At 72.2% G+C, this 57,073-nt stretch carries 46 protein-coding genes, 1 tRNA gene and 2 pseudogenes (1 of these 49 only partly in view); 21 read left to right on the top strand and 28 right to left on the bottom strand.

All coding sequences use genetic code 11. The annotated features are described in order from the left end of the window. Both MMF93_RS16855 and MMF93_RS16860 read right to left on the bottom strand, forming a co-directional pair. A protein-coding gene (locus MMF93_RS16855) for an FHA domain-containing protein FhaB/FipA (protein ID WP_114016820.1) crosses the window boundary here: on the bottom strand, nucleotides 1–55 show its 5' end (the start). Its footprint begins 458 nt before the window's first position; 55 of the gene's 513 nt are visible here — the first part of the coding sequence; the start codon lies at nucleotides 53–55; its stop codon lies beyond the left edge, outside the window. Between the two features lie 10 nt (nucleotides 56–65). Continuing rightward, nucleotides 66–905, bottom strand: coding sequence for an FhaA domain-containing protein (locus MMF93_RS16860; RefSeq protein ID WP_242752450.1), 840 nt, complete (start codon nucleotides 903–905; stop codon nucleotides 66–68). 645 nt (nucleotides 906–1,550) lie between these two features. Here MMF93_RS16860 and MMF93_RS16865 point away from each other — a divergent pair. Continuing rightward, a tRNA-Leu gene (locus tag MMF93_RS16865) sits at nucleotides 1,551–1,634 on the top strand. Between the two features lie 448 nt (nucleotides 1,635–2,082). Here MMF93_RS16865 and MMF93_RS16870 read toward each other — a convergent pair. Then, nucleotides 2,083–2,739 carry an FMN-dependent NADH-azoreductase gene (locus MMF93_RS16870; protein ID WP_242752451.1) on the bottom strand — a complete coding sequence of 219 codons (657 nt, stop codon included), beginning with the start codon at nucleotides 2,737–2,739 and terminating at the stop codon, nucleotides 2,083–2,085. 108 nt (nucleotides 2,740–2,847) lie between these two features. On the opposite strand from MMF93_RS16870, the gene MMF93_RS16875 reads away from it, so the two are divergent. The 3 genes from MMF93_RS16875 to MMF93_RS16885 all read left to right on the top strand — a co-directional run bounded on the left by MMF93_RS16875 (nucleotide 2,848) and on the right by MMF93_RS16885 (nucleotide 4,874). Further along, a complete protein-coding gene (locus MMF93_RS16875; RefSeq protein WP_242752452.1) occupies nucleotides 2,848–3,276 on the top strand; it encodes a winged helix-turn-helix transcriptional regulator in 429 nt (142 codons plus the stop codon). A gap of 31 nt (nucleotides 3,277–3,307) precedes the next feature. Next, nucleotides 3,308–4,306, top strand: coding sequence for a J domain-containing protein (locus MMF93_RS16880; protein ID WP_242752454.1), 999 nt, complete (start codon nucleotides 3,308–3,310; stop codon nucleotides 4,304–4,306). Nucleotides 4,307–4,526: 220 nt separating this feature from the next. Beyond that, a complete protein-coding gene (locus MMF93_RS16885; RefSeq protein ID WP_242752457.1) occupies nucleotides 4,527–4,874 on the top strand; it encodes a rhodanese-like domain-containing protein in 348 nt (115 codons plus the stop codon). A gap of 68 nt (nucleotides 4,875–4,942) precedes the next feature. Here MMF93_RS16885 and MMF93_RS16890 read toward each other — a convergent pair whose 3' ends face one another. From MMF93_RS16890 to paaA, 6 genes are all read right to left on the bottom strand, one after another. After that, complete coding sequence (locus MMF93_RS16890) at nucleotides 4,943–6,076, bottom strand: acyl-CoA dehydrogenase family protein (protein WP_242752460.1); 1,134 nt, start codon at nucleotides 6,074–6,076, stop codon at nucleotides 4,943–4,945. A 198-nt stretch (nucleotides 6,077–6,274) separates the two neighbouring features. After that, nucleotides 6,275–7,396, bottom strand: a complete 1,122-nt coding sequence (locus tag MMF93_RS16895) for a 2Fe-2S iron-sulfur cluster-binding protein (RefSeq protein WP_242752462.1) — start codon at nucleotides 7,394–7,396, stop codon at nucleotides 6,275–6,277. A 3-nt stretch (nucleotides 7,397–7,399) separates the two neighbouring features. Continuing rightward, nucleotides 7,400–8,026, bottom strand: a complete 627-nt coding sequence (gene paaD / locus MMF93_RS16900; RefSeq protein WP_423835456.1) for a 1,2-phenylacetyl-CoA epoxidase subunit PaaD — start codon at nucleotides 8,024–8,026, stop codon at nucleotides 7,400–7,402. Beyond that, nucleotides 8,020–8,745, bottom strand: coding sequence for a 1,2-phenylacetyl-CoA epoxidase subunit PaaC (gene paaC, locus MMF93_RS16905; protein ID WP_242752468.1), 726 nt, complete (start codon nucleotides 8,743–8,745; stop codon nucleotides 8,020–8,022). The genes paaD and paaC overlap by 7 nt, the downstream gene beginning before the upstream one ends. Next, nucleotides 8,742–9,026, bottom strand: coding sequence for a 1,2-phenylacetyl-CoA epoxidase subunit PaaB (gene paaB, locus MMF93_RS16910; protein WP_242752476.1), 285 nt, complete (start codon nucleotides 9,024–9,026; stop codon nucleotides 8,742–8,744). The genes paaC and paaB overlap by 4 nt, the downstream gene beginning before the upstream one ends. Further along, a complete protein-coding gene (gene paaA / locus MMF93_RS16915) occupies nucleotides 9,023–10,267 on the bottom strand; it encodes a 1,2-phenylacetyl-CoA epoxidase subunit PaaA (RefSeq protein WP_242752479.1) in 1,245 nt (414 codons plus the stop codon). The genes paaB and paaA overlap by 4 nt, the downstream gene beginning before the upstream one ends. A 317-nt stretch (nucleotides 10,268–10,584) precedes the next feature. Between paaA and MMF93_RS16920 the strand changes: the two genes are divergently transcribed. The 3 genes from MMF93_RS16920 to MMF93_RS16930 all read left to right on the top strand — a co-directional run bounded on the left by MMF93_RS16920 (nucleotide 10,585) and on the right by MMF93_RS16930 (nucleotide 13,668). Then, nucleotides 10,585–11,298: a DUF5819 family protein gene (locus MMF93_RS16920; RefSeq protein WP_242752482.1), complete on the top strand. Its 714-nt coding sequence runs from the start codon at nucleotides 10,585–10,587 to the stop codon at nucleotides 11,296–11,298. Nucleotides 11,299–11,465: 167 nt separating this feature from the next. After that, nucleotides 11,466–12,857 carry an HTTM domain-containing protein gene (locus tag MMF93_RS16925; protein WP_242752484.1) on the top strand — a complete coding sequence of 464 codons (1,392 nt, stop codon included), beginning with the start codon at nucleotides 11,466–11,468 and terminating at the stop codon, nucleotides 12,855–12,857. Next, entirely contained in the window at nucleotides 12,841–13,668 is an 828-nt protein-coding gene (locus MMF93_RS16930; protein WP_242752486.1) for a TrmH family RNA methyltransferase, read from the top strand. Before MMF93_RS16925 ends, MMF93_RS16930 begins: the two co-directional genes overlap by 17 nt. Nucleotides 13,669–13,781: 113 nt before the next feature. Here MMF93_RS16930 and MMF93_RS16935 read toward each other — a convergent pair whose 3' ends face one another. From MMF93_RS16935 to pdhA (MMF93_RS16980), 10 genes and pseudogenes are all read right to left on the bottom strand, one after another. Further along, nucleotides 13,782–14,345 (bottom strand): bacterial proteasome activator family protein, encoded by a 564-nt coding sequence (locus MMF93_RS16935; protein ID WP_114016834.1) that lies wholly within the window; start codon nucleotides 14,343–14,345, stop codon nucleotides 13,782–13,784. Nucleotides 14,346–14,393: 48 nt separating this feature from the next. Beyond that, the gene (locus MMF93_RS16940) at nucleotides 14,394–15,323 is read right to left on the bottom strand and encodes a hypothetical protein (RefSeq protein ID WP_242752488.1); all 930 of its coding nucleotides are present in this window, start codon (nucleotides 15,321–15,323) and stop codon (nucleotides 14,394–14,396) included. Between the two features lie 559 nt (nucleotides 15,324–15,882). After that, entirely contained in the window at nucleotides 15,883–16,863 is a 981-nt protein-coding gene (locus MMF93_RS16945; protein ID WP_242752491.1) for an NAD(P)H-quinone oxidoreductase, read from the bottom strand. 60 nt (nucleotides 16,864–16,923) lie between these two features. Next, complete coding sequence (locus MMF93_RS16950; protein ID WP_242752493.1) at nucleotides 16,924–17,223, bottom strand: hypothetical protein; 300 nt, start codon at nucleotides 17,221–17,223, stop codon at nucleotides 16,924–16,926. Nucleotides 17,224–17,322: 99 nt separating this feature from the next. Further along, the gene (locus tag MMF93_RS16955) at nucleotides 17,323–18,408 is read right to left on the bottom strand and encodes a potassium channel family protein (protein WP_242752495.1); all 1,086 of its coding nucleotides are present in this window, start codon (nucleotides 18,406–18,408) and stop codon (nucleotides 17,323–17,325) included. Next, on the bottom strand, nucleotides 18,402–20,012 hold the full coding sequence (locus MMF93_RS16960; RefSeq protein WP_242752498.1) for a molybdopterin molybdotransferase MoeA: 1,611 nt from the start codon (nucleotides 20,010–20,012) through the stop codon (nucleotides 18,402–18,404). Before MMF93_RS16960 ends, MMF93_RS16955 begins: the two co-directional genes overlap by 7 nt. Then, nucleotides 20,009–21,187 carry a DUF6457 domain-containing protein gene (locus MMF93_RS16965; protein WP_274709471.1) on the bottom strand — a complete coding sequence of 393 codons (1,179 nt, stop codon included), beginning with the start codon at nucleotides 21,185–21,187 and terminating at the stop codon, nucleotides 20,009–20,011. The genes MMF93_RS16960 and MMF93_RS16965 overlap by 4 nt, the downstream gene beginning before the upstream one ends. Nucleotides 21,188–21,190: 3 nt before the next feature. Then, nucleotides 21,191–22,735, bottom strand: a complete 1,545-nt coding sequence (locus MMF93_RS16970; RefSeq protein ID WP_242752500.1) for a dihydrolipoamide acetyltransferase family protein — start codon at nucleotides 22,733–22,735, stop codon at nucleotides 21,191–21,193. Continuing rightward, nucleotides 22,735–23,823: an alpha-ketoacid dehydrogenase subunit beta gene (locus tag MMF93_RS16975; protein ID WP_242752502.1), complete on the bottom strand. Its 1,089-nt coding sequence runs from the start codon at nucleotides 23,821–23,823 to the stop codon at nucleotides 22,735–22,737. Before MMF93_RS16975 ends, MMF93_RS16970 begins: the two co-directional genes overlap by 1 nt. Before the next feature lie 164 nt (nucleotides 23,824–23,987). Next, nucleotides 23,988–25,271: pseudogene (gene pdhA / locus MMF93_RS16980) on the bottom strand (pyruvate dehydrogenase (acetyl-transferring) E1 component subunit alpha); the annotation flags it as partial. Between the two features lie 503 nt (nucleotides 25,272–25,774). On the opposite strand from pdhA (MMF93_RS16980), the gene MMF93_RS16990 reads away from it, so the two are divergent. Continuing rightward, entirely contained in the window at nucleotides 25,775–26,203 is a 429-nt protein-coding gene (locus MMF93_RS16990) for an Lrp/AsnC family transcriptional regulator (RefSeq protein WP_242757618.1), read from the top strand. Nucleotides 26,204–26,349: 146 nt separating this feature from the next. Here MMF93_RS16990 and MMF93_RS16995 read toward each other — a convergent pair whose 3' ends face one another. Next, nucleotides 26,350–26,961: a TetR/AcrR family transcriptional regulator gene (locus tag MMF93_RS16995; RefSeq protein WP_242752504.1), complete on the bottom strand. Its 612-nt coding sequence runs from the start codon at nucleotides 26,959–26,961 to the stop codon at nucleotides 26,350–26,352. A 311-nt stretch (nucleotides 26,962–27,272) separates the two neighbouring features. On the opposite strand from MMF93_RS16995, the gene paaN reads away from it, so the two are divergent. Then, on the top strand, nucleotides 27,273–28,976 hold the full coding sequence (paaN, locus tag MMF93_RS17000; protein WP_242757619.1) for a phenylacetic acid degradation protein PaaN: 1,704 nt from the start codon (nucleotides 27,273–27,275) through the stop codon (nucleotides 28,974–28,976). Between the two features lie 311 nt (nucleotides 28,977–29,287). On the opposite strand, the gene MMF93_RS17005 is transcribed toward paaN, so the two are convergent. Continuing rightward, on the bottom strand, nucleotides 29,288–31,072 hold the full coding sequence (locus tag MMF93_RS17005; protein ID WP_242752510.1) for a Stk1 family PASTA domain-containing Ser/Thr kinase: 1,785 nt from the start codon (nucleotides 31,070–31,072) through the stop codon (nucleotides 29,288–29,290). 448 nt (nucleotides 31,073–31,520) lie between these two features. On the opposite strand from MMF93_RS17005, the gene MMF93_RS17010 reads away from it, so the two are divergent. Both MMF93_RS17010 and MMF93_RS17015 read left to right on the top strand, forming a co-directional pair. Continuing rightward, entirely contained in the window at nucleotides 31,521–33,152 is a 1,632-nt protein-coding gene (locus MMF93_RS17010; RefSeq protein ID WP_242752514.1) for a protein kinase domain-containing protein, read from the top strand. 261 nt (nucleotides 33,153–33,413) lie between these two features. Then, nucleotides 33,414–34,457: a phosphotransferase gene (locus tag MMF93_RS17015; protein ID WP_242752516.1), complete on the top strand. Its 1,044-nt coding sequence runs from the start codon at nucleotides 33,414–33,416 to the stop codon at nucleotides 34,455–34,457. A 55-nt stretch (nucleotides 34,458–34,512) separates the two neighbouring features. Here the strand turns inward: MMF93_RS17015 and MMF93_RS17020 are convergent, their stop codons facing one another. Continuing rightward, nucleotides 34,513–35,316: a response regulator gene (locus MMF93_RS17020; protein ID WP_242752524.1), complete on the bottom strand. Its 804-nt coding sequence runs from the start codon at nucleotides 35,314–35,316 to the stop codon at nucleotides 34,513–34,515. 394 nt (nucleotides 35,317–35,710) lie between these two features. Between MMF93_RS17020 and pdhA (MMF93_RS17025) the strand changes: the two genes are divergently transcribed. The 5 genes and pseudogenes from pdhA (MMF93_RS17025) (at nucleotide 35,711) to MMF93_RS17045 (ending at nucleotide 42,280) form a co-directional block, all read left to right on the top strand. Beyond that, nucleotides 35,711–37,318: a pyruvate dehydrogenase (acetyl-transferring) E1 component subunit alpha gene (gene pdhA, locus MMF93_RS17025; protein ID WP_242752526.1), complete on the top strand. Its 1,608-nt coding sequence runs from the start codon at nucleotides 35,711–35,713 to the stop codon at nucleotides 37,316–37,318. A 2-nt stretch (nucleotides 37,319–37,320) separates the two neighbouring features. After that, nucleotides 37,321–38,301 carry an alpha-ketoacid dehydrogenase subunit beta gene (locus MMF93_RS17030; protein ID WP_114025521.1) on the top strand — a complete coding sequence of 327 codons (981 nt, stop codon included), beginning with the start codon at nucleotides 37,321–37,323 and terminating at the stop codon, nucleotides 38,299–38,301. A 14-nt stretch (nucleotides 38,302–38,315) separates the two neighbouring features. Further along, nucleotides 38,316–39,932 carry a dihydrolipoamide acetyltransferase family protein gene (locus MMF93_RS17035; RefSeq protein ID WP_242752528.1) on the top strand — a complete coding sequence of 539 codons (1,617 nt, stop codon included), beginning with the start codon at nucleotides 38,316–38,318 and terminating at the stop codon, nucleotides 39,930–39,932. Between the two features lie 213 nt (nucleotides 39,933–40,145). After that, a pseudogene (locus MMF93_RS17040) lies at nucleotides 40,146–40,853 on the top strand (GntR family transcriptional regulator); the annotation flags it as partial. Nucleotides 40,854–40,960: 107 nt separating this feature from the next. Next, a complete protein-coding gene (locus MMF93_RS17045; RefSeq protein ID WP_242752532.1) occupies nucleotides 40,961–42,280 on the top strand; it encodes an MFS transporter in 1,320 nt (439 codons plus the stop codon). Nucleotides 42,281–42,435: 155 nt separating this feature from the next. Here the strand turns inward: MMF93_RS17045 and MMF93_RS17050 are convergent, their stop codons facing one another. Next, a complete protein-coding gene (locus MMF93_RS17050; protein ID WP_242752534.1) occupies nucleotides 42,436–43,269 on the bottom strand; it encodes a maleylpyruvate isomerase family mycothiol-dependent enzyme in 834 nt (277 codons plus the stop codon). A 247-nt stretch (nucleotides 43,270–43,516) separates the two neighbouring features. On the opposite strand from MMF93_RS17050, the gene MMF93_RS17055 reads away from it, so the two are divergent. Next, nucleotides 43,517–44,305: a carbon-nitrogen family hydrolase gene (locus tag MMF93_RS17055; RefSeq protein ID WP_242752536.1), complete on the top strand. Its 789-nt coding sequence runs from the start codon at nucleotides 43,517–43,519 to the stop codon at nucleotides 44,303–44,305. A gap of 94 nt (nucleotides 44,306–44,399) precedes the next feature. After that, the gene (locus tag MMF93_RS17060; protein WP_242752538.1) at nucleotides 44,400–46,385 is read left to right on the top strand and encodes an NHL domain-containing thioredoxin family protein; all 1,986 of its coding nucleotides are present in this window, start codon (nucleotides 44,400–44,402) and stop codon (nucleotides 46,383–46,385) included. Between the two features lie 51 nt (nucleotides 46,386–46,436). On the opposite strand, the gene MMF93_RS17065 is transcribed toward MMF93_RS17060, so the two are convergent. From MMF93_RS17065 to MMF93_RS17080, 4 genes are all read right to left on the bottom strand, one after another. Further along, a complete protein-coding gene (locus MMF93_RS17065; RefSeq protein WP_114025515.1) occupies nucleotides 46,437–46,664 on the bottom strand; it encodes a DUF6458 family protein in 228 nt (75 codons plus the stop codon). Between the two features lie 132 nt (nucleotides 46,665–46,796). After that, nucleotides 46,797–47,324, bottom strand: coding sequence for a helix-turn-helix domain-containing protein (locus MMF93_RS17070; RefSeq protein WP_242752540.1), 528 nt, complete (start codon nucleotides 47,322–47,324; stop codon nucleotides 46,797–46,799). Nucleotides 47,325–47,486: 162 nt separating this feature from the next. Beyond that, nucleotides 47,487–48,782: a M18 family aminopeptidase gene (locus tag MMF93_RS17075; protein ID WP_242752542.1), complete on the bottom strand. Its 1,296-nt coding sequence runs from the start codon at nucleotides 48,780–48,782 to the stop codon at nucleotides 47,487–47,489. A 92-nt stretch (nucleotides 48,783–48,874) separates the two neighbouring features. Continuing rightward, on the bottom strand, nucleotides 48,875–50,716 hold the full coding sequence (locus MMF93_RS17080; RefSeq protein WP_242752544.1) for an acyl-CoA dehydrogenase: 1,842 nt from the start codon (nucleotides 50,714–50,716) through the stop codon (nucleotides 48,875–48,877). A gap of 116 nt (nucleotides 50,717–50,832) precedes the next feature. Here MMF93_RS17080 and MMF93_RS17085 point away from each other — a divergent pair, with 116 nt between their 5' ends. Continuing rightward, on the top strand, nucleotides 50,833–51,411 hold the full coding sequence (locus MMF93_RS17085; RefSeq protein ID WP_242752546.1) for an SseB family protein: 579 nt from the start codon (nucleotides 50,833–50,835) through the stop codon (nucleotides 51,409–51,411). Between the two features lie 39 nt (nucleotides 51,412–51,450). On the opposite strand, the gene MMF93_RS17090 is transcribed toward MMF93_RS17085, so the two are convergent. Further along, nucleotides 51,451–54,213, bottom strand: coding sequence for a SpoIIE family protein phosphatase (locus MMF93_RS17090; protein WP_242752548.1), 2,763 nt, complete (start codon nucleotides 54,211–54,213; stop codon nucleotides 51,451–51,453). Nucleotides 54,214–54,332: 119 nt separating this feature from the next. On the opposite strand from MMF93_RS17090, the gene aspS reads away from it, so the two are divergent. Further along, complete coding sequence (gene aspS, locus MMF93_RS17095; protein WP_242752550.1) at nucleotides 54,333–56,111, top strand: aspartate--tRNA ligase; 1,779 nt, start codon at nucleotides 54,333–54,335, stop codon at nucleotides 56,109–56,111. 133 nt (nucleotides 56,112–56,244) lie between these two features. After that, nucleotides 56,245–56,853 (top strand): Uma2 family endonuclease, encoded by a 609-nt coding sequence (locus tag MMF93_RS17100; RefSeq protein WP_242752552.1) that lies wholly within the window; start codon nucleotides 56,245–56,247, stop codon nucleotides 56,851–56,853. Nucleotides 56,854–57,073: the final 220 nt, after the last annotated feature.

Below are 57,073 nucleotides of genomic sequence, written 5' to 3' on the forward strand. Positions count from 1 at the left end.
GCCACAGTACGGCGAGAAACCCCAACCGCATGACCGTGAGGGTCAGCTCTGACATTGCCCCCGCTTCACCCTTCGGCTTGCCGGTAAATGATCGTCGTACTGCCCACGACGATGCGTGAGCCGTCGCGGAGCGTAGCGCGCTGTGTGTGCTGTCCGTCCACCACGATGCCGTTCGTGGAGCCCAGATCCTGGATGGAGGAGGGGCTGCCCGCGCGGATCTCGCAGTGCCGGCGCGAGACCCCGGGGTCGTCGATCCGCACGTCGGCCTCCGTGCTGCGGCCCAGCACCAGCGTCGGACCCGAGATCTGGTGGCGGTTGCCGTTGATCTCGACCCAGCGCCGCGTCTCGGTGCCCGGCAGCGGCCCCGCCGCACCGGCGGGACCCGGCGCGTACGGCGGCGGGGAGGAGGGCGCGGGAGGCGCCGACGGCGGCGCGGAGGAGGGGCGGGGCGGGTAGCCGTAGCCGCCGTTCCCCGCGGCACCGGGCCGGTCCGGAGCGCGCTGGGCCTGGGCGGGCTGCGGCTGGGAGGTGCTGGAGGCGAGAGTGCGGCTGCGCACCCGGTACAGGCCGGTGTCCAGATCGTCGGCCTTCTCCAGATGGACCTTGATCGGCCCCATGAACGTGTAGCGCTGCTGCTTGGCGTAGTCCCGCACCATGCTGGCGAGTTCGTCCCCGAGCTGGCCCGAGTAGGGGCTCAGCCGCTCGTAGTCGGGCGGACTCAGCTCGACGATGAAGTCGTTGGGGACGACCGTGCGCTCTCGGTTCCAGATCGTGGCGTTGTTGTCGCACTCGCGCTGGAGGGCGCCCGCGATCTCGACGGGTTGCACTTCGGACTTGAACACCTTCGCGAAGGTGCCGTTGACGAGGCCTTCGAGCCGCTGCTCGAACCGCTTCAGAACTCCCACGACGCACCTCCTTCCCAGATGCTCTCGGACCTAGCCGACCGGGTCGGCCTCCAGTCCGCTTCCCAGTGTCCCCCCGAGTACGGGCACAGTGCTCCTGCGGTACTGCTTACTGATCGTATCCACGCGCGGGGAAATCGACTGGTTCCCCAGTGGGGCCCGGTGCTCAAGTGTTGCCCCTCACAGTGGTTCGCGCGCGGCCCCCGCCCACAGTTGTCCGTACCGCCCTACAGCGTCGCATGGATCGGGGGGTTCTCGTACTGAGTCCCGCACCGGCCGCGCCAGGGCCGCGCCATGGCCGCGCCAGGGCGGCGGCCGGGTTGTGCCGTGGGGTGACGGGTTGTGCCGTGGGGTGACGGCGTGTGGCGTGGTGTGGCGGGGTTGTGCCGTGCTCGCGTCCTGGTCGGGAGCGTGCCGCGCCGTGGCGGGGGGCGTGCCGGGCCGTGGCTGGGAGCGCGCGCCGTCTGGGCAGGAAGCGTGCCGCGTCCTGGTTGGGGGGCGTGCGCTGTCAGGGCGGGAAGCGTGCGGGGAGAGGCGGAGGACGGGTCGGGAGGGGGCCCGAATACGGATGTGAATCCACCCCGCTCGACGTGCTAATCTTCTGGATGTCGGCAGGCGCCCGCACCGGACGAGCCGGCAACACCCAATGCGCGGGTGGCGGAATAGGCAGACGCGCTGGATTCAGGTTCCAGTGTCCGAAAGGACGTGGGGGTTCAACTCCCCCCTCGCGCACACAGAGACGAAGGCCTCATCGGGAACCCGATGAGGCCTTCGTCGTATGAGCTCCATGGCCGTCGAGCCGGTCGTTCCCGTCGAGCGGGTCGTTTCCGTCGAGCGGGTCGTGCCTGCCGACGGGTTGGGCCTCGTTGGCGGGTTGTGCGTGCCGACGGGTTGTGCCTGTCGAGTGGGTCGCGTCTGTCGGAGTCGGCCCGTGTCGGGTCGGTCACATGCTTCGGAGGGGCGCGTGTTCCGGGCCGGTCCCCTGCTTCGGTCGGTGTGGGCGTGCGCGAACGGAGCGTGCGGGCCGCATGTGCGGTTGCACGCTCCGTGTTGACGGGCCGGGGTACCGGTCGGCCGGCTGCTCGGCCTGGGGGTCAGGGAGCCAGGCGCCCTGACTCCACCAGGAGGGCGGGAGGGGCAGCCGACCGTTCGGTGGGGTGCATGCGGGCCGATCGACCGCTCAGTTGGCGAACCGGGCCGCCAGCGCCTTGCCGCGCAGCTCCGCCGCCTCGTGGGCCTGGGCGCGGGAGGCCTTCGCCATGTCCACCAGGTCCGCCATGGCCGGGTTGCCCTCGGCCAGCGTGAGTTCCGGGACGATGTACTCCGCGTCCAGACCGAAGCCCGACTCCCCCAGAACCTTGTCCAGGTAGGTCAGCACGAACTCGAAGCTCTCGCGGGGGGTGCCCGGACCGTAGCCGCCGCCGCGGCTGGCCACGACGGTGGCCGGCTTGCCCGCCGCGGTCCTGGTGGGCGAAGCGGTGGTGCGGCCCATGACGATCACGTGGTCCAGCCACGCCTTCAGCGTGGAGGGAATCGTGTAGTTGTACATCGGGGCGCCGATCAGCACCGCGTCCGCCTGCTCGAACTCGCTCGTCAGCTCGTCACGGAGCTTGAAGGCCTCGGCCTGCTCGGGGGTGTGCTCCGCGGGGGCGACGAAACCCGCCACGGCGGCCGGACCCTCCAGGTGCGGCACCGGGTCGGTGCCCAGGTCGCGGTAGATCACCTTTCCGTCCGGGTGCTCGGCCTCCCAGGCCTTGCGGAAGGAAGCGGCGACGTCACGGGAGACCGAGGCCTCGTGCGGATGCACGGACGAGTCGATGTGGAGGAGGGTGGCCATGGAGAGCTCCTAGTGCTTCGTAAGCTGAGGTAAGTTTCCGCGTAACTATGTATAGCACAGTCACTTACTTTTCTGCACCACCTTGTGTGGGCGCAGTACGATGGAGCCATGTCAGAGCCTGGAAAGCTCGATCTTCCGCCCCCGCCCCCAGCCCCGGACCCCGACCCGACCCTGGACCGCTCGGCCGCGGCCGCCTGCACCGAGCCGGAGAGCGCCATCACGCGCGTCTTCCACCTGCTGGGCAAGCGCTGGACGGGGCTGATCCTGGCCGCGCTGATGAGCGGCCCGGGACACTTCGCCGAACTGCGCCGCGCCGTGCCCGGCATCAGTGAGCGCATGCTCTCCGACCGGCTGACCGAACTCGCGGCGCTCGGTCTCGTCTCCCGCGCCGTCCAGGAGGGGCCGCCGCTGCGGGTCAGCTACAGCCTCACCGACTCCGGCCACGCCCTGCGGCCCGCCATGGTCGAGCTCACCCGCTGGGCCGACTCCCACCTGACGGAAACCGGGAACCGCTGCCCGGACGCGTTCCGCGAGTGAGGCCGCGTGCGGCGGTCGTAGGGTGGACGCGATGAACGCCAACTCCCCCGCGCAGGCGAACGAGGACCCTCCGCACTCGAGCGAGGACACCTCGCAGGTGAACCCGGATCCGGTGCGTACGGACGCGGATGCGTCGCGTATGGACGCGGATGCGTGGCGTACGGATGCGGGTGCGGATGCGGATGCGGATGCGGATGCGGCGGAGAGTCCCATTCGTGAAGAACCCACTCGTGAAGAACCCCCACGTGAGGAACCGGGAACCGAGCGGCTGGAGAAGGCCGTCCGCGCCGCGGAGCACGCGCTGATCGAGTACGAGATCGCCGTCGAGACCTTCCGGGTGGAGGTCGAGAACTTCTCCCGGCTGCACCACCAGCGGCTGGGCCCCGTCTACGCCCGCCTCGACGAACTGGACGCGCAGATCGCCGAGGCGATCGCCGCCCGCACCGGCGACCCGGACGACATCCGCAAGGCCGACGAGAAGCGCGGCGCCGTGCTGCCCATGCCCGAGGTCGAGGAGCTCTTCTTCGGCTGGATCGACTCCAGCGGCATGCTCCCCGAGGCCCAGGCGATGCTCAACGAGCAGCCCGTCAGCCCGCCCAGCCGGGTGCGGCCCAGCGAGGAGGCCCGCAAGGCCTACCGCGATCTCGTCCGCAAGGCGCACCCCGACCTCACCCAGGACGAGGCCGAACGCGAGCGCCGCGAAGCCTTCCTCGTACGGGTGAACAAGGCGTACGCGGACGGTGACGCGACCGCGCTCGCCGCGCTCGCCGAGGAGTGGGAGGCGGGTCCGCTCCCTGAGCCGCTGGTCGAACTGCTGCGCAGCGAAGAGCTGTATGCCCGTCTGGAGTGGCTGGCCCAGCGCAAGGAGGTGCTCGCGCAGATGGCCGCCGAACTGGAGGAGAGCGCGATCGGCGCCATGCTGAAGCTGGCCCCCGACGACCCCGACACGCTGCTGGAAGAGATCGCCGAGCAGCTGCTCGGACAGGTGTCGGAACGCGAGAGCGAACTCGCCCGGTTGCGGGAGTCGTGAGCGTGCCGCCCACGCGCGGCAGCAGCGAGCGCGCTCTCCCAGCCAGTTCTGCCGGGCCTGTCGGCTCTGCCGGGCTTGTCGGCTCCGCCGGCCCCCCCGGCTCGGCCGGCTTGGACCGTCCGACGGAACGCTGATCAGCGCGCCCACCCGCCCGTAAACGCCGACGAACCACAAGGAACGCCCGAAAAATCCGGGCCAGGGAGAACAGGGAGACCAGGGGATGAACGCCCTTCCCGGACAGGTACCGCAGATCGACGCCGCCTCCGTGCCGTCCGAGGCGCTGCTGCTCGACGTCCGTGAGGACGACGAGTGGGCAGCCGGACGTGCCGAGGGCGCGTTGCACATTCCGATGAGCGAATTCGTCGCCCGCCAGGGCGAGCTGACCGAACGACTGGGTGAGAGCGAGCGCGTGTACGTCGTCTGCCGGGTCGGCGGACGTTCGGCCCAGGTCGCCGCCTACCTCGCCCAACAGGGGGTGGCCGCCGTCAACGTGGACGGCGGCATGCTCGCCTGGGAAAGCGCCGGACGCCCCCTGGTGGGTGACAACGACCCCGCCTTCGTCGCCTGACGACCCTTCCGTCGGCCAGGGGTCGGCTTCGCGCGGCTCAGGGCGGCGCAGGGGCGGCTCAGGGCGGCTCAGGCCGGTTCCTGGGCGGCCAACAGCTCGCCCAGCGCCTCCTCGTGGGCCGCCGCCGAACCGTAGGACAGCTCCCACTGCTTGGCCCAGGCATGGAAGCGGTGCAGCGGATAGTCGGTGTCGGCGCCCATCCCGCCGTGCAGGTGCTGTGCCGTCTGCACGAGGCGACGGACCCCGTCCGATGCCCACATCTTGGCGACCGCCACCTCCGCCGGATCGAGCCGCCACGCCGCCTGCCACAGCGTCGCTTCCATCGCGCGCAGGTCGATGTAGCGATCGGCGGACTGTACGGCCACCGCCTGGAACGTGGCGACGGGGAACCCGAACTGCTCGCGTCCGCTGACGTACGCGCTGGTCATCTCCAGCACCTTGCTGCCCAGCCCGAGCGCCAGCGCGCAGGTGCCCGTGGTCAGCAGGCGCTGGAGGTGGGCCGGGGCTGCGGCGTCCTCGATCACGTCATCGGCCGTTACCCGCACGGCGTCCAGCCGCAACCTGGCGTAAGGCTCGCCGTTGGTGGACGCCTGCTCGTCCAGGGTGACGCCGCCCGAGGTGGCGCCCGGAGCGAGGACGGCCAGCAGCGGCCGGCCGTCCGCCGTGTGCGCGGGGACGACGATCAGGTCAGCCGTCCGTCCCCAGGGCACGGCTGTCTGCACCCCTTCCAGCACCCAGCCGCGGCCCTCTTCTCCCTCCTCGTCCGAGAAGGGCCGCGCCGAGACGGCGAGTTCCGGCCGTTCGTGCCCGCTCGCCCCCTGGCCGGCGACGGTCAGCGCCAGTTCGCCGCGTGCGATGCGGGGGAGCAACCTGGCGCACAGCTCTTCACCGCCGTACTCGGCCAGGGTGAGTGCCGCCGCGCCGGTCTCCACCAGGGGTACCCGGGCCAGCACCCGGCCTGCCTCGCGCAGCACCAGGCACAGCGCCACCGCGTCCAGCCCCGCGCCGCCGTGCCGCGCAGGCACGGTGAGACCGAGGAGGTCGGCCTGGGCGAGCCGGCCCCACAGGTCGCGGTCGAAGTCGTCGGCGACCGCTCCGGGTGACAGCGCCGGACTCGGCACGGCGTCGACCGCCACGTGCGCGAAGACTCCCTTCGCTGCCTCGCGAGCCGCCTCCTGCTCCTCACTGAACCCGAAGTCCATGCCGCACCGCCCTCTGGCCGACGCCCGTAGCTGATGGGCCGTCAGGTTACGACGAGTGCGCGCCGTTAGCCAGAGGGACCAAGGGGGGGAGCAGGGCGGAACGAGAGGAAGCAGGGGGCATGGGAACCCGAGGAACCAGGGGAACACGGCCAGGGGGAACCGAGGGGCCAGCGGGAAGAGGCTGCCCGCCTCTGGCCGTCACCCGTCGAAGTCGAGGGCCACCTCCCGGGTGGTCGGGTGGGACTGGCAGGCCAGGACGTAGCCCGCCTCGATCTCCTCCTCTTCCAGGGCGAAGTTGCGGTCCATCGTGACCTGGCCGTCGACGAGGCGGGCCCGGCAGGTTCCGCACACGCCGCCCTTGCAGGCGTAGGGCGCGTCGGTGCGGTTGCGCAGGACCGTCTCCAGCAGGGTCTCCCCCTCACGGGCGGACCAGCTGCCACCCCGGCCGCCGAGGGTGGCGTTCACGGTTGCGGAGCCGGCGATCGCCGCGGACGCTCCCTTCGCGGACCGGGGTGCGGAGCCGGTGACCGCGCCGTTCGCGCCGACCCTGTCACCCGACTCGTCCGCTTCGTCCGCGTGGAAGATCTCCTGGTGGACGCGCGTGCGCGGGACTCCCAGTGTGCGCAGCGCCTTGGCCGCGCCGTCGACCAGACCCAGGGGGCCGCACAGATACCAGCCGTCCATCTCGCGCACGCCGGGAGGTGACAGGAGTGCGGGCAGCAGCGCGGTCAGCCGGTCGCGGTCGAGGCGGCCGGAGGGCAGACCGCTGTGCTGCTCCTCGCGGGAGAGGGCCGTGACCAGGTGAAAGCGGTCGGGATAGCGGTCCTTGAGGTCGGCCACCTCTTCCAGGAACATCGTCGAGTCCGCCGTCCGGTCGCTGCGTATCAGGCAGAACCGGGCCTCGCTCTCCCTTTCCAGCAACGTGGCGGCGATGGAGAGGACGGGTGTGATGCCGCTGCCGCCGACGACAGCGGCGAACCGTCCCGGTCGCGGCGCGAGGACGAAACGTCCCGTCGGTGGCAGCGCCTCGACCGTGCCGCCCTCGGTCAACTCCTTGAGGGCGTAGGTGGAGAACTCGCCGCCCTCCACCAGCCGGATACCGACCCGCAGTGTGTCGGGCCGGGAGCGGGCGGGGGCGCACAGCGAGTAGGTGCGGCGGATCTCCTCCCCGTACTCGGTCACCCGCCGCAGCGCGATGTGCTGGCCCGCGGCGTAGCCGTAGGTCTCGCGCAGCTCGGGTGGGACGGCGAGGGTGAGGGCTGCCGCGTCGTCGGTGAGACGTTCGATCGACTGGACGCGCAGCGGGTGGAAGACCGGCACCCCTCACACCTCCTTGAAGTGGTCGAACGGCTCCCGGCAGCTCTCACAGCGGCGCAGGGCCTTGCAGGCCGTGGAGGAGAACCGGCTCAGCTCCGTCGTCTCGGCGGAGCCGCAGTGCGGGCAGTGGACGGGGCCGGGGCCGGGGGCGGACGTGGGCCCACGCTCTTCCTGGGCGCCGGGCCGGACGCGGTGGGTGGGGGAGAGACCCACCAGAACGGGTCCGCGGGTGCGGGCGCCCTCCCGTGGCGGCGCGACGCCGTACGCGGCGAGCTTGCGGCGGCCCTCCTCGGTGAGGTCGTCGCTCGACCAGGGCGGGGTGAGCACGGTGCGGACCTCGACCCGCTCGGCCCCGGCCTCCCGGAGCGCCCCCTCGATATCGGTGCTCATCGCCTCGATCGCGGGGCACCCGGTGTAGGTCGGAGTCAGCTCGACCAGGACGTGGCCGGGCTCGGGTTCGGTCACCCGCCGCAGCACGCCCAGCTCGGCGAGCGTGACCACCGGCAGCTCGGGATCGGGCACCGCGCCCGCCAGCTCGGCGAAGGAGAGGGAGCGAGAGCGGGAGGGGGGGTGGGAGTGGGAGTGGGAGGGCGGGCCGGCGGTCGGGTCGTGGGGGGGATGTCCCGTCACCATGTCGCCCCCGGGTGGCTGCGGTGCAGGTGCTGCATCTCGGCGAGCATCCGGCCGAACGGCTCGGTGTGCACTCCTTGGCGGCCCGCCCCGGCCGACCAGGCGCCGTGGCGCGGACTGTCGGGCACCGCCAGCCCCGCCTGCCCGAACACCTCGCGGATGCCGGCGTCCCACTCCTCCTCCAGATCCGCCCAGCGGACGTCCAGCCCCTCGACCGGCTCGAACAGCTCACCCGTGTACCTCCACAGCGCGTCGACGGCGCGTTGGGTGCGGGCGTGGCTCTCCTCCGTGCCGTCACCCAGGCGCAGCGTCCACTGCTCGGCGTGGTCACGGTGGTAGGCGACCTCCCGCACCGCCTTGGCGGCCAGCGGGAGCGAGGTGGCCAACTGGGCGTAGAGCGGCTGCTGGTAGGTGGAGAAGAACAGCTGGCGGACGAGGGTGTGCGCGAAATCCCCGTTGGGCTGCTCCACCAGCTGGCAGTTGAGGAAGGCCCGTTCCTCCCGTAGGTAGGCGATCTCATCCTCGCTGCCGAGCACGTCGGCCAGTTCGGCGTACAGTGCACGGGCCTGGCCCAGCAGGTCCAGCGCGATGTTGGCCAGCGCCACCTCCTCCTCCAGCACAGGGGCGTGGCCCGCCCATTCGCCGAGGCGGTGGGAGAGGATCAGCGCGTCGTCCCCGAGGGGGAGAGCGGCGAGGGTGGCAGGGGGCGTGGTGGCGCTCACAGGTTCCGCACCCCTTCCGGGACCTCGTAGAACGTCGGGTGACGGTAGGGCTTGTCGGCCGCGGGGGCGAAGAAGGGGTCCTTCTCGTCGGGTGAGGAAGCGGTGATCTCACGGGAGGGGACCACCCACAGGGAGACACCTTCGGAGCGGCGGGTGAACAGGTCCCGCGCGTTGCGGAGAGCCATCTGGGCGTCCGGGGCGTGCAGGCTTCCTGCGTGGGTGTGCGAGAGGCCGCGCCTGCTGCGTACGAAGACCTCCCACAGAGGCCAGTTGGCGCTCATGAGCTGTGCTCAACTCCTCGCTGTGCGGGTTCGTCTGCTCGGGCCTGCTGTGCGGGTTCGTTTGCTCGCGTTTGCGGGTCGCGCTCGGTTGTGCGGGGCTGCGGGGTGGGTTCGTCCGTGTGCGGCTGCGGACCGTGCTCGGATGTGTGGGGCTGCCGGCTCTGCTCGGCTGGGCGGGTCGGTGGCTCGGTGCCGGCGGCCGGAGGCGCGGGGTCAGGTGCCGTCCTTCGGGCCGCCTGCTTGGCGGCGTGGGCGGCCGCCGCCTCGCGGACCCAGGCGCCGTCCTCGTGCGCCGCGCGACGCCGGTGCAGCCGCTGGTCGTTGCACGGCCCGTTGCCCGCAAGGACGTCGCGGAACTCCTGCCAGTCGATCGCACCGAAGTCCCAGTGCCCCCGCTCCTCGTTCCAGCGCAGCTCGGGGTCGGGGAGGGTGAGGTCGAGAGCCTCGGCCTGGGGGACGCAGATGTCGACGAAACGCTGCCGCAGCTCGTCGTTGGAGTGCCGCTTGATCTTCCACTCCATGGACCGGGCGCTGTGTGCGGACTCCTCGTCGGGCGGGCCGAACATCATCAGCGAGGGCCACCACCAGCGGTCCACCGCGTCCTGCGCCATCGCGTGCTGTGCCTCGGTGCCGCGGGAGAGGGCCAGCAGCAGCTCATACCCCTGACGCTGGTGGAAGGACTCCTCCTTGCAGATACGCACCATGGCGCGGGCGTAGGGGCCGTAGGAGCAGCGGCACAGCGGCACCTGGTTGGTGATCGCCGCGCCGTCCACCAGCCAGCCGATCGCGCCGACGTCGGCCCAGGTCAGGGTGGGGTAGTTGAAGATGGAGGAGTACTTCTGGCGGCCGGCGTGCAGCTTGTCGAGCAGCTGCTCGCGTCCCGTGCCCAGCGTCTCGGCCGCGCCGTAGAGGTAGAGGCCGTGGCCCGCCTCGTCCTGCACCTTGGCCATCAGGATCGCCTTGCGGCGCAGGGACGGCGCGCGCGTGATCCAGTTGGCCTCCGGCTGCATACCGATGATCTCGGAGTGGGCGTGCTGGGCGATCTGCCGGACGAGCGTGGCGCGGTAGGCGTCCGGCATCCAATCGCGCGGCTCGATGCGTTCCTCGGCGGCGACGGCCGCGTCGAAGGCGGCCTGGAGCGCGGCCTCCTCCTCGGGCGAGGCGCCACCCGGCGCGGACCCCGCGGGGTCCTTCCCCTCCCCGGCCCGCCGGCTGAGCGGCGGCGTTGTCACCGATGACATGCGAGCCCCCTGATTTCTCGGCGCCGGTGTTTTCCGGCGCGATCCCCGGTCGGTCGGCCGACTGGCCAGCAGGCCGACCGCCTGACCAGCCAGCTTGCCGACTGATCAGGCTGCGGCACGCTACCGACCGACCGATCGTTCGGTTCAAGAATGAGCGCGGCTCACCAAGCTGTCAAGAGCAGCCCGGGCCGCCTGTGGACAGCGAATGGCACGGACCCTCGGGCGGGGCTCCCCCGCACCAGTAGTCTCTGAGAGTCTTCGAGGCGGACCGGTCCAGGCATGGGCATGGCATTGAAGGAATGGGGAGCAGGGAGGGCATGGAGCCAGCAGCGCACCAGGTGCCCGGGGCGGACAGCGCGGGGGAAACGGGGGACGCGGGGGGAAGAGACGGCATGCGGGGCATCGCCGCGCTCTCGTTGCCCGCGCGGATCTTCGTCTCGATAGCCGTGGCCGTCGTCACCGTCGGAGTCGCGTTCCACGTGGCGATGGTCTTTTTGCAGACGGCACCGGACAACACGGTCAGCAAGCGGCACGCGGAGGTCGTGGACTCCTACGTCTACCCGGAGTTCGAACGCAACTGGAAACTCTTCGCACCCAACCCTCTCCAGCAGAACGTCGCCGTGCACGCGCGGGCGCGCATCGCTGCGCCCGACGGCAGCACGAAGATCACGGGCTGGGTCGACCTCAGCGCCATGGACGGTGCGGCCATCGACGGCAACCCGGCGCCCAGCCACACCCAGCAGAACGAGTTGCGCCGCGCCTGGGAGTTCTACGCCGACAACCATGACGAGAAGGGCAAGCCCTACGGACTGCGCGGCCGGCTCTCCGAGCAGTACATCAAGCGGATCGTGATGCTGCGCTTCGGTACGGAACTGAACGGCGGCAGCGTCGAGCGCATCCAGGTGCGCGCCGTGGTCACTCCCGTCGCACCGCCCGAGTGGAGCGACGAGAAGACCGACAGCAAGACCGAGTACTCGGTGCAGCCCTGGTGGCAGGTCACCAGCGCCGACCTGCCGGGAGGTGCCAAGTGACAAAGGACGTCACGGGAGAGGGACGGTACGTGGCCTCCGGCGCAGACGTGCCGTCGTCCGTCTCGGGCTCAGAGCCGGGCGCAGGCCCGGGATCGGGCCCGGGCTCGCGAGCGAACCCGGGTTCGGGCTCCAGCCGGGGCTCGGGGTCGCGGTTCCAGGGGCCCCGGGTGCGGGTCGAGCGCTGTGTCTCGCGCGGGCTGAGCAAGGTCACCGGGTACGCGCTGGGCCCCTACCAGACGGCGATCGTGCGCATCGGGTTCGGCGCGGCCTGGCTGTTCTTCCTGTTGCGGGAGTGGCCGCACCGGCACGAGCTCTACGGCCCCGCCGGCCCCTGGAGCTTCGGGCTCGGCAAGCAGCTGATCGACACCAACCACGCCTTCACTGTGCTGATGTGGGCGAGCAGCGGCAGCTGGTTCGAGCTCGTCTACCTGGTCGCCATGGCGGCCGCGGCGGCGATGGTGCTGGGGTGGCACACGCGTGCCGCCACCGTGCTGTTCATGGTGGGCGTTCTCTCGCTGCAAAACCGCAGCGTCTTCATGGGTGACGGCGGGGACAACGTCATCCACCTGATGTCGCTGTACCTGATCCTGACCCGTTGTTCGCAGGTGTGGTCACTGGACGCACGGCGGGCCCGCCGTGCCCGCTCCCGTGCCGAAGCCCGTACGGACGCCGCCCGCGCGAACGTGTCCGCAGGCGCGCCCGGAAGAGGAGAAAGCGCTCTGCCACACGCCGGAGGGAGCAGCGCTCCGGCAAGTGTCGGAGGGAGCACCGCTTCCGGGGCCGGCGATCCGGTGGCGGGCACCGGCGGCGTCGTGCTGTGGGCGGTGCTCGGCGCGATCCTGGTGGGCGGCACGATCGCCGGGGCGATGAGCACCGGCTGGACGCTCTTCTTCTGGGCGCTGTGGGTGGCCAACGCGGCGTGGTGGTGTGTGAACAAGGCGGTCGCCGTCAGGGGCGGCAGCGGACTGCGCGAGCTGCGCACCGTCTGCGACATCCTCGCCAACCTGGCACACAACGGTGTGCTGCTCATCATCATGGTCGAGGTCTGCCTGATCTACTCGACGGCCGGCTGGTACAAGATCCAGGGCAGCCGGTGGCAGGACGGTACGGCCGTCTACTACCCGATGAATCTGGACTACTTCACGCCGTGGCCCGAGCTGAGCCACCTGCTGGCCGGAAACGGCCTCATGGTTTTCCTGGTCACCTACGGGACGGTCATCACCCAGGTCGCGTTCCCCTTCACCCTGTTCAACAGGCGGGTGAAAAACGTGCTCCTCGCCATGATGATCATGGAGCACGTCGGCATCGCCGTCCTGCTGGGACTGCCGTTCTTCTCGATGGCGATGATCGCGGCGGACGCGGTCTTCCTGCCGACCGTCTTCCTCGTCTGGCTCGGCCGACGCCTCACCGCTCTCAGAACCCGCGTACGGGGACGGCTGCCGGGCGGCGGCGGCCACCGGCAACCGGTGGCGCCCCCTCCACCGCGGACGGCCGGCCCCGAGGACCCGGCTCTCCCGGCATCGGCGCCCGTAGGGTGGCCGGGTGACAGGAACGGCTGAGACGCAGTGGGCGCGGCACGCCGAAGACGGCGTGCTGCTGGACGGGTTCCACGCGCTGAAGCACGCGCTGCGCTTCGGCGCGCGGGTACCCCTCGCGCTGGCCACGGACCGCCGCGCCGCCCTCGCGCTGGCCGAGCAGCTCGCCCCCGACCTGACCGGCACCCTGGAAGCGCTGCTGCGCGAGGTGCCCGCTGAAACGCTGCGCGGCCTCGTGCCCCGCCCGCACCCCACAGGCGTGGCGGCGCTCGCCCTGCGGGAGAGTGCCCCCGCTGCCGACGCGTTCGACGAGCGCGGCGGCAAGAGCAATGAGAAGGGCGAGGGGGGAGACGGGGCATCGAGCGCGGGCCCGGGTGGTGGGTCGCCGCTCGTCGTGCTGGACAACCCGCGCAACCTGGGCAACGTCGGAGCCGTCGTACGGCTGGCAGCGGGTGCGGGCGCCGCAGGTGTGCTCACCACAGGAGATGCCGACCCCTGGCATCCCGCGGCCGTCCGCGCCGGCGCGGGACTGCACTTCGCCGTGCCCGTCGCACGACGTCAGGTGAACCAGCTGCCGGACCTGCCGCTGTTCGCCTTCGACCCGGAGGGCACCGATCTGCGGTCCGTGCCGCTGCCGGTCGGCGCGATGCTCGCCTTCGGCTCGGAGCGGCACGGTCTGTCCGACGCGCTGCGCTCACGCGCCGACCGCCTGGTCGCGCTCCCCATGCGTCCGCAGGTCTCCAGCTACAACCTCGCCACGAGCGTCGCGATGGCGCTGTATCACTGGATGTCGCCGGCCCGGCCCGCCGGCGACACCGACCTGACCACTGGATGACATCGGCCCGGCCTTCCCGACCGAGCTGATCAAAGCGGTCGGTCGGGGAGGCCGGGCCGATGCCGTCGCCCGATGTCTTCCCGCCGGTACGGGGCGCGTACCGGCGCGGGTGCCTACAGGTAGGGGCCGCCGGTGCGGCGGTTCTCCTCGTTGGCCTGCGCGGCGTCCTCCGGCGGTACGGCACCCGCCGGCAGAGCCCTGCGCATCTGCTCCAACTGGGAGCGCGCCGCCATCTGCTGGGCGAACAGTGCGGTCTGGATACCGTGGAAGAGCCCCTCGAGCCAGCCGACGAGCTGGGCCTGCGCGATGCGCAGTTCGGCGTCGGTCGGAGTGGAGTCGTCGGCGAAGGGCAGCGAGAGCCGCTCCAGCTCCTCGATCAGCTCGGGCGCGAGCCCGTCCTCCAGCTCCTTGATCGAACTGGTGTGGATCTCCTTGAGGCGGGCCCGGCTGGCCTCGTCCAGCGGCGCCGCCTTCACCTCCTCCAGCAGCTGCTTGATCATGCTGCCGATCCGCATGACCTTCGCCGGCTGCTCGACCATCTCCGTCACGGGGACCTCAGCCTGCTCATCGCCCTCACCGTCGCCCTTGGCGCCGGTACCCGCCAGAGCCATTCCGTCCGGGCCCACGACCAGGACCTGGGGGCTCTCCTGCGACTGTTCGTTGCTCGGCTGCGTCATGCCCCCATTCTGCATGTGCCCTGGGTCCCGCGCCGAGCGAGGGAGGGCTCAACCGCGCCGCAGCCGCAGGGCCAGAAAGGCGAGCCCCAGCCCCATCAGTGCCATCCCCGCGCCGAGGGGCAGTACGGGCAGCACCTGCCCGGACGGTTGAGCGGCGACGCGGTTGCCGCGCGCGTCGGTCCGCTCGGGGACGGGCCCCTCGGAGGCGTACAGGTCGTGCTTCCCGATCGCCTCGTCGGAGCGGTGCGGTGCGGTGAGACTGCCGGACGAGGAGGGCCGGTCCTCCGGGCGGCCGGGCCGGTCGGGAGCCTCGCCGTTGCCCTTGCGTCCGTGCGCCTCCTGCCGCCGCTCGTGCTCACGCTTCTGTTCCCGCTTCGGTTTGTCCTGCTGTCCGCGCTCCCGGTCCCGCTTCTCATCCCGTTCGCGTTCCCGTTCCTGTTCGCGTTTTTGCTGTTGTTCGCGTTCCTTGCTCTCGTGCCGCTCGTCACGCTGGTGCTGTCGGCGCTGATCCTGTCGTTCCTGCTGCTTCTTGTTGTCCTGGTGGGGCTGTGGCCGCTGTCCCTCGCCCGGGGTGCCGGGGGGCTGCACCGGCTGCTGCGGTTTTCCGTGCTGAGGGTCTTCGTCGTCGGGCGGGGCTTCGTCGGAGCGGTGCGGCAGCGGTCGGCCGCTGTCACCGTGGCCGTCTTCGCCGGGGTGCTCCAGGGGCTGTCCGAAGTCCCTCGGCCGAGGGGAATCCGGGCCTCCTTCCGGACCGGATTCACGGGTGCTCTCCGCACCATCGTGGTCGTGGGAAGGGGCGTCCGAAAGGTGAGCTGTTTCCGTCGCCTCTGCTGCCGCTTCCACTGCGGTCCTGACGTCGGCTACCGCCTTCGCGATCTCGGCCGCCGCCTGTGTTTCGGCTGCCCCTTGCGCCGTCGCGCTCAGCTGCCCGGCGTGCAAGGCCGCCGCTTCCGCCTGCGCGCGTGACTGCGATCCCACACGTGAGTGCACCTGTGCCTGCGTGTGCGCGTGCGCCTGCGCGCGTGACTGTGCGCGGGACGGCAGTGCCGACTGTGTGGGGCGGGCGGTGACGAAGGGATCGAGTTCTGCTCCGACGGCGCCAGGCGTGCTGGCGGGCGCCGGGCTTCCGGTCAGCAGACCGGGGGACGCGCCGAGGGGGACGTTTCGCAGAGATCCGCCGGTCGACGTGGTGCCGGGCGGACCGGGGACACCGGGTTCCGCGCTGTCCTCCGCGAGGGCGGCAGGCGCGGACAGGGCGAGGGAAAAGCAGGTCAACAGGGTGAGTGCCCTGTTCCTCCGCTGAGAGTGCCCCACGACCGTGACCCTTCCGCCCTGGATGGTCCGCAGACCAGACCAGCGTCACATAAAGGGACTAATACGGCATTTCGGGCAAGCCGATGTCAGCGAGGATCCGGCCCGTACGGCCGAGATGTTGCGGTCCGGACGGTGGAGATGTTGCGGTCCGGACGGCCGAGAGGGGCCCGCCGTCCGCGCGGCGGGCCCCCTCCCGGCATGCCGGGTCACTCCGTCTGCGGGGTCACTCCGTCGTCAGCAGGAGCTTCCCGATGTGGGTGCTCTCGTCCAGGGTCCGGTGGGCACCGGCCGCGTCGGACATCGGGAAGCTGCTGTCGACGACGGGACGTACGCGGCCGTCCGCGATCAGCGGCCACACGTGCTCACGCACGGCGGCGACGATGGCGGCCTTCTCCTCCGGGGGCCGGGCGCGCAGCGAGGTGGCCGTCACGGCGCCGCGCTTGGCCAGCAGGGCGCCCAGGTTCAGCTCCCCCTTCGCGCCGCCCTGCATACCGATGACGGCCAGTCGGCCGTTGACCGCCAGCGCCTTGACGTTCCGTTCCAGGTACTTGGCGCCCATGTTGTCGAGGATGACGTCGGCGCCCGCGCCGTCGGTCGCGGCGCGCAGCTCCTCCACGAAGTCCTGCTCGCGGTAGTTGATCAGGATGTCGGCGCCCAGCTCGGCACACCGCTCCAGCTTGGCGGCCGTACCCGCTGTCACCGCCACCCGGGCCCCCACCGCCTTGGCGAGCTGGATGGCCATGGTGCCGATGCCGCTGGAGCCGCCGTGCACCAGCAGGGTCTCGCCGGGACGCAGGTGAGCCACCATGAACACGTTCGACCAGACGGTGCAGGCCACCTCCGGCAGCCCGGCCGCCGTCGCCACCTCCACGCCCGCGGGGACGGGCAGCAGCTGACCGCTGGGCACCGCGACCTTCTCCGCGTAACCGCCGCCGCCGAGCAGCGCGCACACCTCGTCACCGACCGACCAGCCGGACACGCCGGGTCCGAGAGCGGAGATCCGGCCGGCGCACTCCAGGCCCGGGTACGGGCTCGCGCCGGGCGGCGGATCGTAGAAGCCCTGCCGCTGGAGGACGTCGGCGCGGTTGACGGCGCCGGCCACCACGTCGACGAGGACCTCGCCCTCGCCGGGTTCCGGGTCCGGGACCTCGGCCCAGACCAGCGCCTCGGGGCCGCCGGGTTCGGGAATCGTGATCGCATGCATACGCCGACGCTACCGGGCGGCGCACGAGCCCGCGCGGGTCAGCCCCCGCGACCCGTCGAGTCAGTCCCGCGAGGGGCGCGGGTCAGCCCTGCGGGCGTGTGAGTCAGTCCCGCGGGCGTGCGGGTCAGCCCTGCGGGCGTGCGGGTCAGCCCCGGCGCACGCGCGGGCCGCCCTTCCGGGGCCCCGGTGGCCGCTTCCCGCGTAGGTGAAGCGCAGCTTCTGGTCGGGGGTCGGTACGTACGCCTGCCGGCATCCGGCGCAGAACCAGAACCAGGAGTCGTCCTTGCCGGGACCCGTCTCGCGGGTGTCCTTCCACAGCAGGCGCTCGGGGCAGTTGGGGCAGGTGGGCGGCGGGTCCATCGCGTCATCGTCACGCCTGACGCCACGGCGCGGACCGCCGGGCGCACCACAGTCACCTGAAGGGGTGAGAGCGGGGACGGGGGCTCACCGCCGCACCAGTCACCTCGCCTCGCCCCTGCGCTCGTCCGGTTCGGGGAGTGCCCGTGACGCCCGGTGGATGACGACGAGCCGGTCGGTCAGCGCCAGGCTGGCGGCCTCCGGATCGTCGTAGGCGAGTATCCGGTGGCCGCGGACGACGGAGACGACCAGGTCGTCGCACTCGCGCGGGGAGCGGCCCGCCTCCGCCTTGGTGACGGGGCGCTCCTTGAGGTCGAGTCCGGTGCCCCGCTGGATGAGGTCCTCCAGGACCGAACTGGCGTTCGGGCTGAGCATGGCCAGACCGAGGAGCCGGCCCGCCGCGCTGGCGCTCGTGATGACCTGGTCGGCGCCCGACTGCCGCAGCAGCGGCGCGTTCTCCTCCTCCCGCACCGCCGCGACGATCTTGATGCGCGGGTTGAGCTGCCGCGCCGTCAGTGTGACCAGCACCGAGGTGTCGTCCCGCTGCGGTGCGATCACGATCTGTCGCGCCCGCTGCACCTCGGCACGGACGAGCACCTGGCTGCGGGTGGCGTCACCCTCCACACCCGCGAAACCCTCCGCGTTGGCCGCCTTGACCGACTGCGGGTAGGCGTCGATGACGACGACCTGGTCACGCCCCAGCCCCGTGGACAGCAGGGTCTGGATGGCCGAGCGGCCCTTGGTGCCGAACCCGACGACGACGGTGTGGTCGCGCAACGCGGACCTCCAGCGGTTCAGGCGCCACTGCTGACGGGTGCGGTCCGTCAGCGCCTCGAGCGTGGTGCCGATGAGAATGATCAGGAAGAGCACGCGCAACGGCGTGATGACGAGAGTGTTGACCAGACGCGCACTGTCCGAGCCCGGGGCGATGTCACCGTAACCGGTCGTCGAGAGAGTGACGGTCGTGTAGTACAGGCAGTCCAGGAACGTCATGTGGTCGTCGACGTCGTCCACGTAGCCGTCCCGGTCCACGTACACCAGCAGCACCGTCACCCACAGGACCAGGAGCGCCGCCAGCAGCCGCCGCATGACCTGCCGCAAGGGCGAGACGGAAAGGCGCGGCAGCAGCACCGACCCCTGCCGCTCGGTGTCGCCGTCCTCGCGTGAGCTGCTCAGCCGTCTCACCACGGGAGCTCCAGTACCGTCACGTCCTCCCCCGGGGCCGCGCCACCGGGCGGCACGACGGCCAGCGCGTCACAGGAGGCGACCCCGCGCAGCATCGCGGGTCCCGCGTAGCGCAGCGGGCGCACGCGGGAGCGCACACCGGAACCCTCGCGCCGTACCGGCACGAGACGGGTGTCGCGCGGATGGCCCGGCACCTCGGCGCCCAGCGTCGCGGTGCGCGGCTTCGGCTCCGCCCGTCCCGCGAGGGCCCGCAGCAGTGGTCCGGCCAGCGTCACCAGGCCGGAAAGCGCGGCCAGCGGGTTGCCCGGCAGACCGACCAGATACCGGGGGCGCGCTCCCGGTCGTGCGCCCGTCTCCGCTCCGGCGGCGCCGGTCCGCGTCCGTGCGCCCGGCGTCGCCCCCGCCTCGTCGTCGGGATCGAGTACGGCCAGCAGCATCGGATGCCCCGGCCGCACGCGCACCCCGTGCACGAGCAGGCGGGCGCCCACCCGGCGCAGCGTCGGCTGCAGGTGGTCGACGGGCCCAGCGGCCGTACCCCCGGTCGTGACCAGCACGTCGGCCGTCGTCCCCGACACCGCCTCGTACAGGGCCTCGGCGTCGTCCCCCAGCAGCCGGGTGGCCGTCACGTCGGCACCCAGCGCGGTCAGCCACGGCTCGACCATCGGACCGAGTGCGTCCCGGATCCTGCCGTCGTGCGGCAGGCCCCTGTGCAGCAGTTCGTCGCCCAGCACCAGCACCTCGGCGCGCGGGCGCGCGACGACCTCCAACTCGTCGTACCCGGCGGCCGCCGCCAGCCCGAGCACGGCGGGGGTGACGGGCGAACCGGTGCCCAGCAGCGCGTCCCCCGTGCGGCACTCCTGACCGCGTGGGCGGATGTCGGTGCCGGGCTGCGGCGGCGTCGCGGTACGCAGCCGTGCCGCGCCGGTCCGCTCGGCCGCCTCCCAGCGCAGCACGGCGCTCGTGCCCGCCGGGACGCGGGCACCGGTCGCGATGCGAACGGCCTCCCCGTCGGCCAGGCGCGGCGGGTCAAAACGGTCGCCGGCCAGGATCCCGGGGCGCTCCTCGCCGTCCTCCGTACGGGCGAGCTCCCACGGACCAGGGCCTGAGACGGCCCAGCCGTCCATCGCCGAGGTGTCGAACGGCGGCAGGTCCGTGAGGGCCAGCACCGGTGCGGCCAGGGTGTGGCCCAGCGCCCGGTTCAGGCCGAGCGAGGTCGGCGGTGGCGGTGTGGCCGCGGAGGCCGCCAGACCGACCGCATCGGACCAGGAGGGCGCCGTCTCGTGCGCTGCGTGTCCCTGGCGTCCCTCTCCGCCGCCCGGCCGCTCGCTCTCCCTGGAGGCTCCGGAAGCGTCCACGGGGTGCTGCGAGGCCGGGCGTGAGGCACCGTCCGCGTGCTCACCGCGGCCGGTGTGGCCCGCCTGTGCGGAGCGGCCGTGACCGTCCTCGGCCTGTCCTGCCGGGTCCACGGGCTCCATGGCGTCCTCGCCGTGCTCGCTCCACTGGATACGCCGGATGCGCTTGAGGCGCGGCGCCGGAGGCGGGTCCGGACGGGTACGACCGCTGTTGGCCAGCGCGATGGCCTCGTCGAGTTCGTCGGCTCCGCTCATCGTTCGTCTGCGTTTTCCGCGTTGCCGGTCGCTGTGTCGCCGGTCGCTGCGTTGCCGGTCGCTGTGTCGTCGGTCGCCATGCGGTCGCTCGCAGCCTGGTGGCCCGTCGCGTCGGCATCTGTCTGGTCACCGCTCGTCGGGGCGCTTGTCGGTGCACCTGTCGAGGCGCCTGTCGGTGTGTCGACGGCCTCGTCGGCCCAGCGCCTGGCGAGTTGTGCCGCGCGGGCCGCCGCCCGGGCGACGTCCTCGGGCGAACCGTCGGCGCGCGCCGCCGCGTAGCCCACCAGGAAAGTGGTGAGCGGCGCGGCCGGACGCGCGACACCGTGCGCGGCGTCCCGGGCGAGGTCGAGCAGCGCGGTGGTGTCCACGTCGATGTCGATGCCCAGTTCCGCCTTGACTGCACCCATCCATTCATCCAGCACGGTGTCATGCTCCCTGATCCGGGCCCGTGCTGTGGCGATGTCGTCCCAGGTGTCGCAGTCCAGAGCGGCGGTGGCGACCCAGGGGGCGGACGAAGCGCGCACACGGTGCAGCCTCAGTCCCTCCAGTACGAGACGCAACGGCAGGCCCGACAGATGACCGTACTCGGTGCGCAGGAGCGCCAGTTCACGCCGCAGCGGCTCCAAACGGTACGCCGCGAGCAGCGGTTGGTCCCGCCCGTCGTGCGCGACGGCGGCCTCGGCACCGCCGTCCAGTGCCACCAGCGTGTCCACCGTCTCGCGGGTCAGGAAGGGCAGGTCGGCGGAGACGACGAGCACGGGGACACCGGGCTTCGCGTGCAGCGCGCGCAGACCCGCGTCCAGGGCGGCGAGCGGTCCGCCGCCCGGCGGGTCCTCGCGCACCCAGTCGACCGGGCGGCAGGTGGCGCGCCGCGGCCCCACCACGACCGTGGCCGCCGCGTCGGCGCACGCCGCCAGCACCCGGTCGAGGAGCGTCCTGCCGCCCACCGTGACAGCGGGTTTGTCCGCGCCTCCCAGCCGGCTCGCCCCGCCGCCCGCGAGGACGAGCGCGGCGTACGGGCGGCCGTCGTCGTCCCCGGCCGTGCCCCCGGACGGATCGCCCGTGCGTCCTGGCGGATCGCCCGCGCGCCCGGAGGGAACGCTCGTGCGTCCGGGCGGGTCACCGGGGCGGTCGGGCGGTCCTGCTGCGGAGGGGCGTCCTGGAACGTGCGTCACGCATCAGAGCGTACGGAGGAGCCGTGCGGGTTGCTCCACACAGTCCGCGACCAAGCGCAGAAAACCGCCCGCCGTGCCGCCGTCGCACACCCGGTGGTCGAACGTGAGGGAGAGCTGCACCACGCTGCGTACCGCCAGTTCCTCACCGACCACCCACGGCTTGCGCGCGATCCGGCCCACACCGAGCATCGCCGCCTCCGGATAGTTGATGATCGGCGTCGAGCCGTCCACCCCGAAGACGCCGTAGTTGTTCAGGGTGAACGTGCCGCCCGTCAGCTCCGTCGGGGAGAGCGTGCCCGCGCGGGCCGTCTCCGTCAGCCGGGACATCCGGGCGGTGAGCTGCTCGGCGGACAGCGTGTGCGCGTCCCGTACGACCGGAACGACGAGTCCTCTGTCCGTCTGCGCGGCGAACCCGAGGTGCACCTCGGGAAGCACGACGATCTCGCGCGCCTCGGTGTCCACTCTCGCGTTCAACTCCGGGAAGCGAGTCAGCGCCGCCGTGCAGACGCGGCCCAGCAGCGCCAGCAGGGAGACCGGCGCGACCGGCTCACCGAGCGCGGAGGAGGCGGCGTTCATTTGCCGACGTGCCGCGAGGAGTTCCGTCGCGTCGGCATCCACCCAGCAGGAGGCGTCAGGGATTTCGCTGCGGCTTCGGGAGAGCCGGTCGGCGGCCGTGCCGCGCATTCCGCGCAGGGGGATCCGCCGCTCGGGCCCATCGGCCCGCTCGGCCGTGTGACGCCCGTGCCCACCATGCTCGTAGCCGTCCCGTCGCTCCCCGTACCCCTCCTGCTCGTCGCGGCCCTGTGCCGTGCGCGCGACGTGCGTTTCGGACGCCCGTACGGCGCGTTCCACGTCCGCGCGCAGGATGAGCCCGTCGGGACCGCTTCCGCGCATTTCTCGCAGGTCCACGGCGTGTTCGCGGGCCAGGCGACGTACGAGAGGGGAGATGACGGGCACGGGTGTGCGGGCGGTGCCCCTCGCGCCGTGGTGCTGTCCGGTGCCCCTCGCGCCGAGGTGCTGTCCCGCGCCGTTCACCCCCGCATCCGGGGCCCGCACCGCGGCGGGCTCGGGAGTGTGCGAGGTGACCCGGGGGCGCCGACCGGGCGCGGGGGCCGTCCCGTAGCCCACCAGGACGTTGCCCGAGCCGCCGAAGTGCTCCAGCTTCGGGCCGTCACCCGCCCCCTCTCCTTGGCCGCGTCCGTTTCCTGTCCCCGTGCGTTCCGCCTCTTCGCGCCTGTCGCCGTGTCCGCGCGCTGTCCCGGCGGCGTCCCCGCGGGCATCCCCGTGCGGGGCACCGTCCGACGGGCTCACCGCGACGGTGACCAGCGGCGCGCCGACCTCCACCTCGCCGCCCTCCTCGGCGGCGTGCGAGGTGACCATGCCGGCATAGGGGCAGGGGACCTCGACGAGCGCCTTGGCCGTCTCCACCTCGACGACGGGCTGGTCCACCCGTACGGTCCCGCCGACCGCGACCAGCCACCTGACGACCGTCGCCTCGGTCAGCCCCTCGCCGAGATCCGGGAGGCGGAACTCGCGCACCTCGCCCATCAGTCCGCACCTCCGCCCCGTGCCGCGCCACCGTGCTGACGGGTCCAGCCGCTCTCCCACTGGAGACGTGCGACGGCGTCCAGAATGCGGTCCACGCCGGGCAGGTGATGCCGCTCCAGCATCGGCGGCGGGTAGGGAACGTCGAACCCGGCGACGCGCAGCACCGGCGCCTCCAGGTAGTGGAAACAGCGCTCCGTGACACGAGCGGCGATCTCCCCGCCGGGACCCGCGAAACCGGGTGACTCGTGGACGACGACGGCCCGTCCCGTGCGCCGTACGGAGGCGACCACCGTCTCCTCGTCGAACGGCACGAGGGAACGCAGATCGATCACCTCCAGATCCCAGCCCTCGGCGCCCTCCTCCCGTGCGGCCTCGGCGGCCTCCAGACACAGCGGAACGGAGGGCCCGTAGGTGATCAGGGTGGCGGAGGTGCCCCGGCGGCGGACGGCGGCCCTGCCGATGCCGGGCACCTGGTCGGGCTCCTCGGGGTTCCACTCGGCCTTGGACCAGTACAGCCGCTTGGGTTCGAGGAAGACCACCGGATCGTCGGACGCGATGGCCGCGCGCAGCAGCCCGTACGCGTCCGCGACCGTGGCCGGTGTGACCACGTGCAGACCCGGCGTGGCCATGTAGTACGCCTCGGAGGAGTCGCTGTGGTGCTCGACTCCACCGATGCCTCCGCCGTACGGGATGCGTACGGTCAGCGGCATGGGCATCCGGCCCCGGGTGCGGTTGCGCATCCGGGAGACGTGCGAGACCAGCTGTTCGAAGCCGGGGAAGGCGAACGCGTCGAACTGCATCTCCACGACAGGACGCAGCCCGTACATCGCCATCCCGACCGCCGTGCCCAGGATGCCCGCCTCCGCCAGCGGGGTGTCGGCGCACCGCTGAGGGCCGAACTCGGCCGCCAGCCCGTCCGTCACCCGGAAGACGCCGCCCAGCGTGCCGACGTCCTCGCCGAGGACGTGCACGTCCGGATCGTCGGCCATGGCGTCCCGCAGGGCACGGCCCAGTGCCTGCCCCAGGGTGGCGGGCTTGCGTCCGTCGGCGCCGCCTGCCTTGGGGGGCTGCCGCACTGCTGTGCTCATCGGGTCTCCTCCCCCGTCCTCCCACCGGCGCCACCGGCGGGCTCGCCTGCCGCCAACTGCCGCCGCGCAGCGTCGTTCGTCTGCCCGGCCGCGTTTTCGTCCGTCTGTCCGACCGCGTGCGCGTTGGTCTGGTCGGCCTCGTACTCGTTCGTCTGCCCGGCCGTCGCCTCGGCTGCCAGCTCGGCTCGCAGCCGCCCTGCCTGCTCGCGCAGCTGCGGGGTCGGCTCGGCGTACACGTGGGCGAACAGCTCCAGGGGGTCGAGAGCCGGGCCCTGGTTCATCCGCGACCGCAGCGCGGCCGCCTGCTCCTCGGCCGCCTCCTCGACCTGACGTGCTGCCTCCTCGTCCCACAGATCCCGCTGCCGCAGTTCGCGCTCCAGCAGCGCCACCGGGTCGTGCGCGCGCCAGGCCTCGACCTCGGCGTCGGCGCGGTACCGCGTCGCGTCATCGGCGTTCGTGTGGGCCTCCAGGCGGTAGGTGACCGCCTCCACGAGCGTGGGGCCACCTCCGGCACGGGCGCGCTCCAGCGCCTCCGTGAGCACCTCGTGCACCGCCACCGCGTCGTTGCCGTCCACCAGACGGCCCGGCACCCCGTACCCCACCGCCTTGTGCGCCAGGGAGGGCGCCGCCGTCTGCTTGGCCAGCGGAACGGAGATCGCGAAGCCGTTGTTCTGCACGAGGAAGACGACCGGGGCCTGCCAGACGGCGGCGAAGTTCAAGGCCTCGTGGAAATCGCCCTCACTCGTACCCCCGTCCCCCACCAGGGCGAGGGCCGCCACCTCGTCCCCCTTGAGCCGCGCGGCGTGCGCCAGCCCCACCGCGTGCGGCAGCTGGGTGGCCAGCGGGGTGCACAGGGGCGCGACCCGGGTGCGCCGGGTGTCGTACCCGTGGTGCCAGTCACCGCGCAGCAGCGACAGCACCTCCATCGGATCGAGACCGCGGGCGACGGCCGCCAGGGTGTCGCGGTAGCTGGGGAAGAGCCAGTCGTGCTCCCCCAGGGCGAGAGCGGCGGCCACCTGGCACGCCTCCTGTCCCCGGGACGAGGGGTAGACGGCCAGCCGGCCCTGGCGGGTCAGCGCGGTGGCCTGCTCGTTGAACCGCCGTCCGTGGACGACCGCGGCGTACAGCCGGCGCAGCAGTTCGGCGTCGGGGGCCGCGGCCACCTGCTCGTCCGCCAGTGGGGACGTGCCCGTTCCCCTTCCCTTCGCCCCTGCCCGCGGTGTCCCTGTCCGTGTCACGCCTGTCCGCGCGGAGCCGGCGCGCGTCGTTCCAGTCCGTGTGGACCCGGCACGCGGCGCCTTCGTTTTGGTCCCCGTTCGCGCCTCCGGTCGCGCCCCCAGCACCCGGTAGGGCTCGGCATCGGGCAGGAGAGGGGCCGCGTCGGCGCGGGGCCGCCAGGAGGGGGCAGGCGCGGGGGCGTAGGTACCTGGCTGCTCTAGGACCGTCATGACGAGCACCTCCTCGTGCGGCGGGCTATCGCGTGCCGCGGGCCGGTACGCCACCCGCCGCACGCCTGGCGCGCCGGCCTGCCGATGGCCGAACCATCGACAGGCCGGGACGGTGACCGCGTGGGCCACCCCTACCGATTGTTCGGTCGTCGGCACATTTTGGCTACGGGTGGCCCCAGCCTGTGGACAAACGGCTCGCAGAGCCGTTCGATGACCGCAGGGTGTCCACACAGGGGAGGTGGGGGACCGTGCCGGATGAACAGATGGCCCACGGGTCGCAGGAAGCGGCTCGGGGGTCGCGGGAGGCGGTCCACGGACCGGAAGAGGGGTCAGGTCCGCCCCGCCAGACGGGCGACCGTCCCGAGTCCCGTCCGGACGCCCGTACGGAACCCCGAGCGGAACCCCGTCCAGACGTTCGCCCCGAACCCCGAGCGGAACCGCGCCCCGAACCCCGCTCAGAACCACACGCGGACGCCCGTCCTCCGGCCAGGCCGCTCGACGCGATCGACCGGGACCTGCTGCGGCTGCTCCGTGCGGACGGCAGAGCTTCCATACGGTCGGTCGCCGAACGCGTGCACGTGTCCCGTGCCAACGCCTACGCGCGCATCAACCGGCTGCTCGACGACGGTGTCATCCGCGGTTTCAGTGCGCGCATCGACCAGGAGCGGGCGGGACACGGTGCCTCCGCCTACATCACGCTCAAGATCGTTCAGAACTCCTGGCGCAGCGTCCGCGAGAAACTCCAGGAGCTGCCGGGTGCCGCGCACCTGGCGCTGGTCAGCGGTGATTTCGACGTACTGCTGCTGGTGCACACCCCGGACACCAGGGCGTTGCGCGACCTTGTGCTCACCCGCATCCAGTCCTTCCCCGAGGTGCTGAGCACCCGCACTCTGCTGGTGTTCGAGGAGACCGATCTGGAGCCGGGACCCTAGCGGCGCGGACGAGGCCGGGCGGGGCTGAACAAGGCCAGGCAGGCGGTCGAGGCCCGGCAGAGCTGGTCGATGCCAGGCAGGGCCGGACGCCGCCGGACAAGGCGGACGCCGTCAGGCAGGGCTGGGCGAGGCCAGGCAAGGGTTCGTCAGTGGGTGCGCAGGCCCGCGAAGGCGGTGCGGACCACGGCCTCGGCGACCTCGGCGCTGGTGTCGCCGCCACCCGTGCCGTGACCGGAGGCGGTGCGATCGGGGCGGTACCACTCGGCGATGGAGTTGATCATTCCGAACAGCAGCCTGGTCGCCAGCCGCGCGTCCACGTCCGCACGCAGATCGCCGTCGGCGGCGGCCTGCTTGACCAGCTCGGCCACCCGCTGGTCGAACTCGCGACGCCGTCCCATCGCCCACACCTCGGTGTCCGTGTTGCCCCGGACCCGCAGCAGCAGCGTCACGTACGGCAACTCGGCCATCAGGACCTCGACCGTGCGGCGCGTGACGTGCTCCAGCCGTGCCAGCGCGCGCCCCTCGCCCGCCGCGGGCTCGTCCAGCACCGCGAACAGACTGTCGAGCGCGCGGCTTATCGCCCGGCGCAGCAGCTCCTCCTTGCCCCGTACGTGGTGGTAGATCGAGGACTTGGAGATGCCGGCCGCCTTGGACAGGTGCTCCATCGAGGTGCCGTCGTAGCCCCGCTCGTTGAACACCCGCACGGCGACGGAGAGCAGCGAGTCGGGCGTGTAGGTGTCGCGCTTGACCGTGGGCATGCGGCCGATGCTAGCCGGGGCGCCGCCGGCGCCGGCCGGGGCGTCGAGGGGGGCCTGACCGGGGGCCCGGCCGGGGTCCGCCCGCTCGCTGGGGGTGCGGATGGTCTGGTCAGTGTCCTGTTCAGGGCGTCGGGGGAAGTTATCCACAGGTTCGGGGACCCCCCTTGCACCGACCGATCGTTCGGTAGCAGTATCTCTCACGTGAACGGCACCGGCAACGCCGCGTGCCCGAGCAAGCCCGCACCACCGTCGCCACCCGCACCACCGTCGCCACCCGCATCCCGTCCCAGCTCAGCGAGGAGTTGGTCTGCGTGACCACCGGTACCGGAACGACCACTGCCCAGCTCATCGACAAGCACCGCCCCACCCTGGACCGCGCGCTGGAGGCGATTCGAACCCGCGAGTTCTGGACCCCGCACCCCGAGCACCCCAAGGCGTATGGCGAAGGTGCGGCCGAGGAGGGCAAGGCGGCGTTCGACGCGCTGAGGGGCAGCCGGTTCGAGCTCCCGGGCCAGCCGGTGTCCGGCGCATGGGTGGCCACCGAGGTGTCGCCGTACGGGCTGGAGATGGACATCTCCTACCCACGCGCCGACGAGGGCGCGATCGATGCCCTGCTGCCTGTCATGCGGGGCGGTCTGCCGGCCTGGCGGAAGGCGGGGCCCGAGGGGCGCGCGGCGGTCTGCCTGGAGATCCTGGCGCGGATCAGCGCCCGTACCCACGAGTTCGCCCAGGCCGTGATGCACACCAGCGGTCAGGCCTCCATGATGGCGTTCCAGGCCGGTGGGCCGCACGCGCAGGACCGGGGCATGGAAGCGGTGGCGTACGCCTACGCCGAGCAGGTGCGCACGCCCGGGCGGGCCGACTGGGAAAAGCCGCAGGGCAAGCGCGAACCTCTGCGCGTCGTCAAGGAGTTCACCGCCGTCGGCCGTGGCATCGCACTGCTGATCGGGTGCAACACGTTCCCCACCTGGAACGGCTTCCCAGGATTCTTCGCCTCCCTCGCGACCGGCAACGCCGTGCTGGTCAAGCCGCACCCCCGGGCTGTCCTGCCACTCGCCCTGACGGTGCGGATCGCCCGCGAGGTCCTGACCGAGGCGGGGTTCGCCGCGGACCTGGTGGCGCTGGCCGCCGAGGCGGAGGGCGACGGCATCGCCAAGGACCTGGCCACCCGGCCCGAGGTCCGGGTGGTCGACTACACCGGAGGCTCCGCCTTCGGCGAGTGGCTGGAGACCAACGCCCGCCAGGCCCGCGTCCACACGGAGAAGGCAGGCGTCAACACCGTCGTCATCGACTCCACGGACGACTACGCCGGCATGCTCGCCAACCTCGCCTTCTCCCTGTCCCTCTACAGCGGCCAGATGTGCACCACTCCGCAGAACCTGTTGATCCCCGCCGCCGGCATCAGCACCGAGACGGGGCACAAGGGCTACGACGAGGTGGTGGCGGATCTCGGCGCGGCCGTCGGAAAGCTGCTGGGCGACGACGCACGGGCCAACGCCCTGCTGGGCGCGCTGGTCAACGAGCAGGTGCGCGGACGCGTGGAGACGGCCTCAGCGCTCGGTGAGGTCGCCCTGCCCTCCCGCGTGGTGGAGCACCCGGAGTTTCCCGGGGCCACGGTGCGCACCCCGGTGATCGTCAAGCTCGACGGCACCAAGCAGGAAGAGGACGCGCCCTATCTGGAGGAGTGCTTCGGGCCTGTCTCCTTCGCGGTGGCTGTCGGCTCCACCGAGGAGGCGCTGGAGCTGCTCGGTCAGACCCTGCTGGCCAAGGGCGCCATGACGGTCTCGGCGTACACCACCTCGCCCGAGGTGGCCCGCCAGGTGGAAGAGGTCTGCTTCTCCGAGCCAGCCCAGCTCTCGCTCAACCTCACGGGCGGTGTCTATGTCAATCAGACGGCCGGCTTCAGCGACTTCCACGGTTCAGGCGGCAACCCGGCTGCCAACTGCACCCTGTGCGACGGCGACTTCGTCTCCGGCCGCTTCCGCGTGGTGGAGGTGAGGCGGATGGCGCAGTGACGCCGTAGGGCCCCGCCCTCTGCGGTGCACCCGGCGGCCCACGGCGCGGTGCACCCCGCAGCCCGCGGAACGGTGCACCCGGCGGCCCACCGCGGCGAGCCCTACGCCTCTCTCCCCCGCCCCACAACTGAACAGAGAGTCCCTGCCCCAGGCGAAACATGCCCCGGGTAGCGGAAAGGGGGCCACCCCCAAGGGGCGGCCCCCACCGTGGAAGAGGTCCGCTCGGCTACGCGGCTACGCGGCTACGCGGCTACCCGGCGGCCCCTCGGCTACCTGGCGGCCCCTCGGCTACCCGGCTGCCCGGCGTTCCCTCAGCTACCCGGCTGCCCCGTGGAAACCGTCAGGTCGACCTCGTCCTTCTTCGGGTTGAAGTCGTCGAGGGAGCCCGGGTTCTGGTCGAGGACCTGGTTCTTACCGAAGACGTTCTCGTCCTCCATCGTCACGTCGCCGAGCTTCCAGCCCGCGGCGCGCAGGCAGGCCTTCACGGAGGTGAGGTCCTTGTAGGTCATGTCGGGCATCATGACGTTGCCGTTGTGCTCGTACGTCTCGGTGGCGTCGGTGCACTTCTCCTTGTCGATGGTCCGGCTCTTGTCCGGTCCCTTGAAGCCGCCCGAGTTGGAGCCGCTGTCGCCGCTGTCCCCGCCCTCGCTGCCACCGGGGTCGGCGGAGGCGGTGGGCTTGTCCTTGGTGGTGGGCTTGGCTTCGGGGTCGTCGCCGCCGCTGTCCCCGGTCAGGTTGATGATCACGAAGACGAGGGCGACGATGACGGCGACGGCGGCGAGACCGTATCCGGCCATGGCGCCGGAGGACATCTTCTTGCCGGGCCCGCCACCGTTGCCCTGGCCGGAGCCGCCGGCGGCGTTGATGGTGTAGGGCGGCGGCGTGGAGGGGCCGCCGGTGCCGTACGAGGACTGCGGGTAGCCGTACCCGGCGGGTGCGGTGTTCTGGGCGTGCGGCGGCGGTGTGGAGGGCCCGAAGCCCCCGCTGTTGTACGGCCCCGGCTGCCCCTGCCCCTGCCCCTGCCCCGGCACCTGCCCCGGGCCCGGCACCTGGCCGTGCCCCTGCGGCGGCTGGTACGGCATCTGGACGCCCGCGCCACCCTGCTGCGGCTGGGAGTTCGCGTCCACGGGCGGGAAGACGGCCTGGCCGACGCCGGCGCCGCTGGCGGACGGCCCGCCGCTGATGATGATCGGCGAGGCGCCCGAGGCGAGTCCCGAGCCGCCGATGCGGGTGACCTCGTCGTGCATCGAGTCGGCGGAGGGGAAGCGCTCGTTGGGGTTCTTCTTCAGCGTCCGGGCGACGAGCGCGTCCACGGCCGCCGGGATGGACTGGTTGATGGAGGACGGCGAGACCGGCTCTTCCTGCACGTGCGCGTAGGCGATGGCGAGCGGCGAGTCGGCGTCGAAGGGGAGCCGTCCGGTCAGCAGCTCGAAGAGCATGATGCCGACGGAGTACAGGTCGGAGCGGGCGTCCACGCCGCGGCCCAGCGCTTGCTCGGGGGAGAGGTACTGGGGGGTGCCGACGACCATGCCGGTCTGGGTCATGGAGGTCACACCGGACTGCATGGCGCGCGCGATGCCGAAGTCCATGACCTTGACCACGCCACGCTTGGTGAGCATCACGTTGCCGGGCTTGATGTCCCGGTGGACGAGGCCCATCTCGTGGCTGACCTCGAGGGCGGCGAGCACGTCACCGGTGATCTTCAGCGCCTTGTCGGCGGGCATCGCGCCGTGCTGGGCGATGTCCTCGTCGAGGACGGTGCGCAGCGGCTTGCCCTCGACGTACTCCATGACGATGTACGGCACCAGCGCGCCGTCGATCTCGTCCTCGCCGGAGTCGAAGACGGAGACGATGTTGGTGTGGGTCAGCTTGGCCACGGACTGGGCCTCGCGGCGGAAGCGCTCGCGGAAGGACTGTTCGCGGCCCAGTTCGGTGTGGAGGGTCTTGACCGCGACCTGCCGGTCGAGCACGGAGTCGTAGGCGAGGTAGACGGAGGCCATTCCGCCGGCGCCCAGCAGTGAGCGAAGCTGGAATCGTCCTCCGCCGACCATGCGGCCCAAGTAGTTGCCGGCCGCCTGTGCGCCGTCGTCGCTCATCTGACTGCTTCCCCCTCGGCGGCGCTGCCCCCGTGCAGGTACGTTGAGTGATCCTTTTGACCGTGATACTGGCCCAAGTTTGCCCGGGGCCTCGGTCACGTCAAGCTCGTTGCCCGTTCCGTGACCGAATGCGCATACGCCCTTCGCGAGCGATGTGTCACACGCCGACCGGGCGGCGTCACACGCTCACAAGGGCACGGCCCCGAGCGGTTCACCGAGCCTAGAGGGTGCGGTTCACAGGCTGTGCGCTGGGTCGCCGCCCCCGGGGGAGGGGCGCGGGCACAGACGTGCCGGAGCCAACTTGCGGGGCCGGTACGTCAGCTTGTTGGATGCGACTGGCGTAGCTCGGTATTCCGTCCCATCCATCCACCCCCCGCGTGCCTGTAGCCTCCTTGGGGGGAGTATCCACCGCGCGAAGTCCGCGGATTCGAATCGACGGCGAGGACTGATGGCACAGACGCAAGCCGCCGGGGGCCCTTCGGACCCCGACGCGACGGGCGGCGGCTCCCTGCCCGATTCGCCGGAGTTGTGGGGCAACAACGGCCTGGTCGGTGACGGCAGGTACCGCCTGACGCACCGCCTCGGGCGCGGTGGCATGGCCGAGGTCTTCGGTGCCGAGGACCTGCGTCTCGGGCGTACGGTCGCGGTCAAGCTGCTCCGCGCCGACCTGGCCGAGGATCCCGTCTCCAAGGCGCGCTTCACGCGCGAGGCCCAGTCCGTCGCGGGGCTCAACCACCACTCCGTCGTCGCGGTCTACGACTCCGGCGAAGAGGTGATCGGCGGCAACATCACGCCGTACATCGTGATGGAGCTCGTCGAGGGCAGCACGATCCGTGATCTGCTGCTGACCGCGGACGCGCCGCCGCCGGACCAGGCGTTGATCATCGTGTCCGGGGTGCTGGAGGCGCTGGCCTACAGCCATCAGCACGGCATCGTGCACCGTGACATCAAGCCCGCGAACGTGATCATCACGCGGGGCGGCGCGGTGAAGGTGATGGACTTCGGCATCGCCCGCGCCCTGCACGGTGCGTCGAACACCATGACGCAGACCGGCATGGTGATGGGCACTCCGCAGTACCTCTCCCCCGAGCAGGCGCTCGGCAAGACCGTCGACGCGCGCTCCGACCTGTATGCGACGGGCTGTCTGCTGTACGAGCTGCTGACGCGGCGCCCTCCGTTCACGGGTGAGACCCCGCTGTCGGTGGTCTACCAGCACGTGCAGGATGATCCGGTGCTCCCGTCCGAGGTGTCGGACGCGGTTCCGCCGGAGCTGGACGGCCTGACGATGCGCGCGCTGGCCAAGGAGCCGGACGACCGGTTCCAGACGGCTGAGGAGATGCGCGGGCTCACCCAGTACGCGCTGCAGATGCTGCACGAGCAGGGCGGCCACACCGGCGGCCTGTGGGACACGGGTCCGACCGCGCACTACGGCGGCTCGACCCCGGCCATGGGCGTGCCCGGTGCCGGTGCGCGCGCCCACCCCACGCACTCCGACACGTCGCAGATGGGTGCTCCGCTGCTGGCGGGCCCGCGGGACGACGACGGTGGCTTCGACGGTGGGCCCCGCGGCGGCGGCCGTGGCGGTGGTGGCGGCAAGGGGTTCAGGTACGCGCTGGTGGCGTTCCTGGCGGTCATCGCGATCGCGGGGGGCATCTTCTTCGCGCTCGGGCAGGACAACGACGGCAAGGACAACAAGCCGGACAAGCCGGACGTCACCAAGTCCGAGCAGAAGGACAAGAAGTCCTCCGACGATCCCGACCCCACCCCGTCCGAGACGGAACAGGACCAGCCGGGCACCAGCGACGGCGGCACGGGCGACTGGACGCCCAGCGACCGGCCTTCGGAGACGGCGCCGAGCGATACCGACCCGAGCCCCACGCAGCCGTCCGAGACCGGTGACCCCTCGCAGACGCACAACGGTGGCAACGAGGGCGGCGCCCACGACGGCGGGAACGACGGCGGCAAGCCGACCAAGACGCAGTCGCCGCCCACCAACGGCGGCAACGAGAACGGCGGCGACAACGGGGACAGCGGCGACGGCGGTCTCATCGGCAGCAACGAGGGCACCGGCGACGAGTGATCCGGCGGGCGGTGACGCCCCGCCGCCGGGGCCTGCCCTCGCCTGTCGACCGACCGGCCGCCAGGGCCTGCCTGGACCTGGCGACAGGGCCTGCCTGGACCTGGCGACAGGCCCCGCCTGAACCTGGCGACAGGCCGCACACCTCGGCAGGTGCTGTCCGCACACCCAGCCAGGCAGTGAGTACACACGTGCGTAGTGGGTGGGGTGCGGGCTGTTGACGCCTGCGGGGTGTGGTCCGGTGTGCGGCCCTACGATGCCGCCGTGCAGCCGTCTTCCCTTTCCCGGCCCCTGACTCAGGGCACGCTCGAGGTCCTGCTGGGGCGGTACGCGGGCGTGGGGGACCCCGTGGCGTGCGAGCCCGTCTCGCACGGGCTGCTCAACAGGGGGTACCGGGTGACGACGACCCGGGGTTGCTACTTCCTCAAACACCATCTGGACGGTCAGTCCGCGCGCTCCCGCATCGAGTGCCGGCACCGGGCGGCGGCGCGCCTCGGTGAGCTGGGGCTGCCCGTGGTGCCCGTGGTGCCGGACGCGGAGGGCAGGTCGGTGGTGGTGGCGGCGGACGGCCGCTGTTTCGCGCTGCACCCCTGGATCGAGGGCGGGCACCGGCACGGCAGCGAGCTGTCTCTGGCACAGTGCGCCGGGCTGGGCACCCTGCTGGGGCGGGTGCACACCCGGCTGGCGCGGGCCGGCGTGCCGAGAGCTCCGCGCGGCGCGCAGGGGAGCGCCGACCCGGCGGCGACGTACGAGACGATCGGTGCGCTGCTGGAGCGGGTGCGGGCGCGGCGGCGTCGGGACAGTTTCGACGAGCTGGCCGAGCACCGGCTGACCGAGCGCAGGGCGCTGCTGCGGCACCATGCGCGGGAGCGGCCCGGCGCCGTGCAGGACCGGTTCTACGGCTGGGTGCACGGGGACTTCCATCCGCTGAACCTGCTGTACGCGCCGGGCGGTGCCACGGCGCGTGTGGTGGCGATCCTCGACTGGGACCGGCTGAGTGTGCAGCCGCGCGCCGAGGAGGCCGTGCGGGGCGCGGCGATCTTCTTCCTGCGGCCGGGCGGCACCCTGGACCTGCGCAGGGTGCGGGCCTTCGCGCGCGCCTACCGGGGCGGGGCGCGCGCCCCGCGCGAGGAGCTGGCGGCCGCCGTGCACCGGGTGTGGTGGGAGCGGTTGAACGATTTCTGGATGCTGCGCTGGCGCTACGAGCGCAGCGACGGCCGGGTGGATGTGCAGTTCCCGGCCGCGGCGGCGCTCGTGGTGTGGTGGACGGCGCACTACGAGGCGGTGCGCGCCGCCTTCTGCGATTAGAGGTGACCTCGGCCAGGCGAGGGGTGGCCTCGGCCGGGCGAGACGGGTGGCGGTGTCACCCGTGGTGCGGGTCGTCGTGGCCGTCGGAGGCGCGGAGTCTGGCGATGTAGGCGGCGGCCTGGGTGCGCCGTTCCATACCGAGCTTGGCCAGCAGCCCGGACACGTAGTTCTTGACCGTCTTCTCGGCCAGGTGCAGCCGTTCGCCGATCACCCGGTTGGTCAGCCCTTCGCCGATCAGTCCGAGGATGGTGCGCTCCTGGGGGGTGAGGGCGGCCAGCCTCTCGTCCCGTCGCCTGACGTGGCCGCCGCCGGAGTCGGAACCCGTACCGGAACCGGAACCCGTACCGGAACCGGAACCCGCACCGGAACCGGAACCCGTACCGGAATCGGTGCCGGCAGCGGAATCGGTGCCGGCGCCCGTGGCTGAGCCGTGCAGCCGGTCCAGCAGGCGCCGGGTGTCTGCGGGGTCGAGCAGCGAGGCGCCTGTCGCGACCTCGTGCACCGAGCGGAGGAGTTCGCCGCGGCTGAGTTCCTTGAGGACGTATCCGGAGGCTCCGGCCATCACGGAGGCCAGGAGTGCCTCGTCGTCGGCGTAGGAGGTGAGCATCAGACAGTGGATGGACTCGTCGCGGGAGCGGACCTCGCGGCAGACCTCGATGCCGCTGCCGTCGGGCAGCCGCACGTCCAGGATGGCCACGTCGGGGCGGGTGGCGGCGATGCCGTCGAGCGCGTCGGCCGCCGTACCGGCCTCTCCGGCGATCTCGAGGGCGGGGTCGGCGGCGAGCATGTCGCGCACGCCTCTGCGGACGACCTCGTGGTCGTCGACCAGGAATACCCGGGTTCGTCCGTTTTCGGGCACATTCTCAGTCTCACATACTGATCGGCTCTCCACTCTTCCCGGGTCCCCGCACCCCGGGTTACCGTGCGGGTGTCCGCGGCTCGCGAGGCCGTGACCAGTGATGTCCCGACTCATCGCACACATACTTGGACTTCCGGGTTCTTACTTGGATATCCGAGCAAAGTTGCAGGTCAGGGCCGCCTCGTGCGTCTATGGAGATGCCAGCCATGGCTGGGGCGCCCCGACGGGGTCGGTACAGCGGGCCGCGACCGGGACATGCAGTCACCACCCGGTGCCGACCGCGACGCTCCCACCCCGTGCGCCGCACGGGACCGGGCGAGCCTCCCCCCGCCAGTGGGTGGGGGAGCCCCAGGTCACCGGCAACCCCGGGGGCCGGACAGACGGAGGAGCACACGTGACCGTGGAGAGCACTGCCGCGCGGAGCACCGCGCGCCGCGGCGGCACCGGAGGAAAGGGCGCCACCCAGGCCGCCCCCGGCGGCGACGCCGCGAACGGCAGGGCGGAGGCCGGCGAGGCGACCGCCACCGCCTCCGGCAAGTCCCGCAAGCCCGCGGCGAAGCCTTCGAAGCCTCCGAAGGCTTCCAACGCTTCCAACGCTTCGGCGAAGGCCTCGGCCAAGGCACCGGCGAAGAAGGCGGCCGGAAGCGCCGCGAAGACCTCGTCGGGGAGCACGCCGAAGACCGCCTCGAAGGCGGCTTCGAAGGCCAATGCGAAGACGGCTTCCAAGACGGCCTCCAGGACGGCTTCGAACGCTGCCTCGAAGAACGGGTCGAAGGCCCCGGCGAAGCGCTCAACGAAGGCGCAGGCAACCTCCTCGCGCACGTCCTCGCGCACGTCCTCGCGCACCGCCGCCGCACGCCCGGCCCGCAGTGGCGACCCCGCGCGCGGCACCGGTATCGGCGCCGCGCCCGTCGAGCCCGAGCTGGTGCAGCTGCTCACTCCGGAGGGCGAGCGCGTCACCCATCCGGAGTACGACGTCGACCTGAGTGCGGAGGAGCTCCAGGGCCTCTACCGTGACATGGTGCTCACGCGCCGTTTCGACGCGGAGGCCACCGCGCTCCAGCGGCAGGGCGAGCTCGGCCTGTGGGCGTCCCTGCTCGGCCAGGAGGCCGCGCAGATCGGCTCCGGCAGGGCCCTGCGCCCGGACGACTACGTCTTTCCCACCTACCGCGAGCACGGCGTCGCCTGGTGCCGCGACGTGGACCCGACGATGCTGCTGGGCATGTTCCGCGGTGTGAACAACGGCGGCTGGGACCCGAACAGCAACAACTTCCACCTCTACACGATCGTGATCGGCTCCCAGGTCCTGCACGCGGCCGGGTACGCGATGGGTGTGGCCAAGGACGGCGCGGACTCCGCCGTCGTCGCCTACTTCGGTGACGGCGCCTCCAGCCAGGGAGACGTGGCCGAGGCGTTCACGTTCGCCGCGGTCTACAACGCCCCGGTCGTCTTCTTCTGCCAGAACAACCAGTGGGCGATCTCCGAGCCCACCGAGCGCCAGTCACGGGTGCCGATCTACCAGCGCGCCCAGGGCTTCGGCTTCCCCGGCGTCCGCGTCGACGGCAACGACGTGCTGGCCTGCCTGGCGGTGACCAAGGCGGCCGTGGAGCGCGCGCGCAGGGGCGAGGGCCCGATGCTCATCGAGGCGTTCACCTACCGCATGGGCGCCCACACCACCTCCGACGACCCGACCCGCTACCGCGCGGACGACGAGCGCGCCGCCTGGGAGGCGAAGGACCCGATCCAGCGACTGCGCGGCTACCTGGAGCGCGAGGAGCTGGCCGACTCCGCCTTCTTCGCCTCGATCGACGAGGAGAGCGAGGAGATGGGCCGGCACGTGCGGGACGCCATCCGCACGATGCCCGATCCCGACACCATGGCGATGTTCGAGAACGTCTACGCGGACGGGCACGCGCTCGTGGATGAGGAGCGCGCACAGTTCGCCGCCTACCAGGCGTCGTTCGAGCCCGAGAGTGTCTCCGGCGCGGGGGAAGGTAAGTGACCATGGCCGTTCAGAAGCTCCCCCTCGCCAAGGCGATCAACGCCTCGCTGCGCACCGCGCTGGAGAACGACCCGAAGGTCCTCGTCATGGGCGAGGACGTCGGCAAGCTCGGTGGCGTCTTCCGCGTCACCGACGGGCTGCAGAAGGACTTCGGCGAGGACCGGGTCGTGGACACGCCGCTGGCTGAGTCCGGCATCGTCGGCACCGCGATCGGCCTGGCACTGCGCGGCTACCGGCCCGTCGTCGAGATCCAGTTCGACGGTTTCGTCTTCCCCGCCTACGACCAGATCGTCACCCAGCTCGCCAAGATGCACGCGCGGGCCCTGGGCAAGATCAAGCTGCCCGTCGTCATCCGGATTCCCTACGGCGGCGGCATCGGCGCCGTCGAGCACCACAGCGAGTCGCCGGAGACGCTGTTCGCGCACGTCGCGGGCCTCAAGTGCGTCTCGCCCTCGAACTCCTCCGACGCCTACTGGATGCTGCAGCAGGCCATCGAGAGCGACGATCCGGTCATCTTCTTCGAGCCCAAGCGGCGCTACTGGGACAAGGGCGAGGTCGACCCCTCCGCCATCCCGGCTCCGCTGCACTCCGCGAAGATCGCCCGCCAGGGCACCGCGCTCACCCTGGCCGCCTACGGCCCGATGGTGAAGGTCTGCATGGAGGCGGCGGCCGCCGCCGAGGAAGAGGGCAACTCGCTGGAGGTCGTGGATCTGCGCTCCATGTCGCCGATCGACTTCGACACCGTGCAGCGTTCCGTCGAGCGGACGGGCCGCCTCGTGCTCGTCCACGAGGCGCCGGTCTTCCTGGGCACCGGTGCCGAGATCGCCGCCCGCATCACCGAGCGGTGCTTCTACCATCTTGAAGCACCGGTGCTGCGCGTCGGCGGGTTCCACGCGCCGTACCCACCGGCGCGGCTGGAGGACGAGTACCTGCCCAACCTGGACCGGGTGCTCGATGCCGTCGACCGCGCGCTGGCGTACTGAGGAGAGCCGTGACGATGACCAACAGCGCACAGGCCGCGCAGCCGGCCGCCGGCGTCCGTGAGTTCAAGATGCCCGACGTGGGCGAGGGGCTGACGGAGGCGGAGATCCTCAAGTGGTACGTCCAGCCCGGGGACACCGTCGCCGACGGCCAGGTCGTCTGCGAGGTGGAGACGGCCAAGGCCGCCGTCGAACTGCCCATCCCCTTCGACGGCGTGGTGCACGACCTGCGCTTCGACGAGGGCACCACGGTGGACGTCGGCACCCCCATCATCACCGTCGACACGGGCGGCCCCGCGGCCGGTTCGGGCGGCGGCGACGCGTCCGCGGCGCAGGCCGCGCTGGAGACGGGCGCCGGTGCCGCGGCCGAGGTGGCCGAGGAGGCCGCCGTGACGGAGGAGGCCGCCGCCACCGGGGAGGAGGCCGAGCCGGAGGGCCGGCAGCCCGTGCTGGTCGGCTACGGCGTGGCCACCGGTTCCACCAAGCGCCGTCCGCGCAAGCCCGCGCCCGCGCGGGACGCGGCGGCGGGCTCAGCCGCCACGGGGACGGCACCGGCCGCCTCCCCGGCACCGGCCGCTTCCGTGGCGCCAGCCGCCTCGGCACCGGTCGCCGAGCCCGCTTCGGCGGCCGAGCCCGCTCCGGGCGACGACGGCGCTGTGGGGGTGAACGGTGCCTCGGGCGTGAACGGCCAGGGGGAGCCCTCCGCGGTCGCCGGCTCGCGGCCGCTGGCCAAGCCGCCCGTCCGCAAGCTGGCCAAGGATCTCGGCATCGACCTGGCGACGGTCGTCCCGAGTGGCCCCGACGGGATCGTCACCCGCGACGACGTGCACGCCGCCGCCGCCCGGGCCGCCGCGCCCGCGGCACCCGCGGCGGGGCGGGAGTCCGCCGAGCCCGCCGCCTTGTCCGCGGAGCCGTCCGCCTCGGCGGGCGCCGCACGCGAGACCCGCATTCCGGTCAAGGGCGTACGCAAGGCCACCGCGCAAGCCATGGTCGACAGCGCGTTCACGGCGCCGCACGTGACCGAGTTCGTGACCGTGGACGTCACCCGGACGATGAAGCTCGTCGCCGATCTCAAGCAGGACCCCGAGATGGCGGGCGTGCGGATCAACCCGCTGCTGCTGGTCGCCAAGGCGTTCCTGGTGGCCATCCGCCGCCACCCGGAGGTCAACGCCTCCTGGGACGAGGAGCGCCAGGAGATCGTCCGCAAGCACTACGTCAACCTCGGCATCGCGGCGGCCACCCCGCGCGGGCTGATCGTCCCCAACATCAAGGACGCGCACGACAAGACGCTGCCCGAACTGGCGTCCGCGCTCGGTGAGCTGGTCGCCACCGCCCGCGAGGGCAGGACCAGTCCCGCCGCGATGAGCGGCGGCACGGTGACGATCACCAACGTCGGGGTCTTCGGCGTGGACACCGGCACGCCGATCCTCAACCCCGGCGAGTCCGCCATCCTGGCCTTCGGTCAGGTGCGCGAACAGCCTTGGGTGCACAAGGGCAAGGTCAAGCCGCGGCACGTCACCACGCTGGCGCTCTCCTTCGACCACCGCCTCGTCGACGGCGAACTCGGCTCCAAGGTCCTCGCCGACATCGCCGCCGTCCTGGAGCAGCCCAAGCGGCTGATGCTGTGGCAGTGACCAGGCGGCGCCGGGCCTGAACCGCGCCCCCGGCCGGGGGCGCGGACGCAGGGCACGGGACGCAGGACACGGGACGCAGGACTCGGGACGAGAAGGGGGCGGGGGCGCGGCAGCCCTCGCCCCCTTCTTCGTCGTCCAAGGCCGTACGAGGTGCCCCGTCCCACATCGCGGAAGCGGAAACCGTCGCATCCGTCTTGTATCTATGATGCGTGCATGCCTTCCGCCGCACCCCCCACCCACCGCGCCACCACCCACACCGGCACCCCGAAACAGCAGCTCGGTCAGGAGAAGCAACCGCCCGCCGCGCAGCGCGTGTACGCGCACGTGAAGCAGGCGGTGCTGGAGCGGCGCTACGAGGGGGGCATGCTCCTGACGGAGGGCGAGCTCGCCGAGGCCGTCGGCGTCTCGCGCACGCCCGTCCGCGAGGGCCTGCTCCGCCTGGAGGTGGAGGGCCTGATCCGGCTGTACCCGAAGAAGGGTGCGCTGGTGCTGCCCGTCTCGGTGCAGGAGGTCGAGGACGTCGTCGAGACCCGCCTGCTGGTCGAGCAGCACGCGGTCCGCCGTGCGGTGCCCGTCTCGGACGCGCTGGTGGCCCGGCTCGAAGAGCTGCTTCAGGAGCAGCGGACCCACGCGGCCTCTGGTGACCTTCCCGCCTTCTCCGCCGCCGACCGCGGCTTCCACGCCACCCTCGTCCAGGCGACGGGCAACCAGATCCTCACCCGCCTCTACGACCAGCTGCGCGACCGCCAGCTGCGGATGGGCGTCGCCGTGATGCACGCGCACCCCGACCGGGTCGCGAAGAACATCGCCGAGCACGCCGACATCCTGCGCACGCTGCGCGAGGGCGACACGGACGCCGCGGCGCGCGCCGTCCACCAGCACGTCAGCCGGGTCCGCCACCTGATGCGCGGTGACGAGCGCACCGGCGGCCAGAGCGACCTCCCGACGAGCGGCCAGAGCGACCTCCCGACGAGCGGCCAGGGTGACGACCGGACGAGCGGCCAGGGTGACGACCGGGGGGACGGCCGATGAGTACCACCGCCTCTCCCCACGCCGTCCGACTGCCCGGCGACCCGCCCGGCGGACCCCGCGCCTGGTGGGTGTGGGGTATCGGCGTCGCCGTCTACTTCGTCGCCGTCACCTTCCGCACCAGCCTCGGCGTGGCGGGTCTCGACGCGGCGCACCGCTTCGACATCAACGCCTCCGCGCTCTCCAGCTTCTCCATCCTGCAACTCCTCGTCTACGCGGGGATGCAGATACCCGTGGGCCTGCTGGTGGACCGCTGGGGCACCCGCCGCATCCTGCTGCTGGGCATCCTGCTGTTCACCGCGGGCCAGTTCGGCTTCGCGCTGTCGGCCTCGTACGGCACCGCGCTGGCCTCCCGCGCGCTGCTGGGCTGCGGGGACGCGATGACGTTCATCGCCGTCCTGCGCCTGGGGGCGCGCTGGTTCCCGGCCCGCCGCGGACCGGTGATCGCCCAGGTGGCGGCGCTGATCGGGATGGCGGGCAACCTGGTGACGACACTCGTCCTCGCCCGCGTCCTGGCAAGCCTCGGCTGGACGCCGACGTTCGCGGGCAGCGCGGCGGGCGGCCTGGTCATCCTGGCGCTCGTCGTCTTCTTCCTGCGGGACCACCCGGAGGGCCACGAGCCGCCGGCCGTCCCCAAGGCCGAGGCCACGGGTCCGGGCTTCATCCGCCGGCAGATCGGCGCGGCCTGGCGGGAGCCGGGCACCCGCGCCGGGATGTGGGTGCACTTCACCTGCCAGTTCCCCGGCATGGTCTTCCTGCTGCTGTGGGGCATGCCCTTCCTGGTCGAGGCGCAGGGGCTCGACAAGGGCACGGCCGGTGAGCTGCTGACTCTCGTGGTGGTCTCCAACATGTGCTGCGGACTGGTCTACGGGCAGGTCATCTCCCGGCACCACGCCGCGCGCACCCCGCTGGTGCTGGGCACCGTCGGCGCGACCGCCCTCGTGTGGGCCGCGGCCCTCGCCTGGCCGGGCAAGGACCCCATGTGGCTGCTGGTGGTGCTGTGCGTGGTGCTCGGCGCGTGCGGCCCGGGCTCGATGATCGGCTTCGACTTCTCCCGTCCCGCCAACCCGCCCGAGCGGCACGGCACCGCGTCCGGCATCGTCAACATGGGCGGGTTCACCGCCTCGATGACGACGCTGTTCGCCGTCGGGGTCCTGCTCGACCTGACGGGGGACAACTACCGGATCGCCTTCGCGAGCGTCTTCGTCCTCCAGGCGCTGGGCCTGGTGCAGTTCGCCCGGCTGCGGGGGCGCGCGGTACGGCGCGAGCGCGAACGCGTGGTGGCCAGCCGCGTGGAGGCGGTGCACGTCCCGGTGTGACGGCGGCGCGGCGGACCCCACGCGCCACGGCCACGCACCACACGCCACTCCGCCGCGGTCCCTCCGGGGCCTGTGTCCGACCGTCACCCCCTCAGGGGGTGACGACTCCACAACGCCACACCGTCACCGCGGCACCGCGGTACGGCGGCACCGGTTCACGGCGTCACCGAGAAGTGGCGCAGGATCGCGGCGGCCAGCTCCGCGTCGCCGTCGATCTTGACGCGGTCCGCGACGGCGTCCGGCCGTACGCGGCCCGCGGCCAGCCGGGAGTAGGTCTCCCAGTCCATGGCGAGGGTGACGGCGGGGCCCAGCGAGACGCTGCCGTCGACGGTGCCCCGGCCCTCCTTGTCCACGCGCACCGTCCGCATGAACTCGACGGGGCCGCTCACATCGAAGACGACCGCGGAGTTCAGCGGGGCTCCGGCGTCCTTGGCGACGACCTTGGGCAGCCCGGCGAGCATCACGTCCCTGGCCACGTGGGCGCCGGGCGAGTCCAGGTTGCCGGGCTTGTCCAGGGCGCGGCGCAGATCCTGTTCGTGCACCCACACGTCGAAGGCGCGCAGCATCAGCTGGCGCTCCAGCGGCAGTTTGCGGGGCCCGAACGGCACGACGCTGTTGATCTCCGCCTCCGGCCCGCGCTTCTCGTTCCGCAGCTGCCGCGAGCGGCGGATGAGCGTGTATTCGAACTCGCTGGTCATCTCCGGGCCCGTGTGGTGCCGCCGCACATCGACCTGGACCTCCATGTGACGGCTCGTCTCGTCGACGACGTGACGGATGTCGCGGGGCAGGGCGTGGATCGGTCGCGGATCGCCCAGGAGTTCGCACTCGACGCCGATGATGTGGGAGACCACATCGCGCACCGACCAGCCCGGACAGTCGGTCCGCCCGTTCCACTCCCCTTCCACGAGCGGAGTGACCAGCTCGGATATCGCTTCCATGGACTGCGTCCACGCGTCAACGTAGGGCTGAAGGCTTGGGTGGTCGGTCACGGGACCCCTCGGCTTGCGGTTCGCTGGCTGGCTCGTTCGAGCTTGCGGCTCGTTCGGCATACGAACAAGTCCGCGCACTGGACTGGACACTGGGCTGGGCACTTGGCTGGACACTGGGCTGGGCACTGGACAGGGCAGGTGCTCGTGCTGGGTGCTCTCAAGTTACGCTGCGGACGAGAGCCCCGGCAGGGCTTTTGGGACGATGCTAGGCCCAATCGCCCCCCTCGATCGCATGGACGGTGGTACGGTGCGCGCTTCGATTCTGCAGATTCAGGTGGACCCGGACGAGTCGGTCGAATCCCGGCGGGAACGGGTCGCTTCGCTCGTCCGCGCCCAAGCGGGGGCCGACGTGGTGGTGCTGCCGGAACTGTGGCCGGTCGGCGCCTTCGCCCACGACCGTTTCGCCGCAGAGGCGGAGGAGGCGGACCCGGCGAAGGGCCCCACCGCGCTGGCCATGTCCGCGGCGGCGCGGGACGCGGGGGTGTGGCTGCACGCGGGCTCGATCGTGGAGAAGGGCGAGGAGGCGGGCGCCCTGTACAACACCTCCCTGGTCTTCTCCCCCTCCGGCAAGCTCGCGGCCACCTACCGCAAGATCCACCGCTTCGGGTTCGACCAGGGCGAGGCGGCGCTGATGACGGCGGGCAGCACGCCCGTCACCGTCGCCCACCCGCAGGCCACGCTCGGCCTGGCCACCTGCTACGACCTCCGCTTCCCCGAGCTGTTCCGTGCGCTGGTCGACGCGGGCGCCCAGGTGCTGGTCGTCCCCGCGGGCTGGCCCGCCAAGCGCGCCGACCACTGGAGCCTGTTCGCCCGCACCCGCGCCGTCGAGAACCAGTGCTTCGTCCTGGCCTGCGGCACCGCGGGCACCCACGCGGGCGTCGCCCAGGCGGGACGCAGCGCCGTCATCGACCCGTGGGGCGAGGTCGTCGCCGAGACGGACAGCACGGAGGAGACGGTGCTGACCGCCGACCTCGACCTCACCCAGGTCGACAAGGTCCGCGAGTCCTTCCCCGTCCTCAAGGACCGGGTGCTGTAGCCCCAGGAGCTGCAAGGACTCCAGGGGACTCGGAGAGGCCCGCCCTCGGAGCCGCGCGCTACGCGTCCGCGTCGCGAGGTGGCACGCTGGAGGGATGAACGACCCCGCCGCCACACCCGCCACTCCCGCCCCCGCAGGCACGTCCGCCGCCGAACCCGGCGCGACGCCCGCTCCCGCCGCCGCCCGCCGTCCCCGGGTCCGGGCGCCCGAGCTGACCGGCAAGGGCGGCTGGCTGAACACCGGCGGTGAGCAGCTGAGCCTGACGGAGCTGCGCGGGAAAATCGTGATCGTCGATTTCTGGACGTTCTGCTGCATCAACTGCCTGCACGTGATCGACGAGCTGCGGGAGCTGGAGGAGCGGCACTCCGAGACGGTCGTCGTGGTGGGGGTGCACTCGCCGAAGTTCGTCCACGAGGCGGAGCACGCGGCCGTGGTGGACGCCGTGGAGCGGTACGGGGTGGAGCACCCGGTGCTGGACGACCCGGAGCTGGCCACATGGAAGCAGTACGCCGTGCGGGCGTGGCCGACGCTGGTGGTCGTCGACCCGGAGGGATACGTCGTCGCGCAGCACGCCGGCGAGGGGCACGTGCACGCGATCGAACGGCTGGTGGAGCAGCTGGAGGCGGAACACGGGGCGAAGGGGACGCTGCGGCGCGGTGAGGGCCCGTACGTGCCGCCTGAGCCGGTCGCCACGGATCTGCGTTTTCCGGGGAAGATCCTGGCGCTGCCCGACGGCGGCTTCCTCGTCTCGGACACCACGCGGCACCAGCTGGTGGAGCTGGCGGCCGACGGGGAGAGCGTCGTGCGGCGCATCGGGGACGGCGAGCGGGGGCTGAGCGACGGCGGGCCCGGGACCGCGCGGTTCAACGAGCCGCAGGGCATGGCGCTGCTGCCCGACGGCGCCGTCCTCGTGGCCGACACCGTCAACCACGCGCTGCGCCGCCTGGACCTGGCCTCGGGGGCTGTCGAGACCGTCGCCGGCACCGGTGAGCAGTGGTGGCAGGGCGCGCCCACCGAGGGTGCGGCCCGCGAGATCGCGCTCTCCTCGCCCTGGGACGTGGCGTACTTCGCCGACCGCGTGTGGATCGCCATGGCCGGGGTGCACCAGCTGTGGACGTACGACCCGGTCGGCGGCGCCGTGGGTGTCGCGGCGGGGACGACGAACGAGGGGCTGGTGGACGGGCCCGCGAACCAAGCGTGGTTCGCCCAGCCGTCCGGGCTGGCCGTCTCCCCCGACGGGACGCGGCTGTGGGTGGCCGACTGCGAGACCAGCGCGCTGCGGTGGGTGGAGGCGGACGCCGAGGGCGACGGTGACGCCTTCGCCGTCCGTACCGCCGTCGGCACCGGACTCTTCGACTTCGGTCACCGCGACGGCCCGGCCGGCCAGGCCCTGCTCCAGCACCCGCTGGGGGTCACCGCGCTGCCTGGGAGCACCTCCCGGGACGGAGTCCCGGGGTCAGGTTCGGTCGCGGTCTGCGACACCTACAACCACGCGCTGCGCCGCTACGATCCGGCCACCGGCGAGGTCGAGACGCTGGCGACCGACCTGCGCGAGCCGTCGGACGCCGTGCTGGTACCCGGTGGCGAGATCGTGGTCGTCGAGTCCGCCCGGCACCGGCTGACGCGGCTGCGGCTGCCCGAGGACGCCGTACGGGTCGAGGGCGCGGCGCACCGGACGCGGCGCGCCGCCACCGAGGTGGCGCCCGGGACGCTCCGGCTGGACGTCGTCTTCCAGGCGCCGCCAGGACAGAAGCTCGACACCCGTTACGGGCCCTCGACGCGGCTGCTGGTGAGCGCCACCCCGCCCGAACTGCTCGCGGAGGGCGAGGGAGCGGACACCGCACTGCGGCGGGAGGTCCGGCTGGCCGGTGCCGAGGGTACGGAAGGGGTGCTGCACGTCTCGGCGATGGCCGCCTCCTGCGACGAGGAGGGGGAGTACCCGGCCTGCCACATGCACCAGCAGGACTGGGGTGTGCCGGTCCGCCTCACCGCGGGCGGCGCCGACCGGCTGCCGCTGGTGCTGGCCGGTCTGGACGAGGACGCCGAGGGTGCCGAGGGTGCCGAGGGCGACGGAGCCTGAGCCACGGGAGGGGCCCCGCGAGGGCCCCTCCACGTCCTGTCCGGCCCGTCGTCATTCCCAGTGGTGCTTGTTGACTTCCTCGATCACCGGCGCCCCGGGGGACGGCGGTTCGACGCGGCGCCGCTTGAGGATGCTGATGTAGGTGCACAGTCCGATGACGCCGACGATCAGCAGGACGACGCCCACCAGCTGGACGTTGACGCCGCTGACGTCCAGGTCGACGGCCAGGGCCAGAATCGCCCCCACCGCCATCATGCCGATGCAGACGACGATGCCCATGAGTGATGCCTCCCAGCTCGGTCGACGAGCCACGCTTGCCGCGGCTCCGCGCTTACCGGCGCCGAGTACCCGGGTCGGCGGGAGGCATACGCGGGACGCGCGACGGTAGTTGACGCACCTTCGGGTTTCCGGTCACGTCCGGCCGTCGGTGCTGGGTGTGTGGTCGTCGATGGCGGCGTCGTCGACCGGGACCCCGAACCAGCGCAGCGCGATGGGCCGGGTGCCGTGTGTGGCCACATCCCGGCCGGGTGCGAACCGCTGCACCAGGTCGAGGTAGGCGTCGTGGAACTGGTCCAACTCCTCCCTGTTGAGATGCAGGAGACCGCGTGAGCCGCGCATCCACCCCTCGGCGTCGACGGCCTCTTCGGCGTAGCGCCGGGCAAGCTCGATGTCCTCGGCCATCCGCAGCCGGTCGAGCTCGCCGATGACGGCCGCCTCGGCCGCGGTCAGATCCGTCTTCGCGGGACGGCGGATGTCCAGCCCGCGCACCCCGCGCCACCAGCGTTCGCGCCCGCCGGGCGCATGGTCGGGGTCGTCCTCGATGAAGCCGGCCCGCTCCAGCTGACGGAGGTGGTAGCTGAGGGTTCCGGTGTTCTCGCCGAGCGCGGCGGCGAGCGTGGTTGCCGTCGCCGGGCCCGCCTCGCCGGGAGACAACCGCATACGGCTGCAGAACGAGACGCGTTCCCTACGCCCCTACACCGAACCGCCCTGACGGAAGACCGACTCGCCCTGAAACGAGAACCGCACCGCCTCGACGGAGAACCGGCCAGCCCTGAGCACGAGCGGGGCCTTTCCTCCGCGGGCCCCGCGGGCCCCGGCGCCTCACTCGGCCAGGAACGCCGTCAGGCAGTTGGCCAGCAGGTAGGGGTCCTGTGTGCCGCACAGCTCGCGGGCCGAGTGCATGGACAGGATGGCGACGCCGATGTCGACGGTGGTGATGCCGTGCCGGGCCGCGGTGATGGGCCCGATGGTGGTGCCGCACGGCATGTCGTTGTGGGAGACGAAGCTCTGCCACGGCACCCCCGCGCGTTCGCACGCGGCGGCGAACAGGGCGCGGCCGCTGCCGTCGGTGGAGTAGCGCTGGTTGACGTTGACCTTGAGGATCGGGCCGCCGTTGGGCATGGGGTGGTGGCCGGGCTCGTGCCGCTCGGCGTAGTTGGGGTGCACGGCGTGCCCGGTGTCGGAGGACAGGCACACGGTGCCGGCCCAGGCGCGGGCCCGGTCCTCGTAGGCGCCGCCGCGGGCGAAGACGGAGCGCTCCAGCACCGAGCCGAGCAGGGGCCCTTGGGCGCCGGTGTCGGACTGGCTGCCGTTCTCCTCGTGGTCGAAGGCGGCCAGCACGGGGATGGCGGCGGGCTGCGGTCCTTCGCCCGTGGCGGCGGCGGTGAGCGCGGCGACGCCGGCGTGCACGGACAGCAGGTTGTCCATCCGGGGGCCCGCGGCGAGTTCTTCCTCGCGGCCCAGGTAGGCGGGGGCCTCGACGCTGTGGGCCATCAGGTCCCAGCCGGCGACGGCGTCCGCGTCCAGGCCGCTCTCCTGGGCGACGAAGCGCACCAGGTCGCCTTCGCGGGCCTGCCCAAGACCCCAGATTGGCGTCATGTGGCGCTGGCGGTCCAGCTTGAGGCCCTCGTTGACCTGGCGGTCGAGGTGGATGGCCAGCTGCGGCACGCGCAGCAGGGGGCGGTCGACGTTCACCAGGTGGCTGGTGCCGTCGCGCAGGGTGACCCGGCCGCTGAGACCGAGGTCGCGGTCGAGCCAGGTGTTGAGGAGGGCGCCGCCGTAGACCTCGACGGCGACCTGGCGCCAGCCGGCCGCGCCGGTGTCGGGCACGGGCTTGACCCGCAGGTTGGGCGAGTCGGTGTGGGCGCCGACGATGCGGAACGGGGTGGCGGGCGTCGCCCCCTCGGGCACGTACCAGGCGATCAGCGCGCCGCCGCGCAGCACGTACTTGCCGCCGGTGCTCGCGTCCCACGCCTCGGTCTCCCGTACCTGCCGGAAGCCGGCCTTCTCCAGTTCGGCCGCCGCGTTCGCCACCGCGTGGTAGGGCGAGGGGCTCGCGGCGAGGAAGGACAGCAGACCGTCGGTGTGGGCACGGTCGAACGGCGTGGCATCGCTCATGCCCCCACCCTAACGGCGCCTTTCACGATGCGGACGCCCCGCTCCCGTGGGGGTGGGAGCGGGGCGTACGGCCTCGACGGGTGCCGGACGGCTCAGAAGGCGTTCTCGTCCAGCTCCATGACCGACAGGTCCACCGCGTCGGCCAGCTCGCGCTGGACGGCGACCTGCGGCAGCACGTTCGCCGCGAAGAACTTCGCCGCGGCGATCTTGCCCTGGTAGAAGGGCACGTCCTTGGAGGGCAGGGTCTTGGCGTCGCCGCCGGACAGCTTCCCGGCGGCGACGGCCGCGCCGCGCAGCAGCAGGTAGCCGACGACGACGTCGCCGGCGGCCAGCAGGAAGCGGGTGGTGTTCAGGCCGACCTTGTAGATGGACTTGACGTCCTTCTCGGTGCCGGCCAGGTCGGTCAGCATGGTGCCGACGATGGCCTCCAGGTCACCGGCGGCCTTGGCGAGCTGGTCGCGGGCCCCGGCGAGCTCCTCGCCGCCCTCGGCCTCGGCGAGGAACTTCTTGATCTCCTCGGAGAGCGCGGTGAGGGCCTGGCCCTGGTCGCGGACGACCTTGCGGAAGAAGAAGTCCTGGCCCTGGATCGCGGTGGTGCCCTCGTAGAGGGTGTCGATCTTGGCGTCGCGGATGTACTGCTCGATCGGGTACTCCTGCAGGTACCCGGAGCCGCCGAGCGTCTGCAGGGACTGCGCGAGCTGCTCGTAGGACTTCTCCGAGCCGTAGCCCTTGACGATGGGCAGCAGCAGGTCGTTGAGGCGGTGCGCGGCGGAGGCGTCCTCGCCGGCGGCCTCCTTGACGATGATCTCGTCCTGCACGGTGGCGGTGTAGAGGACGAGGGCGCGCATGCCCTCCGCGTACGCCTTCTGCGTCAGCAGCGAGCGCCGCACGTCCGGGTGGTGGGTGATGGTCACCCGCGGGGCGGTCTTGTCGGTGAACTGGGCCAGGTCGGCGCCCTGGACGCGCTCCTTGGCGTACTCCAGGGCGTTGAGGTAGCCGGTGGACAGGGTGGCGATCGCCTTGGTGCCGACCATCATCCGCGCGAACTCGATGATCTTGAACATCTGGCGGATGCCGTCGTGCTTCTCGCCCAGCAGCCAGCCCTTGGCCGGAGCGTTGGCGCCGAAGGTCATCTCGCAGGTGTTGGAGACCTTCAGGCCCATCTTGTGCTCGACGTTGGTGGCGTGGACGCCGTTGCGCTCGCCCAGCTCGCCGGTCTCCCAGTCGAAGTCGTACTTGGGCACGATGAACAGCGACAGGCCCTTGGTGCCGGGGCCGTGGCCCTCGGGGCGGGCGAGGACGAAGTGCACGATGTTCTCGGACATGTCGTGCTCACCGGAGGTGATGAAGCGCTTGACGCCCTCGATGTGCCAGGTGCCGTCGTCCTGCTGGACGGCCTTGGTGCGGCCCGCGCCCACGTCCGAGCCGGCGTCCGGCTCGGTGAGCACCATGGTGGAGCCCCACTGCCTCTCGGCCATCAGCGCGGCGACCTTGTGCTGCTCCTCGGTGCCCTCCTCGTGGAGGACGCCGGCGAACGCCGGGCCCGAGGCGTACATCCACACGGCCGGGTTGGCGCCCAGGATGGTCTCGGCGAAGCCCCACAGCAGGGAGCGCGGCGCGGTGGTGCCGCCGATCTCCTCGGGGATGCCCAGGCGCCACCACTCGGCGTCCATGTAGGCCTGGTAGCTCTTCTTGAAGGCGGCCGGGACGGGCGCGGTGTTGGTCTCCGGGTCGAAGACGGGCGGCGTGCGGTCGCCCTCCTCGTAGGACGCGGCCAGCTCGTTCTCGGCGAGGCGGGCGATCTCGGCGAGGACACTCTTGGCGGTCTCGACGTCCATCTCCGCGAACGGTCCGGTGCCGTACACCGCATCGCGCCCGAGCACCTCGAAGAGGTTGAACTCGATGTCGCGGAGATTCGACTTGTAATGCCCCATGGCGACGGCTCCGTAATGACTCGCTCGTACTTGTCGGTAGCTCCCTAGATGATGCTACCCGTCGGTAATAAGAAGCAACCCCTCGCCGTCCATCTGTGACTGGATACTCTTTCGGTATGTACGGCTACGACCAGACCGGTGCCCCGCCCGGGCAAGGGCACGGCGGCCATGGTGGGCACGGCGGGCACGGCGGGCACAGCGGGCACGGCGGACACAGTGGGCACGGATACCAGCAGGCCCCGCCCCCGCCCCCCTACGGCGCGCAGCAGGGGGCGCCCCCTCCCTACGGCCAGCCGGGACCGCAGCAGCAGCAGCAGCCGTTCTACCCCGAGCCCTCCCCGCCCTCCCTCCAGGAGGCGGTCCGCGGTTTCACCACCGGGTCGCTGAGCGCGGAGGACTTCCAGGGCGTCTTCTCCTCCTCCAAGGTGTACTGCCCGCGCGGCGACACCCCCGGCTTCCTCGCCCTGCACAACACCCAGCAGCCGGTCATCCCGATGTTCACCACCCTCAAGGAGCTGCGCGCCTACGCGGGCAAGGAGTCGAAGTACTTCGTCATCACCGGTGCCGAGGTCCTCGACCTGCTGCCGTCGGGGTACGGCTTCGTGCTCGACATGGAGGGCGAGCACCGCGTGGTCTTCGACGCCAAGGCGGTGGAGGAGATGGTGGACTTCGCGATGCGGCGCATGTACGGCTAGAGCGCCCGCGCTCGCCGCCCCCGCACCGCCTGCCCCCGGTCAGTCCTCGTCGAGGGCCGAGAGGTCCCACGCCTCCCACTGGTCCAGGGACGGCTCCGCCGCCTCCTCGACGTCCTTCGCCGCCGGGTCGGCCTCCTGCATCTCGAACCAGATGCACTTGCCCTCGCCCCGCGGGTCCACGCCCCACCGGTCGGCGAGCATGCCCAGCAGCATCAGGCCGCGCCCCGAGGACGCCAGCTCGCCGGGGCTGCGGCGGTGCGGCAGCTCGTCGCTGGCGTCGGAGACGTTGACCCGCAGCGTGCGCTCCTGGGTACCGCCCCGCGCACCGCTCTCGGCCTCCCCCTCCGCGCCCCCGGTGTTGGCCGTAGCCCCGGCGCGCGGTGCGGTGATCTGGGCGACCAGCGTCGCGTCCCCGTCCGTGTGCACGAGCACGTTGGTCAGCATCTCGGACAGCATCAGCACCGCGCCGTCCACCTGCTCCGGGTCGGCCCAGTCGTGCAGCAGGTCGCGCAGCTGGTGGCGGGCGGTGGCGATCCGGTCGGGCTGGGCCTGCGCGACCTGCATCACGGTGCGCCGCGCCGAGACGGGCGTCCCGCCGACCGTCAGGCCTTCGGTGCGGGCGCCGCGCGCCAGGAGCAGCAGCGCGATGTCGTCCTCGCGCCGGGGGGTGAGCGGGGGCGCCGCCGTACGCGCCGGTGTGCCGCACTCGTCGCCGTGCGCCGCACGGACCAGCGCGTCGGCCACCTGTTCGAGGCCCGGTTCGAGCCCGGACCCGGAGCCGGGTTCGGGGCCGAGCTCGACGCCAGGTTCGGGTCCGGGCTCGACGCCAGGTTCTGAGCCGGCCTCCGCCTCGCTGTCGTCCGGCCGCGTGCGCAGCCCCTCGACGACCTCGTTGATCCGCTCCCAGCCGGTCTCCTGGTCGTGTCCGCCGGCCTCCAGCAGCCCGTCGGTGCACATCAGCAGCCGTTCGCCGGGCTCCAGGACGAGCCGGGTGACCGGATAGTCGGAGTCGGGTTCGATGCCGAGCGGGAGGCCGCCCGCGGTGGGGCGCACCATCATCGGCCCGTCGGGGAGCTGGACGGCCGGGTCGGGGTGTCCCGCGCGGGCGACGTCCAGGGTGCCGGTGGCGGGGTCGACCTCCACGTAGAGGCAGGTGGCGAAGCGCGGGTCGGCGGTCTCCGGCTCCTCCTCGTCCGCTCCGGCCTCGGGCGGGAACCCGGCCGCCTCCTCGGCGGGGGCCGAGGGCGGGGGCGCGTTGACGCGTGCGCCGGCGCCCATGCCGTGCAGGAAGCGGGAGGCGCGGGAGAGTACCGCGTCGGGGTGGTGGCCCTCCGAGGCGTAGGCCCGCACGGCCACCCGCAGCTGGCCCATGATGCCTGCGGCCCGCACGTCGTGGCCCTGCACGTCGCCGATGACCAGGGCGGTCCTGCCCGAGGGCAGGGGGATCACGTCGTACCAGTCGCCGCCGATCTGGAGGCCGCCGCCGGTGGGCACGTAACGCGCCGCCAGGTCCATGCCGGGGACGGCCGGGCTGTGCGCGGGCCGCATCGCCCGCTGGAGCCGGGCGGACAGCTCGCGCTCCGACTCGTTCAGCAGCGCCCGCGACAGCGACTGGGCGAGCATCCGGGCGACGGTGGTCAGCACGGCGCGCTCGTCCGGGGTGAAGGCGACGGGCTGGGCGAAGGCCGCCATCCAGGCGCCGATGGTGCGGCCCGCGACGGTCAGCGGCAGGAAGGCCCAGGCAGTGCGCCCTGGCTGGGTCTCGGCGGGGCGGGCGGCGGGGAAGCGGTCCGCGTACTCCCGCGGGTCGAGGAGGTAGAGGGCGCGGCCGGTGCGCACGGCCTCGGCGGCCGGGTCGTCGTCGGTGAGCCGCAGGTGGGCTCCGCTGCCGGGCGGGCCGAGGCCGCCGCCGGGCCCGTACGGGTGCCCAGGACCGTAGGGGTAGCCGGGCCGCGCCGGGGCGCCGGGTGAGGCCCCGTAGACGGTGAGCTGGTCGCCGCTGACGCAGAAGACGGCGAGCGCGTCGGGCGAGAAGCCCGGCATGGCCAGCGACGCGGCGACTCGCAGCACGTCCGCTGTGGTGTACGCCTCGGCCAGCGCCCGCCCCGCGTCCAGCAGGAACGCCTCACGGTTGCGGCGCCAGTCCCACGCGGCCGCGGCGCCGCGCCCCCGCGGCCCGGCCACGTCCTGCCCGTGGTTGCCCCGGTCGCCCCGGCCGCCGCGGTCACCGGGGGCCGCGCGGGTCAGCGGACCCGCTGCCTGCTGCTCGGGGCGCTCCTCCGGCTCCGGCACCGCGTACACGAGGCCGACGAGCCCTGGCGCGCCCTCTTCCCGCTGCCCGGTGCCCGCGGGTGCGCGCGGCGCGGGGCGCACGACGGTGCGGACCGTTCCGACGACCGCCCCGTCCGCGTCCACCACCCGCAGCAGCGCCTCGGCGGTGGTCTCCTCGGCGAGCGCGAGCGTGACGATGCTCTGGAAGCCCACGTAGTCGACGGCGTGCAGGTGGGAGCGGACGGCGCTGCCCGGGAGGGTGAGGTGGGTCTCGGTGCGGGGCGCGGGCCCCGCCGCAGGCCGCCCGTCCCCGGGCGGAGCCCCGGACGGCGAGGGCGCTACGGTCGGTCCCGCCGAGTCGGCCGGCCCGGCCGGGCCGGAAGGCACTGCCGGGTCCGCCAGTCCCGCGACCGGGGAGTCGTCGACTCCGAGCAGCCGCGCCGCGCGGGTGTCGAGCGTCACCAGACCTGTGGCGTCGTCCCAGGTCCACAGGCCCGCGCCCAGGGCTGCCAGGGCGTCGTCGGTGCGCATTGCACCACTTTATGCAGAGTCCGTCTGGTTGCGGAAACGGGGGCGAGGCAGGGTAGCCCAGGGCGGTACTCTGAGGGGTATTCCACTGTGACCCCTGCGCCGAACGACTTGGATGAATGATGCATCGGTACCGGTCCCACACCTGCGGCCAGCTTCGCGCCACGGACGTCGGCACTGACGTCCGCCTCAGCGGCTGGCTGCACAATCGTCGGAACCTGGGCGGCATCCTCTTCATCGATCTGCGCGACCACTACGGCATCGTGCAGCTCGTCGTCCGTGACGAGTCCAGTGAGCTGGACGCCAAGCTCAGCTCGCTGTCCAAGGAGACCGTCGTGCGAGTGGACGGCACGGTCACCGCGCGCGGCGCCGAGAACGTCAACCCCGAGCTGCCCACCGGCGAGATCGAGGTCGAGGTCTCCCAGGTGGAGGTGCTGGGCGGCGCCGAGCAGATCCCCTTCACCATCAACGCCGAGGACGGCGTCAACGAGGAGCGGCGTCTGGAGTACCGCTTCCTCGACCTGCGCCGCGAGCGCATGCACCGCAACATCATGCTGCGCTCGCAGGTCATCGCGAAGATCCGCGAGAAGATGGTGGCCCAGGGCTTCAACGAGCTGGCCACCCCGATCCTGTCGGCCACCTCGCCCGAGGGCGCCCGCGACTTCCTGGTGCCCTCCCGCATCCACCCGGGCAAGTTCTACGCGCTGCCGCAGGCGCCGCAGCAGTTCAAGCAGCTGCTGATGATCGCCGGGTTCGACCGCTACTTCCAGATCGCGCCCTGCTTCCGCGACGAGGACGCCCGCGCCGACCGCTCGCCCGGCGAGTTCTACCAGCTCGACATGGAGATGAGCTTCGTCGAGCAGGAGGACGTCTTTGCCGTCATCGAGACGCTGATGACCGAGCTGTTCCAGGAGCTGGGCGAGGGCCGCGAGGTCACCTCGCCCTTCCCGCGCATCCCGTTCCGCGAGGCCATGGTCAAGTACGGCTCCGACAAGCCGGACCTGCGCGCCCGGCTGGAGCTGGCCGACGTCTCCGACCTCTTCGCAGGGTCCGGCTTCAAGGCGTTCGCCGACAAGCACGTGCGTGCGCTGCCGGTGCCCGACACGGCCTCCCAGCCGCGCAAGTTCTTCGACTCCCTCGGCGACTTCGCCGTCGAGCAGGGCGCCAAGGGCCTGGCCTGGGTGCGGGTCGCCGAGGACGGCACGCTGTCCGGCCCGATCGCGAAGTTCCTCACCGAGGACGACGTCAAGGCGCTGACGGAGGCGCTCGGCCTGGCACCGGGGCACGCGGTCTTCTTCGGGGCCGGCGAGTTCGACGAGGTCTCCACGATCATGGGCGCGGTCCGCGTCGAGGCCGCCAAGCGTGCCGGACACTTCGAGGAGAACGTCTTCCGCTTCTGCTGGATCGTCGACTTCCCGATGTTCGAGAAGGACGAGGAGACCGGCGAGATCGAGTTCTCCCACAACCCGTTCTCCATGCCGCAGGGCGGCCTGGAGGCGCTGCGCACCAAGGACCCGCTGGACATCCTCGCCTGGCAGTACGACATCGTCTGCAACGGCGTCGAGCTGTCGTCCGGTGCCATCAGGAACCACGAGCCGGAGATCATGTTCGAGGCCTTCGGGATCGCCGGCTACTCCAAGGAGGACGTCGAGCGCGACTTCGGCGGCATGCTCCGCGCCTTCCAGTTCGGCGCCCCGCCGCACGGCGGCATCGCCCCCGGTGTCGACCGCATCGTGATGCTGCTCGCGGACGAGCCCAACATCCGCGAGACCATCGCCTTCCCGCTCAACAACAACGCCCTCGACCTGATGATGGGCGCCCCCAGCGAGGTCGACGACAAGCGGCTGCGCGAGCTGCACCTGTCGGTGCGCAAGCCCCCGCAGGTGAAGCCCGCGCAGTAGCGCGCGGCCTTCCCCCACCGCGGACGTCCCACGGGCCCGGGCCCTCGATCGAAGAGGGACCCGGGCTGGTGGTGTGCCCGCTACTGTGGACCCGTACGCAGCCCGCCCTGCCACCACGCGGAGGCGAACGACCATGACGGTGCCCGCCCTGAGCCCCCGTCCCGGCAATCTGCGCGAGGTCGCGGAGGAGATCGAGAGGGCGACCGGTCTGCGCGTGGAGATCCTGGGAGGGAAACTCGTGATGTCCCCGACCGCGCGCGGCAAGCAGGCGGGAACGGTCAGGCGACTGCGCCACCTGCTCACACCGCAGCTATCGGGCGGGATCGACCTGTATGAGGTGTCATCCATCGCCCTGCCCGGCGACCCGGAGGACTACTGCACCCCCGACCTCGTCGTCCTGCCCATCGAGTGGGAGGAGGACGACGAATGGCTCGTCGACCCCGGTGACGTCGAACTGGCCGTCGAGGTGATCTCCAAGTCGGAGAAGGCGAAAGACGTCAGCGCCAAGAACGGCTGGTACGCGGCGGCGGGCGTGCGCACCCTGCTGGTCCTCGACCCGCGCGGCGGCGACTGGGCGCTCTTCACCCACCCGCGGGACGGCGAGTACCAGGGCCGGTTGCGGGGCAAGTACGGCGACGAACTGCTGCTCCCCGCTCCCTTCACGCAACCCGTCGACACGGCGTGCCTGCCGGTCTACGGGGACGGCGCCCTCGAACGCCGGAAAAGGGGAGAGCAGTCGTGACGAAGAGCGACCCGCTGCTCAGCATGTGGCACGAGCTTGAGGTGCCGGACGGTCTGCACGTCGAGCTGTTGGACGGAGAGCTTGTGATGCAGGCGAATCCGGGGCATCTGCACGACATTCCGGGACGTACCTTCGTCCGCCATGTACCCGTTATGCGGCGGTCGGGGTGCCGGTCTATGTGATCGTCGACCCCAACGACGCCACATGGCACGTGTTGCGG

Source organism: Streptomyces tubbatahanensis, assembly GCF_022699385.1.
GTDB classification, from domain to species: Bacteria; Actinomycetota; Actinomycetes; order Streptomycetales; family Streptomycetaceae; genus Streptomyces; species Streptomyces diacarni.

Bases quoted from the DNA above. Each gene is read 5' to 3' on its own strand.
- MMF93_RS17075 (WP_242752542.1), bottom strand. From the start codon at position 48,782: ATGAGCGATGCCACGCCGTTCGACCGTGCCCACACCGACGGTCTGCTG.
- MMF93_RS16880 (WP_242752454.1), top strand. From the start codon at position 3,308: ATGAACGCCAACTCCCCCGCGCAGGCGAACGAGGACCCTCCGCACTCG.
- MMF93_RS16975 (WP_242752502.1), bottom strand. From the start codon at position 23,823: ATGAGCACAGCAGTGCGGCAGCCCCCCAAGGCAGGCGGCGCCGACGGA.
- MMF93_RS16870 (WP_242752451.1), bottom strand. From the start codon at position 2,739: ATGGCCACCCTCCTCCACATCGACTCGTCCGTGCATCCGCACGAGGCC.
- MMF93_RS16950 (WP_242752493.1), bottom strand. From the start codon at position 17,223: ATGGACCCGCCGCCCACCTGCCCCAACTGCCCCGAGCGCCTGCTGTGG.
- MMF93_RS17045 (WP_242752532.1), top strand. From the start codon at position 40,961: ATGAGTACCACCGCCTCTCCCCACGCCGTCCGACTGCCCGGCGACCCG.
- MMF93_RS17090 (WP_242752548.1), bottom strand. From the start codon at position 54,213: ATGCGCACCGACGACGCCCTGGCAGCCCTGGGCGCGGGCCTGTGGACC.
- MMF93_RS16890 (WP_242752460.1), bottom strand. From the start codon at position 6,076: ATGGACTTCGGGTTCAGTGAGGAGCAGGAGGCGGCTCGCGAGGCAGCG.
- MMF93_RS16920 (WP_242752482.1), top strand. From the start codon at position 10,585: ATGGAGCCAGCAGCGCACCAGGTGCCCGGGGCGGACAGCGCGGGGGAA.
- MMF93_RS17100 (WP_242752552.1), top strand. From the start codon at position 56,245: ATGACGGTGCCCGCCCTGAGCCCCCGTCCCGGCAATCTGCGCGAGGTC.
- MMF93_RS17065 (WP_114025515.1), bottom strand. From the start codon at position 46,664: ATGGGCATCGTCGTCTGCATCGGCATGATGGCGGTGGGGGCGATTCTG.
- MMF93_RS16995 (WP_242752504.1), bottom strand. From the start codon at position 26,961: ATGCCCACGGTCAAGCGCGACACCTACACGCCCGACTCGCTGCTCTCC.
- MMF93_RS16875 (WP_242752452.1), top strand. From the start codon at position 2,848: ATGTCAGAGCCTGGAAAGCTCGATCTTCCGCCCCCGCCCCCAGCCCCG.
- aspS (WP_242752550.1), top strand. From the start codon at position 54,333: ATGCATCGGTACCGGTCCCACACCTGCGGCCAGCTTCGCGCCACGGAC.
- MMF93_RS17070 (WP_242752540.1), bottom strand. From the start codon at position 47,324: ATGCGGTTGTCTCCCGGCGAGGCGGGCCCGGCGACGGCAACCACGCTC.
- paaB (WP_242752476.1), bottom strand. From the start codon at position 9,026: ATGAGCGCCAACTGGCCTCTGTGGGAGGTCTTCGTACGCAGCAGGCGC.
- MMF93_RS17030 (WP_114025521.1), top strand. From the start codon at position 37,321: ATGGCCGTTCAGAAGCTCCCCCTCGCCAAGGCGATCAACGCCTCGCTG.
- MMF93_RS16970 (WP_242752500.1), bottom strand. From the start codon at position 22,735: ATGGGCGAGGTGCGCGAGTTCCGCCTCCCGGATCTCGGCGAGGGGCTG.
- paaD (WP_423835456.1), bottom strand. From the start codon at position 8,026: ATGGTGACGGGACATCCCCCCCACGACCCGACCGCCGGCCCGCCCTCC.
- paaA (WP_242752479.1), bottom strand. From the start codon at position 10,267: ATGTCATCGGTGACAACGCCGCCGCTCAGCCGGCGGGCCGGGGAGGGG.
- MMF93_RS16960 (WP_242752498.1), bottom strand. From the start codon at position 20,012: ATGAGCGGAGCCGACGAACTCGACGAGGCCATCGCGCTGGCCAACAGC.
- MMF93_RS17010 (WP_242752514.1), top strand. From the start codon at position 31,521: ATGGCACAGACGCAAGCCGCCGGGGGCCCTTCGGACCCCGACGCGACG.
- MMF93_RS16885 (WP_242752457.1), top strand. From the start codon at position 4,527: ATGAACGCCCTTCCCGGACAGGTACCGCAGATCGACGCCGCCTCCGTG.
- MMF93_RS17080 (WP_242752544.1), bottom strand. From the start codon at position 50,716: ATGGGGCATTACAAGTCGAATCTCCGCGACATCGAGTTCAACCTCTTC.
- MMF93_RS16935 (WP_114016834.1), bottom strand. From the start codon at position 14,345: ATGACGCAGCCGAGCAACGAACAGTCGCAGGAGAGCCCCCAGGTCCTG.
- MMF93_RS17005 (WP_242752510.1), bottom strand. From the start codon at position 31,072: ATGAGCGACGACGGCGCACAGGCGGCCGGCAACTACTTGGGCCGCATG.
- MMF93_RS17085 (WP_242752546.1), top strand. From the start codon at position 50,833: ATGTACGGCTACGACCAGACCGGTGCCCCGCCCGGGCAAGGGCACGGC.
- MMF93_RS17035 (WP_242752528.1), top strand. From the start codon at position 38,316: ATGACCAACAGCGCACAGGCCGCGCAGCCGGCCGCCGGCGTCCGTGAG.
- MMF93_RS16945 (WP_242752491.1), bottom strand. From the start codon at position 16,863: ATGCATGCGATCACGATTCCCGAACCCGGCGGCCCCGAGGCGCTGGTC.
- MMF93_RS17060 (WP_242752538.1), top strand. From the start codon at position 44,400: ATGAACGACCCCGCCGCCACACCCGCCACTCCCGCCCCCGCAGGCACG.